Origin of the sequence: Pelotomaculum propionicicum, assembly GCF_004369225.1 — a bacterium.
GTDB classification, from domain to species: Bacteria; Bacillota; Desulfotomaculia; order Desulfotomaculales; family Pelotomaculaceae; genus Pelotomaculum_B; species Pelotomaculum_B propionicicum.
Genome location: NZ_QFFZ01000003.1, coordinates 115,343 through 158,117, shown reverse-complemented (window position 1 = coordinate 158,117; position 42,775 = coordinate 115,343). Strand labels below are relative to the sequence as shown.

At 49.6% G+C, this 42,775-nt stretch carries 35 protein-coding genes and 1 pseudogene; 29 read left to right on the top strand and 7 right to left on the bottom strand.

The features are described 5' to 3' along the window. Positions 1-196: 196 nt before the first annotated feature. The 11 genes and pseudogenes from Pmgp_RS02660 to Pmgp_RS02610 all read left to right on the top strand — a co-directional run. Positions 197-961 (top strand): annotated as a pseudogene (locus Pmgp_RS02660) (type III-B CRISPR module-associated Cmr3 family protein); the annotation flags it as partial. Between the two features lie 8 nt (positions 962-969). Further along, a complete protein-coding gene (cmr1, locus tag Pmgp_RS02655; protein ID WP_134212416.1) occupies positions 970-2,316 on the top strand; it encodes a type III-B CRISPR module RAMP protein Cmr1 in 1,347 nt (448 codons plus the stop codon). Positions 2,317-2,332: 16 nt separating this feature from the next. Beyond that, positions 2,333-3,265, top strand: a complete 933-nt coding sequence (cmr4, locus tag Pmgp_RS02650) for a type III-B CRISPR module RAMP protein Cmr4 (RefSeq protein ID WP_134212415.1) — start codon at positions 2,333-2,335, stop codon at positions 3,263-3,265. Continuing rightward, complete coding sequence (gene cmr5, locus Pmgp_RS02645; RefSeq protein WP_134212414.1) at positions 3,201-3,587, top strand: type III-B CRISPR module-associated protein Cmr5; 387 nt, start codon at positions 3,201-3,203, stop codon at positions 3,585-3,587. The genes cmr4 and cmr5 overlap by 65 nt, the downstream gene beginning before the upstream one ends. Next, on the top strand, positions 3,584-4,564 hold the full coding sequence (gene cmr6, locus Pmgp_RS02640; protein WP_134212413.1) for a type III-B CRISPR module RAMP protein Cmr6: 981 nt from the start codon (positions 3,584-3,586) through the stop codon (positions 4,562-4,564). Before cmr5 ends, cmr6 begins: the two co-directional genes overlap by 4 nt. Before the next feature lie 37 nt (positions 4,565-4,601). Beyond that, positions 4,602-5,348, top strand: coding sequence for a CRISPR-associated endoribonuclease Cas6 (gene cas6, locus Pmgp_RS02635; RefSeq protein WP_134212412.1), 747 nt, complete (start codon positions 4,602-4,604; stop codon positions 5,346-5,348). A gap of 150 nt (positions 5,349-5,498) precedes the next feature. Then, a complete protein-coding gene (locus Pmgp_RS02630; protein WP_134212411.1) occupies positions 5,499-7,553 on the top strand; it encodes a TM1802 family CRISPR-associated protein in 2,055 nt (684 codons plus the stop codon). Then, positions 7,554-8,678: a CRISPR-associated protein gene (locus tag Pmgp_RS02625; RefSeq protein ID WP_243119696.1), complete on the top strand. Its 1,125-nt coding sequence runs from the start codon at positions 7,554-7,556 to the stop codon at positions 8,676-8,678. Positions 8,679-8,695: 17 nt separating this feature from the next. Beyond that, entirely contained in the window at positions 8,696-9,454 is a 759-nt protein-coding gene (cas5, locus tag Pmgp_RS02620) for a CRISPR-associated protein Cas5 (protein ID WP_134212410.1), read from the top strand. A gap of 4 nt (positions 9,455-9,458) precedes the next feature. Further along, entirely contained in the window at positions 9,459-11,978 is a 2,520-nt protein-coding gene (cas3, locus tag Pmgp_RS02615; protein WP_134212409.1) for a CRISPR-associated helicase Cas3', read from the top strand. Between the two features lie 138 nt (positions 11,979-12,116). After that, positions 12,117-12,536 (top strand): exoribonuclease R, encoded by a 420-nt coding sequence (locus Pmgp_RS02610; RefSeq protein WP_134212408.1) that lies wholly within the window; start codon positions 12,117-12,119, stop codon positions 12,534-12,536. A gap of 331 nt (positions 12,537-12,867) precedes the next feature. Here Pmgp_RS02610 and cas3 (Pmgp_RS02600) read toward each other — a convergent pair whose 3' ends face one another. Genes cas3 (Pmgp_RS02600) through Pmgp_RS02585 form a run of 4 tightly spaced genes read right to left on the bottom strand, consistent with a single transcriptional unit; the run spans position 12,868 to position 18,975 of the window. Further along, the gene (gene cas3, locus Pmgp_RS02600; RefSeq protein ID WP_134212406.1) at positions 12,868-15,216 is read right to left on the bottom strand and encodes a CRISPR-associated helicase Cas3'; all 2,349 of its coding nucleotides are present in this window, start codon (positions 15,214-15,216) and stop codon (positions 12,868-12,870) included. Continuing rightward, entirely contained in the window at positions 15,213-15,941 is a 729-nt protein-coding gene (gene cas5, locus Pmgp_RS02595) for a CRISPR-associated protein Cas5 (protein WP_134212405.1), read from the bottom strand. The genes cas3 (Pmgp_RS02600) and cas5 (Pmgp_RS02595) overlap by 4 nt, the downstream gene beginning before the upstream one ends. Before the next feature lie 6 nt (positions 15,942-15,947). After that, on the bottom strand, positions 15,948-16,934 hold the full coding sequence (gene cas7b, locus Pmgp_RS02590) for a type I-B CRISPR-associated protein Cas7/Csh2 (protein WP_134212404.1): 987 nt from the start codon (positions 16,932-16,934) through the stop codon (positions 15,948-15,950). Positions 16,935-16,941: 7 nt separating this feature from the next. After that, positions 16,942-18,975, bottom strand: a complete 2,034-nt coding sequence (locus tag Pmgp_RS02585; RefSeq protein WP_134212403.1) for a TM1802 family CRISPR-associated protein — start codon at positions 18,973-18,975, stop codon at positions 16,942-16,944. A gap of 374 nt (positions 18,976-19,349) precedes the next feature. Here Pmgp_RS02585 and Pmgp_RS02580 point away from each other — a divergent pair, with 374 nt between their 5' ends. Then, positions 19,350-20,237 carry a nucleotidyl transferase AbiEii/AbiGii toxin family protein gene (locus tag Pmgp_RS02580; RefSeq protein ID WP_192902744.1) on the top strand — a complete coding sequence of 296 codons (888 nt, stop codon included), beginning with the start codon at positions 19,350-19,352 and terminating at the stop codon, positions 20,235-20,237. Positions 20,238-20,302: 65 nt separating this feature from the next. Here Pmgp_RS02580 and cas6 (Pmgp_RS02575) read toward each other — a convergent pair whose 3' ends face one another. From cas6 (Pmgp_RS02575) to Pmgp_RS02565, 3 genes are all read right to left on the bottom strand, one after another. Next, entirely contained in the window at positions 20,303-21,067 is a 765-nt protein-coding gene (cas6, locus tag Pmgp_RS02575) for a CRISPR-associated endoribonuclease Cas6 (protein ID WP_134212401.1), read from the bottom strand. A 245-nt stretch (positions 21,068-21,312) separates the two neighbouring features. After that, complete coding sequence (locus tag Pmgp_RS02570; RefSeq protein ID WP_134212400.1) at positions 21,313-21,678, bottom strand: type II toxin-antitoxin system VapC family toxin; 366 nt, start codon at positions 21,676-21,678, stop codon at positions 21,313-21,315. Further along, positions 21,675-21,884, bottom strand: coding sequence for an AbrB/MazE/SpoVT family DNA-binding domain-containing protein (locus tag Pmgp_RS02565; protein WP_134212399.1), 210 nt, complete (start codon positions 21,882-21,884; stop codon positions 21,675-21,677). The genes Pmgp_RS02570 and Pmgp_RS02565 overlap by 4 nt, the downstream gene beginning before the upstream one ends. Before the next feature lie 290 nt (positions 21,885-22,174). On the opposite strand from Pmgp_RS02565, the gene argC reads away from it, so the two are divergent. From argC to Pmgp_RS19610, 17 genes are all read left to right on the top strand, one after another. After that, entirely contained in the window at positions 22,175-23,221 is a 1,047-nt protein-coding gene (argC, locus tag Pmgp_RS02560) for an N-acetyl-gamma-glutamyl-phosphate reductase (protein ID WP_134212398.1), read from the top strand. 30 nt (positions 23,222-23,251) lie between these two features. Further along, the gene (gene argJ, locus Pmgp_RS02555; RefSeq protein ID WP_282432863.1) at positions 23,252-24,475 is read left to right on the top strand and encodes a bifunctional glutamate N-acetyltransferase/amino-acid acetyltransferase ArgJ; all 1,224 of its coding nucleotides are present in this window, start codon (positions 23,252-23,254) and stop codon (positions 24,473-24,475) included. Positions 24,476-24,612: 137 nt separating this feature from the next. Next, positions 24,613-25,500, top strand: coding sequence for an acetylglutamate kinase (gene argB, locus Pmgp_RS02550; protein WP_134212397.1), 888 nt, complete (start codon positions 24,613-24,615; stop codon positions 25,498-25,500). A gap of 302 nt (positions 25,501-25,802) precedes the next feature. Next, positions 25,803-27,002, top strand: coding sequence for an acetylornithine transaminase (locus tag Pmgp_RS02545; protein WP_134212396.1), 1,200 nt, complete (start codon positions 25,803-25,805; stop codon positions 27,000-27,002). Positions 27,003-27,160: 158 nt separating this feature from the next. Next, complete coding sequence (gene carB, locus Pmgp_RS02540) at positions 27,161-30,355, top strand: carbamoyl-phosphate synthase large subunit (RefSeq protein WP_134212395.1); 3,195 nt, start codon at positions 27,161-27,163, stop codon at positions 30,353-30,355. Positions 30,356-30,651: 296 nt separating this feature from the next. Beyond that, entirely contained in the window at positions 30,652-31,593 is a 942-nt protein-coding gene (gene argF / locus Pmgp_RS02535; protein ID WP_134212394.1) for an ornithine carbamoyltransferase, read from the top strand. A gap of 191 nt (positions 31,594-31,784) precedes the next feature. Beyond that, positions 31,785-32,990, top strand: coding sequence for an argininosuccinate synthase (locus Pmgp_RS02530; protein WP_134212393.1), 1,206 nt, complete (start codon positions 31,785-31,787; stop codon positions 32,988-32,990). 305 nt (positions 32,991-33,295) lie between these two features. Then, positions 33,296-34,711: an NAD-dependent malic enzyme gene (locus Pmgp_RS02525; protein WP_134212392.1), complete on the top strand. Its 1,416-nt coding sequence runs from the start codon at positions 33,296-33,298 to the stop codon at positions 34,709-34,711. Between the two features lie 122 nt (positions 34,712-34,833). Next, positions 34,834-35,016: a hypothetical protein gene (locus Pmgp_RS02520; protein WP_134212391.1), complete on the top strand. Its 183-nt coding sequence runs from the start codon at positions 34,834-34,836 to the stop codon at positions 35,014-35,016. A gap of 338 nt (positions 35,017-35,354) precedes the next feature. Further along, a complete protein-coding gene (locus Pmgp_RS02515; protein ID WP_134212390.1) occupies positions 35,355-35,534 on the top strand; it encodes a hypothetical protein in 180 nt (59 codons plus the stop codon). A gap of 12 nt (positions 35,535-35,546) precedes the next feature. After that, positions 35,547-36,932 carry an argininosuccinate lyase gene (argH, locus tag Pmgp_RS02510; protein WP_134212389.1) on the top strand — a complete coding sequence of 462 codons (1,386 nt, stop codon included), beginning with the start codon at positions 35,547-35,549 and terminating at the stop codon, positions 36,930-36,932. A gap of 267 nt (positions 36,933-37,199) precedes the next feature. Continuing rightward, complete coding sequence (locus Pmgp_RS02505) at positions 37,200-38,108, top strand: nitrate reductase gamma subunit (RefSeq protein ID WP_134212388.1); 909 nt, start codon at positions 37,200-37,202, stop codon at positions 38,106-38,108. Positions 38,109-38,138: 30 nt separating this feature from the next. Next, positions 38,139-39,767: a (Fe-S)-binding protein gene (locus Pmgp_RS02500; RefSeq protein ID WP_134212387.1), complete on the top strand. Its 1,629-nt coding sequence runs from the start codon at positions 38,139-38,141 to the stop codon at positions 39,765-39,767. A 69-nt stretch (positions 39,768-39,836) separates the two neighbouring features. Further along, positions 39,837-40,646, top strand: coding sequence for an NAD(+) diphosphatase (gene nudC, locus Pmgp_RS02495; RefSeq protein ID WP_134212386.1), 810 nt, complete (start codon positions 39,837-39,839; stop codon positions 40,644-40,646). A gap of 106 nt (positions 40,647-40,752) precedes the next feature. After that, on the top strand, positions 40,753-41,292 hold the full coding sequence (locus Pmgp_RS02490; protein WP_134212385.1) for a GbsR/MarR family transcriptional regulator: 540 nt from the start codon (positions 40,753-40,755) through the stop codon (positions 41,290-41,292). A 19-nt stretch (positions 41,293-41,311) separates the two neighbouring features. Next, positions 41,312-42,265, top strand: a complete 954-nt coding sequence (locus tag Pmgp_RS02485; protein WP_134212384.1) for an NAD(P)H-binding protein — start codon at positions 41,312-41,314, stop codon at positions 42,263-42,265. A gap of 219 nt (positions 42,266-42,484) precedes the next feature. After that, a complete protein-coding gene (locus tag Pmgp_RS19610; protein WP_192902743.1) occupies positions 42,485-42,649 on the top strand; it encodes a hypothetical protein in 165 nt (54 codons plus the stop codon). Positions 42,650-42,775 lie beyond the last annotated feature (126 nt).

Below are 42,775 nucleotides of genomic sequence, written 5' to 3'. Positions count from 1 at the left end.
CTTGAATAACGCTCTGCGTTATTCACATACCCACAACCCCTGCGACGGTAGAGACAAAAATAATATTGCTAAAAGACCGCCAGTAATAATATTCCATAATTACCATTCCAAATGAGCTGATCCCCTTCTTATGGGTGGTAAACTTTTACGTGATCACAGTGGTAAACTTTTTGATTGACAAACACACCCCCGTAAACCGTTCAGTAAAATACCAGCCTATTGGTATTGGGAATTCTTTGAAAATTGGCTCATAGAGCCTCAGGATGGAGAGATTCAGCTTTTTAAACTGGGTCATAACGGCCCTGTCCAGGAGGCGCGGATGCATGCGAGCATACGGCCGGACACGCAAACAGCCGATGAAGAGAATGGGGCTCTCTTTCAAACGCGGGGCCTGGAGTTTGCTTGTCCGGCGGAGGGTCATGTCGATGGCGGTGTACTTTCCCGGGTGCGCCGCTTGGGGCTGGCGGCGGCTACGGATGTTCCCAACCTTAAACCGGGGATCGCTCCTTTGGGTGGCGAGCGTCGCCTGGTCTTCTGGCGGCAAAGCAAACAGGTGCTTCCCTCTTGTCCAGAAGCTTTAAAAGAGAAAATAGCCGCTCTGGGGCACTGCCGCCTTATCCTGCTTACGCCAGCGCATTTCAAGGCAGGCTGGAAACCTTCCTGGCTCCTTGAAAGCCGGGAGGGTGTGCGCCCTTATTTACAGACGGTGGCGCTAAAGAGGCACCAGACTGTCTCCGGTTGGGATTTAGAGGGAAAAGGTAAACGCAAACCCACCCGCCGCCTGGCGCCGGCAGGCACGGTATATTTCCTGAAACTTAACGGTGACAGCGAAGCGATAAAAAGATGGATAGACAGCATTTGGCTGAGCTGCGTAAGCGACGGGGAGCAGGACCGCCGCGACGGGTTCGGCCTGGCTGTTACCGGAGTCTGGGACGGTAAGTTTCACCGGATGGAGGTGTGAGAGCAACTATGAGAGGACTGCCGAAGGATATTTTGCCGCCCCCTGTCAAGCCTCAGCTTGACCGTCTTAAAAGAGGCGATGAGGAAATAAAGTTGATAACCCAGGTCCGCAGCTACGAGTTGATCACCCCTCTGTTTGGTGGCGGCGTAAATCCCGGGGAGGCTGATCCCGTAACAGTCGTCCGCGGCACGGAAATCAGGGGGCAGCTGCGTTTTTGGTGGCGCGCCTGCCGTGGTGGTCGCTTCAACGGCAAACTGGCGGAGATGAGAGAGGCGGAGGACAAACTCTGGGGAGCGGCCAGTACGGAGAAGAAAGCAATGCCGTCCCAGGTAGAGGTGGTATTGTTAACATGGCATGGAGGCGAGGCTAAGCAACCGTTTGAAGTTGTAGAAGGCCTGCTGGATAACCGTACGGGTCAGCCAAAACCCAAACTCAAAGCAAATGAATCTGTAGCCTTAGCTTATGCGGCCTTCCCTTTGCAACCTTCAGAAAAGGAAATCCGTGCCGGCGGTATCGGCATGAAAACTAAAACTGTTCGTACTAATGTACGCTTTACTTTAAAAATTACGTACCCTGATAAACAGCAACAAGAAGTAGAAGCTGCGCTCTGGGCCTGGGAAACTTTCGGTGGTGTTGGCGCCCGCACGCGGCGCGGTTTTGGGGCGTTAAAACTGGTAAGTATTGACGGGAAGCTCATAACCCAACCAGGAACCGCCGAGATTGAGGCCAAAATTCGCCGGGGCCTGGAAAAGCACGTGGTAAGCGGGACGTGGCCCGCCGATGTGCCGCATCTTTCCTTGAGTCCCCGCATGAAAGTTACGGGTAGACACGCGGAACCAAAAACTGCCTGGGATTACCTGGTCAGGCGTCTTCGGGATTTCCGCCAAAGCCGTACAGGAGAATCCCCGAGACAGCCTGGGCGCAGCCGGTGGCCCGAGCCGGATGAAATCAGAAGACTTACAGACTGTCGCTGCGGCAGGCACACCGTGCCGCTTTCCGATATTGGCAAGTTCCCGCGGGCGGCCTTCGGGTTGCCGGTTGTGTTTCACTTCAAGGATAAGGATGCGGGTGATCCTTGTGATACTAAATTAACATGTGGAGAAAAAGATTGCGAGCGTCTGGCCAGTCCCCTGATTTTAAGGCCGCTTGCCTGTAAGGATGGCGCAGTCGGTATGGCGGTAGTCCTGGAGGGGACAGGTGTGGGGATGGTTCCAGGCGGCCTGGTTCTTGAGAAGGAGGAAGGACCCGAAAAAAGCTGGCCAGTTGAGGCAATGATTGATGCTAACGAGGCGCAAAAGATTCAGCCGCTCAATGGGGAACCGGATGTCTTACAGGCTTTTTTAAAGAGAATCTGATAAGGAGGTCAACTTGATGGAAGCACGCATGCTTTTCTTACACGCGCTTTCCCCCCTGCACGCGGGAACTGGGCAGGGCGCTGGGGCGATCGATCTCCCGGTGGCCCGCGAGAAGGCTACGGGCCTGCCCTATCTTCCCGGCTCTTCCCTGAAAGGGGTGCTGCGCGATGCCTGCAAGAACGGCGAGACGCGAAAAAAAGTTTTTGGTCCGGACAAAGACAACGCCCACGAACATGCCGGCTCGGTCCAGTTTTCGGACCAGCGGTTGCTCCTGCTGCCCGTCCGGAGCCTTAAGGGAACGTTTGCGTGGGTCACCTCGCCTTACATTTTGCGCCGCTGCCTTCGGGATGCAGAAAATACCATTCATTCTGATAAAGCTCCGGAAATTCCTGTTCTCAATTCTGTTGCCAACTGCCATGTGATTGATGCTGGGTGCGCGATTACGCTGGATGATCACAGGGTCATCTTTGAGGACCTGGATTTTGCCGCCGTGCTAGATGACAATGCGCGCGTGTGGGCTGAATGGATTGGAATGCGAATTTTCCCGGATGATACTGACTGGCGGGGGATGCTAACCGCGCGTTTTTGCGTCGTGCATGACGATGTGATGGGCTTCCTGCTTGAAACCGCAACTGAAGTCTTTGCCCGCGTAAGACTGCGCGAAGATGCCAAAACGGTGGAAAATAACGCTCTCTGGTATGAGGAAGCCCTGCCGGCAGAGACAATTCTTTCAGGACTGGTTTTCGCAACCCCGGTGAAGGCAGGACCGGGGGAAGTGTTTAATACCCTTGAAGGATTAATGGGGAAACCGCTGCAGTTGGGCGGCAAGGCGACGGTCGGTCGCGGCCTGTGCCGCCTGCGGATGGCAGGAGGTGGAATTAGCTGTGCTGACCCGCAACCAGAAGTATGCCGCCAGGATTTTTCAACAGGTGAAACAACTGGCAGATAAAGAAGACAAGGACAAGTGCAAAAAATACGGATCCATGTCGCACAGGCTGCCGGTGCTCATCCGCACGGCGGGACTGGCTCAGACGCTTGCGTTTGTAGAAGCCAGGGGTGATGCCGGCGGGGAGAAGTTGCTTGAAGATATTGCTGTTGTTTTAAAATTTAAAGGAAAAGAAAGCCTGCTTGAGTCCAGCCGTGAGGCTGAACTCCCTGAATACATGCTCCTGACGCGCCAAGTTCTTGCCGCCCTGACCTGGTACAAGCGGTTTGCCCAGTCGGTGCTGGGTGTGGAGTCAGGCGCGGTGGGGGAGGACGGGAACAAATGAGCAGCAGGCGGGACTGTCTCGTTAACTTGAACTTACAAGAAGTATCTACAACCAATGCGGGGCTCTGGCTGGACAAGTTCATCCGCAATCAGGCCGAAGACGATAAGAAGAGCCGCCGCTCGCTGGTAGACGACGTGGCTGGCATAAAAGAGCCGGATGAATACTCGCTCTGGTTCAAACGCTGGGAGGGAACGCTGCTTAATTATGGCGCACAATGCCGGGTGGCGGAAGTTTTGGGGCGTATGGCTGTGGGCCTGGGTGAGGAAAGCGTCCTGGAAACATCGGTTGCCCTGCACCACACGTATGGTGTGCCTTATATACCGGGCAGCGCCATCAAAGGACTGGCCGCCAGCTTTGCCCGTCAATATCTGGGAGATGACTGGCAGGTGGATACTCCCGCGTATAAAACAGTTTTTGGCGACCCAGACAATGCCGGCTATATCATTTTTTTCGACGCGCTGCCCTTGCCGGGGACCGGTCATTTGTATCCTGACGTGATCACTGTCCATCACAAGGATTATTACCAAAAAGGCAACCTGCCGCCGGCTGACTGGGACAATCCCAACCCGGTTCCGTTCCTTTCGGCCACAGGAAAATACCTGGTGGCGATAGCGGGCCCTGCTGCCTGGACAAACGCAGTATTTGAAATTTTGCAGCATGCCTTTCTTGAGCTGGGGGTAGGAGCAAAAACATCCAGCGGCTACGGGCGGCTAAAATTAAAACCCGCTCCTTCTGCCACGGATGAGGATCAAAAGAAAGCTGATCAGTTGATTGACCAGATCAAGGCGCTAAAGAATCAGGAGATTGCCGGACGGATCCATGCTTTTTACGAGCAGTGGAAAAGCATTGCGGTAAATGCGGAGCAAAAGCGCCGCATAGCAGAAGCTATTGTTACCAGAGTGAAAGAGGCCGGCCGGGAAAAACAGTCAAAGGAAAAGCCCTGGTATAAAGATTTGCTGGCGAGTCTTGTTGATTGACTTTGGAGTAATTTAACCGGAAACGAGGGAATTACCTTTGCAACTCACCGTTTTCTTCCACGCCCCGTCCGAGGTGGCTGTCCCGGTGCACTACGGCGCCCTGCTGCAGGGCCTGATCTACCGGCAGATGCAAAACCCGGCCCTGCGCCGCTACCTGCACGAGCACGGCTTTCCCCTGGAGAAGCGGCGTTTCAAGCTGTTCACCTTTTCCCGGCTGACGGGCAGGTCGGCCCGCTTCGACCGGGCCAACGGGTCCATAGTGTTTGCCCCGCCCTTGCAGCTGGTTATTTGCTCTCCCATTTCCTTCATCCTGCAGGAACTGGGCAGCGGCTTCCTGCGGCAGGGGCAGGTCCGCCTAAGCGGCGCCAGGCTGGAAGTGAAGGAGATGGCCGCGTCCAGCCCCCGGGTGAACTCCAGCCCCGTCCGGGTGAAAATGCTTTCCCCGGTGGTCATGTACAGCACGGCCCGGTCGGAAAACAGGCGCTCTTACACCTACTACTATTCCCCCTTCGAGCCGCGCTTTGCAGAGCTTATCGGCGCCAACCTGGCCAAAAAACACCTGCTGGTTCACGGGCGCCGGGCCGAGACGGAGGGCTTTGCCATCCGCCCGGCGGAAGTAAAGGAAAATGACTTCAAGATAACCCGCTATAAGGACACCGTCGTCAAGGGCTGGCTGGGCGAGTATCACTTGAGCGGAGATCCGGAACTTTTGCAGGTGGCTTTAGACGCCGGCCTGGGGGCAAAGAATTCCCAGGGCTACGGCTGCTGCGAACTGGTCACATAGTAACCGGCTACTAGATAAAATGGTATTTGCCGCTCCCGGCAGTGCTGTTACAGCATGTTATACTTTTTTTTGCCATAAAAATCATTACATAGACTAATTAGCTGTCGTGTTTTGTTGAAGGTAAATACAATTTAAGTGTGGTGAAAACAAGTGAATCTACCGCAAATCACAGCGATGGCCGGTGTTCAGGTGGAAGAGCAAGGAGATTCGCTGGCCTCGCTGGTAAAAGAAAGGCTCAGCCCGCAGCCAAAGTTGAAAAATGACGACGAACAGTATGTGGTGTTTTTAACTTTTGACTTGGACAATAGGGAAATCCGGTTCGAGGATCCAAAACCTTTTAGGCCAGATATACCAAAAACGTTTAATTATTTTGGTAATAATGGAAGATCGCAATCACAATACTATCTCGTACGGGAAGTGGGTTCCCTGGTTTACCTCCTGAGTACGGTTTGGAATGACCTGGCACTTATGCTTGACAAATACGGCATGAAAGATTCCGAACTGCGCTGGAAACTGCGGCAGATGGAAGAGGCAGAACTGGTTACTATCACCGGTAAGAAGGGTGAGGGGACAGTAAATTTGCAGAAGCTGCTTCTTCCCAATATAGACGGCAGATTGACCGGCATTGAAGATAAGAAAAAAGCCGTTGTGGGTGAAGAAAAGTTTTCTTTTGAGGATCTGGTCCGCCGCGCTCTGGGCGTCACTAATAAAAACACCAGGTTTCTGTTGGTCATTCCAGCCCTGAGGTGTCATGGGGAACCGCCGGTCATCCTCTCCAGGCATCCCGATTACCTAACGCTGGTTGGAAAAGTCAACCGGCTGGAAAATACTGAAACAGAGCATGGCAATAACACTGGGCTTGTTTGTTCCGTTTGCCGTAACCGTAAGCCGGACGTAAAAAGCGAGTATAATTTTTCTTTTCCAACAGGATTAAATAAGATATTTACTATGACTACTATTAATTATGCTAGTGGGATAGGAAAAAGTGGTTACGACCGTGTATATGCATTCTGCAACGAATGCTACAAAAAACTTCTCTCCGGGCAAAAGTTAATAAGGGAAGGATTTCGTACCTGGATTGCGGGAGAAAATGCTTTTATCCTTCCGGAGGGAATTATTGAACACCTTTCCTATAATTATATTGAAAGAATTAGAGATATTGCTGATTTAGCCTTCCAAAGCCGTGATGCTTTGGAATGGATTAAGTTCGTTGAAGCAGAAGCTTTCGAAAACAGTGGATTATATTCTCTCAACATTATTGTGTACCGGGAGGAAAGGGGGAAATCCGTATCCATTCTGCAGACCATTGAAGATGTGCCGCTGCTTCGCTTCCAACTGGTGATGAGGCTGTTGGCCGAAGGGGTGGCGGCCTTGCGACCGCACGTCCGCCCGATGTCTTTGGGAAGCGTTTATCACCTGATTCCGGTGCGGAAGACGGAGAAAGGGCAGGTGAATGTGCAGCGGGTACTGTCGTTTTACAAAAGCCTTTTGTCCGGTGAGATGGTATATTCGAAAACTCTATTCGGCTACGCGGTGGAGGCCCTGGATAAAGGTTTGAGGCAGTTGTCCAAGCAAAAACTGGACAATTACGAAAACCTGAACCTCACCTACTACCGGGATGGTAGAGAAGATTTTTTCATCAAGCATGTTATCATGTCTTACCTGGCGCTTTTCCGCGTGTGCGGGCAGCTTGAACTGCTGGACAGGCCGGTATTTGCATGGAGAAGGAGGGAAAACATGGCGGAGAATAATCAGAGTAAAAGCCTGTCTTCCGTTGAAATGATGGAGGACTTTTTAGAACAGCAGGGATTTTTGCCGGAAGCCAGGGCGCTTTTTTACCTTGGCGCGCTTGTTAACCAAGTGGCCTGGAAACAATCGGAAAGAGGTCATAAAACAAAACCGGTGTTAGACAAAATTAATTACCAGGGCATGAGCAGGCGGGACATCCTGCGCCTATACGAAGACACGCTGGATCTGGTCAGGCATTATTTTGAAGGAGTGCCCTTGTATATAGCCCAGTACATGGAAAGGTTTCACAATTATTTTGGCTCTCTGGAAAAAGCCTGGTCTTTCAATGAACAGGAAAATGTCTTTTATATCATGTCCGGTTATGCCTATCTGGTCAAGGGGGCGAGCGATTCCGGCTCAGGTGAGGGGAATGCCGATGAAGATAAAAATGAAAACCAAACGGAGGAGGGTAAATAAGTGAATGCCTTGATACGACAGAACAGTGACTTTTTATTCGGTTTCGAGGCGGTGATGACCAACCCGAACGGAGACCCGGATCAGGAGAATCGGCCCAGGATGGACTACGAAATGGCAACGGCCCTGGTGAGCGATGCCAGGCGCAAGCGGGACTGCCGTGATTTTCTGAAGCGAAAGGGGTACCGGATTTTTGTCGACACCTTTGAGGACGATAAAGTTCCGATGGACCAGATGTTTGAAATAGTTGTCGGGGAATGGTTGTCGGACGAATCAAAAATTGCTCAATTATTTAAAGATGCACCGGTACTTGAGGAAAAATGGAACCAGGCAATGAATGAAAAAAAATTGAAACAGGTGTTTAATGATGAAAAGTGGAAGCAGTTCAGTAATATATCCGGAGGCTATCGCGACAAATATTTCTTTATATTGAAAGACTCAAAAGCTAAAAAGATTAAAGAATTTGTTGATTTCAACAATCTTTTTTTGACGGGAATCATTAAAGATTCATTAATTGATATCCGCCTGTTCGGCAGCGCCATGGCGGTTGGAGGCGTTACCCGCACTTACACCGGGCCGGTGCAGATCACCTGGGGGTATTCCCTTCATCCGGTGGAACTGGTTAAATCCAGTACCATTACCAGCATCATGAACGAGGGCAATTCCACGTTCGGGAAGAAGCACAAGCTTCATTACGCCCTCATCGCCCATTATGGAACGATAAACAAATATGCCGCATCTCTTACCGGTATGACTGAAGAAGACCGGGGTATTTTTAGAAAAGCCCTGGTCCAGGGCATGATGAGCAACCAGACGGACAGCAAACAGGGTCAAACCCCTTTGTTTTATATTGAAGTACAATACAAAACGGGTTTTGACGGGTACCTGGGAGATCTTAGACGTTTCTGCGACATCGCCTGGCGGGAGGACAAACCCATCCGTAACATCCAGGACGTGACGGTTGATTTTAGTCCAATGACGCGGGTTATCGACGAATTAAAGAGCAAAGGATACGTCGAAAAGGTGACCGGCTGGCTGCATCCGATGTCCGATCTTTCTTCCCTGCAGAACTTGCCTGTTTTTGATGAAGAAGTTGATCTTTGGGCTGCAGTTCCCGCAAGACAATAATGCAGGTGAATAAAGTTATGAAAATACTTTCTTTCCGTCTACAAGGGAAAATGGCCCATTTCAGGCGCTATTACTCCAATTCCTCGGCCCTGTCCTATACGGTTCCACCCAGGACGACAGTGGCCGGAATGGTGGCAGGGCTGCTCGGGTATCCGAGGGACAGTTATTACGGCATTTTTTCCCTGGATCATTGCCGGGTTGCTTTGATGAACGGTTCTCCGGTCAAAAAGCAGATGCAAAAAATGAACCTCCTGATGATTAAAAGCCCCAATGATCTCAACGGATCACAGGATTTTCACAGCCAGACGCCCACAGAGCTTGTGATCCCCCAGGATATACGCAAAGGTTTCCTCGATTACCGGATTTGGTTTTACCATAAAGATCCCGGCATCATGGACGAATTGGAACATCTATTAAAAACTGCCCGGCCGGGTTATTGCAGCAGGGGCGTCTCCCTGGCCCTGGGAACCGCCATGCATCTGGGCTGGATGATATTCGACGGGGCAACGGCAGGGAAGGAAGTTGTCCCCGCTGGACCTGTTCCGGTTTTGTCGGTAATTCCCATGCCTAAATTGGAGAGAATAGAGTTCGGGGAATCCCCTGTATCATACCGTCTGATCAGGGAAGAGCTTCCTCTGGAATTCGATGGGGACCGGCTGGCCACTGAACGGGGAAAAGCGGATATGTTGATCAGCCTGACCGGCTCTCCGGTCACCGCCAGGGTTTCCTCGGCGGTGATGCTGGATGACGGAACGTATATAACCTGGATGGAGTGACGGCATGAGCCAGAAAGAATATTTCGCTCATTACAACGGCTGCCGGCAGCTTCTGGCCGAACACTTAAATAATGTGGCTATGGCGATGCAAAGCGCGGTACCCCCGTCCCTGCACTTTCCAGCACTCTCGCATGAAACGGTCCGGGAAATAGGTTTCTGGATGGGTTATCTGCACGATCTGGGCAAGTATACCGATTTTTTTCAGGATTATCTCCTGAAAAAAATTTCATCGCCGCATAAGCAGCATGCCCATATCTCTTCTTTTTACCTGCATGGAAGACTGCTGCATGTTTTGCCGGGCCCGGATGGAGACAGGCGGCGCTGTGCAGCAGCTTTCCTGGCTTATGTCGCTGTCCGGCGCCACCATCTTCCCCTGAGTTTGTCCGGCCTCTTTCCTGATTATGAGGAGGAACCCTTCCGGGGTCTTTTAAAGGCATTGTGGGAACACCTGGAGATAAAGAAAGGTGAAGTGCTTGAGGATTCCGGACTTATTGAAAGATTAACACCTGAATTTTTTAAACAGATTGGAGATCCGGACACCAGATGGCGGGACAAGCGCAATTTCCTCTTTATGCCACAGCACCTGGCACAGCGTTTAAAAGACGTCCAGTGGTATTTTTTCCTGCTTTATATCTTTTCGCTCCTGATCGATAAAGACAAGCTGGACTCGGCCGGTGTTGAGACCAGAGAGATTTCCTTTATTCCTCACCATCTGGTTCCAGCCTATTTGTCCAAAAAACGTTTGGGTAACGCCCGGCTTCGCTCAATACGCGAAGAAGCCCGGCTCTCTATGCTGGGGAGGATTAGTGCCCTTCATGATAATGAGATCCGGAAAATCCGTTTCATGACGATTACGGCGCCGACCGGACTGGGCAAAACTTTGGCCGCGCTGGAATGTGCCCTCCTTTTGCGGGAGCGCATTGAGAGGGCGGAAAAATATACACCCAGGATTATCTCGGCTATTCCATATATCAATATCATAGAGCAGACGCGGCAGGTTTACGAACAGGTTCTGGCCGGGGGTACAAAGCAGGCCGGTAGACTCGTAATTCACCACAGTTTGGCCGATATATCCCGGAACGATGGCGATAAAAATGAGGAAGTCCCTCTCGAACAGATTTTGCTGGAAGTGGAATCATGGGAAGGAGACGTTATCCTTACCACCTTCGTACAATTGTTTCATTCCCTGTTAACCGGGAACAACCGGATGCTAAAGAAAGTCCACAAATTGGCCGGCAGCATCGTGATACTGGATGAAGTCCAATCACTGCCTGACCGGTACCAGCCCTTGATCGGCGCGATTTTGCGGAAGATGGGCGAATTTTATGGCACCCGGTTTATCCTTATGACGGCAACACAGCCTAAGATTTTGGAGTTCGGCGATTTGCTTCTGCAAGAGAACGGCCGGGGCGGGGGTGAACCTTTGGAATTACTGCAGGATCACAAGCGGTATTTTTCCCAAAACCGGCGGACAAAGTTGATTTCTTTGTTAAAAGAAAAGCTTGATACGGAAACATTCGCTTTTTTAATCGCGGGCTGCAGAAAACCCGGCCAATCCGTGCTGGTTGTAGTGAACACCATCAGGCGCAGCGTCGAATTGTTCCGCGCTTTAAAGGAACGGTTTAAAAAAGAACCGGATAATCCTAAAATTCTCTATCTTTCCACCAATATAATGCCAATGCGGCGCAAACAGGTAATTGAAGAAGCAAGGGTGTTGCTCCGTCAAAAAAATCCCGTGATCATGGTTTCCACGCAAACAATAGAAGCGGGAGTGGACCTTGACTTCGATTTGGGATTCAGGGACCTGGCGCCTTTGGAGTCGCTCATTCAGGCTGCGGGGCGGGTTAACAGGGAAGGGGAAAAGGGAGAATACTTACCGGTGTATGTTGTTTCCGTGAAAGATGACGCGCAAAGGGTTTACGCTTTCCACCATATTAACCGCACCAGGGCGATGCTGGAAAAGAAAGAAGAAATTTTGGAAAACGAATACGGCCGTCTGGTTGAGGAGTATTATGACCAGGTTTTTAGAGACGGGGTTTCAGAGGAATCCAGGCATATCTGGGAAGAAGGAGTTATGAAATTAAATTTTGAGGTTTTGCAGGATTTTAAACTCATTGACAATACCGGTGAAGTGGTGGACGTTTTTGTGGAGGTGCCCACATCCGTTGACCCGGCCTCACTGGCGTCCCGCCTGGCGGATGCCTACGAGGAAGCTCTGGCTGACCGGGAGTGTTGGGATTGGAAAAAATTTGACGGTTTAATAGATGAGTCCATTCCCGGGGAGACGAAGGAAAGGCCGGATTTTTTTCAGCGCAAAGCGATTCTTAGAGTGCTCCGTTCAAAAATTAATGACTATGTTATCCAGGTGCGCAAGTATCATGCGGCGAAAAATAATCCGGTGGATTTTTGTGCCAGGGGCGGTGTAAAGTCAAATTTGTTGTGGATTCCACCTGGACAATTGGAAGACTATTATGATTCAGAAACCGGGTTCAAGGATAAATCAGGCAGGGCTTTTATGTTTTAGCGGCATTTCTTTTTCCGTAATGTTTACGGCTGTCCAGCCCTTCCATTGCCAGCAGGGCCCGCGCGGCAGAAAACATTGCATAATAAGAGCGGGAAAAATGTACATTTCGTGATAAAGTGAGGTGGAGGAGGTTTGACCATGCTTACAGAGATAAAATTTACGAATGCGCGTAAAACCCTGACCGATATTTATGATAACGTATGGCACCGTTATCTACCGGTTATCATTAACCGCCACCAAAACGAAGAAGTCTTATTGCTTCGGCGAGAGTTGCAGCAGGATATACTAAAGGCTTACCTTCTAAAGCCGGAGATTTTACCGGAAAAAGATGGTTCCGTAACTGTTGCTTTAAATGAAATCGATATAGCTGTCAATGCGACAAGCCTGGGCGGAGCTCTTGACGAACTTGTTAAAGAGATGAAAATCTATGCTCAAGATTATCTTGACCGGCTCCAGCTATTTTTGAACGCCCCAAACCGCAAGACACATTTTCCTTATGTTATGCGGATTTTGCTTTGCGACAGTGACCAGGAAATTAAATCCCTCCTGGATTTATAACTATGCCTCCGAAATTCGGCGAACTAAAAAGATACTGTGAAAAGAACGGCTGGGTCATGATTAGGGACACAGACCACTGGTATTATGAAAAAGTGTTGTCCAATGGCGATATCTTACGAACAAGAGTCAGTCATTCTGTAAGCAAGGAAATTCCCGCCAACTTGTGGCGAAAGATATTAAAACAACAACTCAGAATATCGGAAGAAGAGTTTTGGAAGATGATATAGTATGGTATTATGTACCGTAAGACTTTCTTATTTACATTCCCTCCAAAAAAGCGCAACTGCTTGATAGCCTTTTGTATAATAAAATTGAGGAGAAAGGTAGAATATTATAATATCGCAACGGTTCCCTCAACTAATAAGCCACGGTCGCTTGAATAATATCCTTCTCGTAACAGCCAATGTCCCCAGTGCTCGTTGGCAATTTGTTGTGGTTGAAAGTGAGGATTTGCATAAATACTTACAGATACCATGGCTATACGGCCAGCAAGTCTTCTCCAGGCTTCCCTGCGTTTCCAGCGGTCAGCAACACTATTAGCTTTATCCATGTCTTCTTGCAAAGAAGGGTCTTCCTCAATTACCAAGAAGGTATATTGTCTATGTTCTTTTCCACGTAACAACTCATGCACCGGTAGGTCCTCCTGCCAGCGGGCAAATCTTTTCAGATGAACTCTGCCGGTATCTTTTTTGTCAAATAGTTGGTTAAAATAACGGTTGGATAAATCCAGAACGTTTTCTTCCGGCAATTCCATTATATCTTTAATCAATTCCCTGGTAACCTGCAGATGGACAGGATCATAAATCATTTCTGAATACCTGTTTTCATCTTCGTCTACCAGGTCGATTATTTCTACCTGACAGCGTTCCTTTTTTCCATCACGGTTACATCGCCCGGCAATCTGAACGAGGCTATCCAGCGGTGCAAAGTCCCGGATAACCAGATCCATGTCGATATCGACTCCAGCTTCTATACATTGAGTTGAAACAACAAAACATGGTTTTCCTTCTTTGATTTTCTCTATTGTTTTTAAGCGATCAAGGGGTGTAACATCAGCGCTAATAAAATAAACAGGTAGATTATGCCCCTCCATAATCGAATCAACCAATGTATCTCTTATTATCCGGGCACATTTTCGTGTGTTGAGGGTAATTAAGACACGTTTCTTTCCTTCGATCCATATAGGCAGTCTTTTTTCAAGCTCCTCCTTAAATTTTTCAATACTCAGTTTGTCTTTAAGTCTGAAAAGAAACTTGTACCGCTTAAATTGGGAAAAATATTTTTCGTAAGCGGGAAGGAGCGGAATTGCGTTTTTCACGAATGGCGGCAGTGTTGCCGACATTAATAAAATCCTGCTGTTGCACGTTATGGAAAGGCTATTTAGAATGCTTTCCAGAGGTTGCCACAATTTACAGGGGAGAGATTGTACCTCGTCCATAACTATTAAAGCGTCGCACAGGCTGTGAAAACGCATCTGGTATTTGGCTCTCGGGTCCATCAGGTTCATCAAGAACTGGTCGTAAGTGGTGATCACTAACTCACTGCGCCAGGTATCTACAAAAAACGGTTCATCTTCTTTTTCCAGCCATTCAGCGTAGTTCCGGTCGGAAAGGGAATGGCTGGTCAACAACCAGGCGCCGTCAGCTTCATAACCACCGGTTTGCAGAAGCTTTTTATATTCTTTTATAGTTTGATCAATAATTGATAGAAAAGGTAATACAATTATTATTTTCGGGGGTGCGGCAGGCAAGGAGGCAATAATTTCCCTCAGCCTGAAAGCCCAGGTAGCTGCCAGGAGGGTTTTGCCGCTCCCGGTGGGTGCGGTCAGGCTGTAAACCCTGTCGGTTTTATTTTGTTCAACAACTTTTAACACATCGCCCCTGACTTTTAGCCTTAAGCGGTTTGTTTTTGTGTCAGGCGGAGACCCGATATACTGGTCAATCCACCGTACTTGCCAGTGCCGCGCTTCTCTTTTTAAATAATGTGCGGGCTCGGAAACAGCCAGAAACGCTTTATCAGCCTCAAGAAATACAGAGTAAATAAGTTGCGCCTTCAACCTAAAATTAACTGCTTCCCTTTCTGATAAAGATAATAGTTTTAAGTTAATATTGTTTGTTAGAAACTTTTTTAGCTTCGTGAGGAGTCTTGAGAAATTATCATTTGCGATTAACTGTGAAACCGTTTTAAGATCTAGCCCAGTTTCTTTAGTCAGACCAGAATAATTAACCATATTTAGCTGCTTTTTAATTAGTCTGGCCTTTTCGCCGCCAGCAAAGTTGTCGATATCCCATTCCGGACAACTAACTCCATCAAACTTACTCTCAGGTATTGTTGGAAGCCTTCCGTGATGACCTCTTGCAGCCGCGGCCAGGATAAAAGTCTCCAGTTCATCCCAATTTTCGTCAATAGCCTTGGCAAGAGTAAAAATCAGCGATAAAGTAGTATGAGATTTTTCATTCGTGGCACCTCTGTATTCAGCCGGGTTTTTTATATAGTCCTGAAAGGCAGTTGTACCTTTACCCACGTCGTGCAATAAAACAAGCTTTTGCAGTGTATTTTCAATTGACGGCGTTACTGTCTCCTGTGAATGCCAGTTACAAATGCCATGCAGCGCCTTATTTATCTGTTCGATATGCTCACTCAAAAAAAGATGCGGGTGTGAATTGACCCTTTCAGTCATAGAAACATCAAAACCCTTTCCTCACCCAGGTATGCTTCGGACGTCTTTAACGGTATTGGACGGGCGTCTTTTTCCATGAAATAATTAGCGTGGCTAAAGACTCTCTTGGGTGTAACTGTCCTTGGCATGCGCAGGAGATTGATGGCAAGTTTTTCATTATAACACTTTTCAATATCAAGCTGAACATAATCCTGTCTAATTACTGTTTCAACGGAATAGGTTCCCTCCGGTAGTTTATCAACTGAAATGGAGTCAATATATTCAATATCGGCCATCAGTTCCGATAACCCCAGGCTCGGCTGGAAATACCACTTCCGCTCTTTGATGCGATTTTCCAGCTCGGTATGATATGGTTCAGGCAAACCGACCCATACTTCGTAAGATGGGTTGAATAACCACTCCTGGGTAATCAATGTTGCTTTTTCCGGCTTAGTATTTTTTTCTTGTTTTTGTGACCTTTTAATAATGTAGGAAAGCGATTCAGGGGGATCTTTCCTCAACTTTGCCTTGTGCCAGTGTGTAACAGGAATTTTGCCGGATAAAGCGACATGCATTGGCTCCAGCAATTCCTGTGGCTGATCTTTGGGAAGACCAAGCACGGCTCCCATGATCCCCATAATCACTGTCCTTGGTGGTATAGGGTAGCTTATGGCGCTTGCTCCTGCATCTGCCCGGAGAAAGTGGCCGAAACGCCCATGCAATCGAAAGTTTATTAGTTTTATCATAGAGTATCAGCAACCTTCAGGCGAACATTCAATATCCAGCGATTCCCATTCGACCGGTAACTTGGGTACAATTTGAATATCCTTTGAAACGGCATAACGGATTGTCTGAATTCGTTCAGCCTGATCCGAAATCCTGTCTAGCAGCTTACCAATATCTATATTAAAATCTTCCGGTGAGGACCAAGCCCGTTCCTCTTTATCACCGGCGGCAACCAACTTCACATAGTCATGCAGCCTGCCGAACTGAAACTCTTCGCCAGGTTTATATTCTACGCTGATTAATAATTGAGGTATCTGTCCTACTTTTGACCTTGTATTGGCCGCCGACCGGACACCGTGCCAGAGAGATTTCAAAAACAGCTCATAATCGGCGTCAGTCATTTTGGAGATACTGGCCGAATGCTCGTTCGCCACCCCTGAAAATCCGATTAATGCGTAGCGAAGGCCGAAATAAGTGGTAAAAGTACCCTGCTCTTTTGATTGATCACTGGCAAACACTGAAGTTCCATGAATATCCACGCTTTCAGCCCGGTGGAGTACTTCACCCATGTTGATCTGAACGGCGCCTGTCATTGTCTTGGGTTCCGGTTTAGGCTCCCAGTCCACTTCCTTCCCGTCTTTCTCTTTGATTTTTCCTGCTTTGAAAGCAAAAGAACTGCCGAAAAGCCGGGCATCTATAAAAGCGTCCAAAAGAATATCAACCAATTCTTTACCTTCAGCCTTGTCTTTGCCGACAGCGTTCAGGTAATGAATCACCCGGCCGGTCAGGTTGGTTGTTCTGCCCTCAATGTTGTCGACCAATATATCCTGTCCCCTAAATTTTAAAAAATCTCTGGCGAAACGTTTTAAACGCACATCGGTAACATAATATGTTCCGTCCGGCAGCACCCTTGGGCGGTTTTCATCGGGGTCGCCGTTGGGATTTCCCATTTTAATATCATACAAAAATAGAAATTCTCTTCTCCCGGATAATGTTTTTGCTGAGTTTTCCATTAATTTTTCACTCCTTGTTTTTTTCTTTTACAGGCAGTATTTCCACCGTCATTGATTGTCCCAATAAAAGGTAATAGTTTGTCTGGATATCGTTTAGCTTAATATTATCGCCCAACTTTAAACCTACCCGGCCTATTTCAGTGATAAGTTTTCTGACTTCTTCGTTTTTCTCAGTACCGTAGGCAAGCAACTTTTCCCTAACTTTGATGTACAGCTCCGGCAGGTCTTTGCCTCGTAAGGTAAGGCGCTTTAACCAACTCAGGGCGTTCGCGCTTACATTAACTTTTCTTGCGGCCTGAACCTCCAGCAATTTTCCATACAGTACGCCGAGCATAAAGGCAAATGCCTTATCCGTCGTGTTTATGCCACTTTCCGGGCCAAAATATTTCTTTAACTCATCCATATTGGGTTCAAAATGCTCTTTTCCCATTTCCATAACCCCCACTCTTTTAAAGTAGTACAGCCACCAGTTCAAGTGTCTTATCCAGCCTGCCGCCGTCAGGAAGGGACCTTTTTTGCTTAAGCCTTCATATAAAAGCCCTTTGTAACCATCCTTTTGTTCAATTGCGTTGAGCCAGTACCAGCGCGCCGTTGTCAGCACTTCTTCCCAGAAGCGCTCTAAAGGGATTTGGTTTTGAAGGTATACACAGGCTGCAATTTGCCGTTTCACCTGGAAAAGTTGCCTGCTCTTGTTTGCGCCCTCAGCCTTTTTCCCGCCAGGCCGGTGAAAAAGCGGGCGTAGCGCTCTTAAGGAGAGATCCGGAGCAAAATTTACCAGTCCCTGTTGTAGCTTCACTTTTGGAAACAAGGGGTGCTTCCAGTCCAGCGATTTGCCGTTTATCTCGGACAATTCTTTTAGCCTGCTGGGTAGTACATTTGTTATCATGCCGGTAACATTTCCGATTTCCTGTCCAACATCAGCCCAAATTATGATTAGATTTAAGATTGTTTCCTTGTCTTTCAACAAGTCGAGAATCCTATCTTCGTCAAATTCAACGTCTGTAGGTATATTTTCAATGTAACCCTTTGCTTCCACTATTACCTCAAGGCGCGATTCTGCCGGCAAGCCGGGTATAAAAGAAGGAATGATTAGGGCACTATCGCCTGCAATTCTTGCGCCGAAGGGCTGGCGGTCCTTTTTGGGTCCAGCTTTTTTTAAAACATGAAATTTATATATATAGAGAAGATCTGCGCAAGAACCGCACAAAGCATACTTTTTCCAAGCATGGAGAGTGTCAATGCCCGGAAAAGCACCGGCCCTGTCCACGTTATTTAAATTAATACCGGCTCCTTTAAGAGCGTTGGGAAATATAGCAACATCACGTGTGTTGCATAAGCAGCAAGTTTCCTTTTCCTTTGCAGGTGCCTGTAGCGTTGCATATCTCTCGCCGGCTAATTTCTCAGTTAGTAGATAATCAACGTATAAGGCATTTTCTCCCGGCAATCGACCTTTGCTGTCTCTTACTGTTAAAAACACCGTGCCGCTTTGAGGGCCAATTTTATCGACCGCGCAGGCCAACATATTCACATAACCGCTTTCCCGCCAGTTTATAATATCGCCATTGGGTATTTTAATTTTGGTACAGTATAGGACATTTAGAATTTCCTGAAAGTAAAGCGACCAAGGCTTGTCCTCCTGAGCTATCTCAGAAAAATATTTCATTGTTGTAACAAGTATTTTTTCAGACGGCCCCCCTCCTTTGGTTCTATCGTATGACCTTTTAATAACGGGGCCGACTTGAGGGCTTTGCGGGCCAGTCGGCCGCATAAAAGGCAGTTTGTCAGGAGTACATCCATAGGTAGAATGGTCAGCATTGTCTATAATATCTTGTACTGTTAAGTGTACTAAGTCATCTCCGCATTTTTCCAAAATATAAACCATCGTAATCTTGCCGCTGTCCTCTACCAAATAGGGAAATAATTTACCAGGGGAATTTTTACGAAGTCCTTGATACCAACTTTCGTTATCAGGCGGCAGGTCTTTTTCTATTAGTTTCTCCGTCAGGTAATCTAATGCTATTGTTCGCATTGCTCCAATCAAGTTATCACATCCTTTCCTCAAAAAATAATGTTTGGGTTGTAAAGTAATTTTAACCATATAATCATTTTGTATTTTAGCTATTGTAATAAAAAACGTCTACCATGTAACATGGAAGAAACAAAAAATATTAAGTTGTTTTTAATGTAGGATACCAAAAATTTCTTTACTTAATATTAAAATAGTATTAGAATTATTACAAGCTAATATTTAATAAAATCTATAATCTTTCCTGATAAATTTCGCAGCATACCTACAAGGAATTGAAACAGTTGCTTTTATTGTAAATATAATGTTTAGTATACCTATAAGGGTTAGTTATCTTCGTTTCAATGCAACCAAACCATTTTCATGAAACTCTTACCGGAGGCCCACCCATGAAAACAACCCGTAAAAAAGCCCTCTTTTGGAGCGTGCCGGACGATGTTTTGGAAGATCCGGCTTTTACCTCCTGGAGGATTAAAACCGTTCTTTGCGAAGGTTTGGCCGAAGACGTTGAACTCTTGGACAAAAACCAGATTGAAAAAGTCCTGACTCAGCGGTTTTTACCACTAAAGATAAAGAGAATTTGGACTGAATACTTTCAGGACGAAGCGCAGATAAGGGATAAAAAAATGAAACTTACCGCTTTACAAAAAAAAGTAATCAAAATATTTTCACAGGCAGATAAAAATAAAGATTTCTATTTTACCGGTGGGACTGCCCTTGCTGTTTGTTACCTTTCCCACCGGAAGTCGGAAGATATCGATCTTTTTACCGGTAATCCCGTTGCGGTTGCGCCGACAGCGCGAGAGTTTGAAAGCCGGCTGAAAAAAGCTGGCCTTGGTGTAGAGGTCGAAAGGCGCCAGTCGTCCTTTGTCAGGATTTTAGTTAAACAGGAGCTAAAAGTAGATTTGGCCCTGGACACACCTTTCCGGCTCAAGCCGCCGGTGCGGTTAAGCCTTGAAGGAATAAATTTCCTTGTTGACGATCTAACAGACGTTGCCGCCAACAAGATGCTGGCTCTTTTCGGCCGGGCCGAACCCCGTGATTTTATCGATGTGTATTTTCTATCAAAAGAATATTTCGACTTCATGGAAATGGTAGAGATGGCCGGGAAAAAGGATACCGGATTTGATTTATATTGGCTTGCTGCAGCTTTGCTTGAGGTGGATAAAATAAAAGTTTTACCGGTTAAAATGTGTAAGCCTTTTGACTTGACCGATATGAAGCAATTTTTCAAAGAACAGCGATTAAAGCTTATGAGGCGTATTGTTAAAACATAGACATCCTTAAAATCCATAACTTTTGTTTAAACATCTTAAATATAAATAAAAAACGGCAAAAATCATTACTTCCTTATCTCTTTCTTTTTTCTTATTTCCACCTTCTCTACACACCCATACCCCTGGCTGCCTTTTCCCCCAATCCCCGCATCCAGGCCTATCTGTAGCAGTTCGCGCGGTCCCGTCAACTTCAGCCGGCAGGTGTATCCTTTTATTACGATGCCCTTATAGGAAGTCACGTGCAGGCGAGGCCTGTCCAAAGGTTTTACCTGAACTTCTCCTTCCGGAGGTTGTTCACCGTAAAAGGCTTCATATTTCTTGCGCAGGTTGGCGTTAATCAGTTTATTAAACTCACCTTCGCCCGGTTGGTAGTAACACGTATATTTGCCCCCTTCCGGCTTCAGTAGAGTACTGTAAGCCACGACCGGTGATAAAGTACGCGCGATTAGAACATCACTTTCCACTTTCTGCTCGTCAAAACGAACTTCATTGATATTTATAATGGAATCTCCAAGCCGGACGTGGTTTTTGGTGAGCAGGTTGTTGACCAGGGCCAGGAAAAATTCCATATCCGGTGAGGAAATCACTAGTTTGGCGCCTTCAGGGAATTTGATCGTACCTGCTGCGCTGTCAATGAAGAACTTGCCCAGAATTCGAGAGAAGGAGAACATTTTAAAACGTCTATTTCCGGCGGCGTATCCTTCGTCATGGATACGGGAGGCAATGTCTTCGGGGAGCGCCGCGTAAATAGCCGACTGAATTAAATAGTTATATTGTATGGGAAGGGCTGGTGAGGAGGGATCTATTTTCATATTTATATAAGCGTGCAAAGCAAACCCTCCTGTAAAACTGAATTCTTAATCATTAGCTTAACATTTGTATATGACAGGTTACTGTCACAAAGTTAAAAAAATTAAAGTAAATTTTTGAGGGACTCAAATCGACGATATTCATTCAATGTTTCATTATATCTGATTATACTACCAAATTTTATATATATCTACAAAATAGAACAATAATAAGGACTCTTTCCAAGTCGGAAAGAGTCCGTCCTTATATTGAACCTGCTAAAAAATTAAATAAAAATAACGTTTTCCAGATCTTTAAAATGCTTGTCACTTGTCACAACCTGAGACCCCAGTAACTCCGCCGTCGCGTAAACAATAGCGTCTGCCATGGGAAGGCTGTGCTTTATGCTGAGATTGGCGGCTGTGAGTGATAGCGTCTCAGACAACTCGATCACTCTTGTTCCGCTCATTTGAGCGGCCACCATCACGGCAGATTCCTCGCCTCTTTCCTGTAAAACCTTCTTAAAGACCTCATAGATAACAATAGTTGGCGTTGCTATTTCCTTAGTATCCAGTAGATATTTCGAGTATTCCTCCGCCTTGTCGCCGTCAGCTAAAAATTCTATCCACCCGCAGGAATCGACGAGGATCATAACCTTTCATCTTCTTCTCTAAGCCCGGATTTGTCCATTCCCTTTAAGAAACCTCTCATTTCTGAAAGAGGTATATCCGGAACAAGATTAATCGTCTGTCCTTTTACCACTACCTTGAGTTTTTGCCCAACTTTTAGCTGAAGCTGTTTCCTGACTTCTCTTGGAATCACCACTTGAAACTTGCTGGAGATTGTTACTTCCCCCATAACATCACCTCTTCTTACCTTTTTATTATCGATATTTAAATCTTACTACTTATATGCGTTTCTATCAATAAGGCTTCAGCAATAAAAAGATTTTCTGTCATCTAAGACGCTGCCCGGCAGGATTGCAGAAGCGCGGTATAGAAATTAAGTGAAAATAAAAGCCCCGGCCCGGCTGCCGGGGTAACTTTATGGCGGCTAAAATTTTTTCAATTTAGCACACTTGATGTTGTATTTTTATGCATCTATTTGTATAATTATTAATGTTTACATTTTCTCGGAGGTGACCTTTTTTGACAGTCAAGGTAAGTATTGTCGGAGCCACAGGTTACACCGGAGCAGAGCTGGTGCGCATACTGCACAGCCATCCGGAGGTTGAGCTGACGGCGCTGACAACCAGGAGCTACGTGGATATGCCTTTTGATAAGATTTACCCGCACTTGTATAAATATAACCAGTTAGTTTGCGAGGAAATGAATTTCCCCAAGCTTTTTGAAAACTCCGAAGTTATTATCATCGCCCTGCCGCACGGGCACGCCATGCCGGTGGCGCTTGAAGCCGCGCGGTTGGGCAAAAAGATAGTGGACCTGGGAGCCGACTTTCGCCTGAAGGACTACCGGGTGTACGAAAAGTGGTATAAAGTGGAGCATGAGGCCAGGAAACTGCTGGACAGCGCGGCTTACGGGCTGCCTGAGGTGAACCGGGATAACATTAAAAAGGCCAGCCTGGTGGCAAACCCGGGCTGCTACCCCACCAGCGCCATTCTGGCCCTGGCGCCCCTGCTGAAGCACAAGCTGATTGACACCGGGAGTATTGTAATAGACTCGAAATCAGGGGTTTCCGGGGCGGGCAGGGGGCTGGCCCTGGGCAGCCACTTCTGTGAGGTCAACGAAAATTTCAAGGCTTACAATGTCGCGGTGCACCGCCACACACCGGAAATTGAGCAGGAGTTAAGCAGGATCGCGGGTGAACCAATCACTGTTACCTTTACACCTCACTTGCTGCCCATAACCAGGGGCATCCTGAGCACGGTTTACGCGAATCTTCTTGACCCTCCGGTTGCGAAAGACAGAATCAGGGAAGCTTATCTTGATTATTATAAGAATGAGTTTTTTGTGCGGGTGCTGCCCGACGGGACACTCCCCCAGACCAAGTGGGTGTCGGGCGCCAACCACTGCGATATCGGCCTGACTCTGGATTCCCGCACCGGGCGGGTTATCGTCACTTCCGCTATAGACAACCTGGTTAAAGGCGCCTCGGGGCAGGCGGTCCAGAATATGAACATCATCTGCGGCCTGCCCGAAGATATGGGTTTATACGGCCCGGGGCTTTACCCGTAGAATAAATATTGTACCGGAGGCTTATAAAAAGTGGCAGACAGAAAAATCACTACTGAAAACGCGCCCAGCGGGGTCACCGCCGCGGCGGGTTTTATGGCCGGCGCCGCGATGGCGGCCATCAAGAAAGCTGATAAGAGAGACGTAACGGTAATTTATTCAACTGTCCCGGCTTCGGCCGCTGGTGTTTTTACCTTAAACAAAGTTAAAGCCGCCCCGGTCTTGCTCTCCATCGGCCGCCTGGCTTCGGGCAAGGCCCAGGCGGTGGTGGTGAACAGCGGCAATGCCAATGCCTGCAACGGCGAGCAGGGGATGAAGGACGCCCTGGCCATGGCCGCTGAAGCCGCGGCTGTCCTGAATATCCCGGAGGAAATGGTTTTGGTGGCTTCAACCGGGGTGATTGGCAAAAAGATGCCCATGGATAAGGTGCTGCCCGGTGTCCGGGAGGCTGCCGGAGTGGTTTCTCCGGGGGGGGGCTCACTGGCGGCGCAGGCTATTATGACCACAGACACTTACCCCAAGGAAACCCAAGTGCGGCTGCAGCTGGGCGGCAAGACTGTTACAATAGGCGGGATGGCTAAAGGCTCCGGGATGATTCACCCCAATATGGCCACGCTGCTCGGTTTTATTACCACTGACGCGGCCATATCAGACGCCTGTCTGAAGCAGGCCTTAAGATACGCTGTGGAACGCAGTTTTAACATGATTACAGTTGACGGTGATACCAGTACCAACGATATGGTCGTAATCATGGCTAACGGTATGGCCGGGAATGAAATGATCAAAGATGACAGTGAAGATTTCAGGTCTTTCAGGGAAGCGCTGGCCCAGGTTTGTGATAAACTGGCCATAGATATTGCCAGGGACGGCGAGGGCGCCACCAAGCTGATCGAAGTAGAAGTCCGCAATGCGGGTACCGAAAGGGATGCCCGCCTGGCGGCCAAGGCGGTAGCCGGCTCAAGCCTGGTCAAGGCGGCAATTTTCGGAAATGACGCCAACTGGGGCAGGGTAATCTGCGCCGCCGGCTATTCGGGGGCAGATTTTGACCCGGCCAAGGTGGATATCTTTCTGGGGAACGTCCAGGTGGCAAAAGACGGAGGCTCCCTGGAATTCAGCGAAGAGCTGGCCCTGAAGGCGCTCAAGGGCAGCACGGTCAAAATAATGTTAGATTTCAAGTCGGGACCATTTTCCGCAACCGCCTGGGGATGCGACCTTTCCTATGACTACATAAAAATAAACGCCGACTACAGAACATAAAAACTAGATGTGAGCCGTGGGAAATGGGATGTGAGACTGAAAGGTATTCTTAAGGGCAAAAGACCTCAGAGGAATGCAGGATATTCTCATGACTCACGTCCCACGACCCACGACTCAAATTGGAGGTTGATACAGGGATGTTGAAGGCTTTGGAACGTGCGTCGGTGCTGGTCGAGGCGCTGCCCTACATTAAAAAATTTTACGGAAAAACTGTTGTAATCAAATACGGCGGGCACGCCATGATCAACCCGGAACTGAAAGAAGCGGTCCTTACAGACGCGGTATTGATGAAATATGTCGGTATGAACCCGGTGATTGTACACGGCGGCGGGCCTGAGATAACCGGCATGCTGAAAAGAGTGGGTAAGGAATCCCGCTTTGTAGGAGGCCTGCGGGTTACTGACGCGGAAACTATGGAAATTGTCGAGATGGTCCTGGTGGGGAAAATCAATAAGGAAATCGTAACCCGCATCAACCGCATCGGCGGGCGGGCTGTAGGCTTGTCCGGCAAGGACGGCGACCTGTTCCAGGCGGTTAAAAAGTACCGTAAGGTACGTACTCCCGATGGCCGGGATGAGGTGGCGGACATCGGGTTTGTCGGCGACATCAGCAGGGTGAATTCAGGGATCGTTTCCATTGTTATCAACGAAGGCTATATACCGGTGGTAGCGCCTGTAGCCGTGGGAGCCGAGGGACAGAGCTACAACATCAACGCCGATTATGCCGCCGGCAGGTTGGCTGCCGCTCTGGGCGCCGATAAACTGGTGATCTTGACCGATGTGGAAGGAATCCTGGCCGACAGGAATGACCCGGCTTCAATCATCTCGGTGCTGCATCTGAATGAGGTGGCGTCACTGATTGAGCAGGGCAAAATTGACGGCGGGATGATTCCCAAGGTGGAGTGCTGCACCGATGCCCTGGCCGGCGGCGTCAACACCACTCATATTCTGGACGGCAGGGTGCCCCACTCCATTTTATTAGAGCTCTTCACAGATCAAGGCATCGGCACCATGGTGCAAAAGTGAGACGTGGGATATGGGCCGTGGGAAGTGGGAAGTGAGAAGTGGGAAGTGAGATATAGGTTGTGGAATTGGCAAAAAAATGTAGGTGCGACTTTAGTCGGCTAAGGTCAGGGGACACACCTCTATTTGGTATATTACTTTATGGCCGAGGAATGTCCCCACTGGAGTGTTCGGATAAATCCGAACCTACAATTAAAACCGAGACCATTCTTTGTGGACTTATTTAACGAATTGACCCGATAGGAATGCAGGATATACCCACGTCCCACGTCTCACTTCCCACGACTAATACTGGAGGGTTTGACATGAATACCAAGGAAATCATTGAGTTAGGCGATAAGTACCTGATGCGCAACTATGGCAGAATACCGCTGGTGCCGGTTAAAGGTGAAGGCGTCCGGATGTGGGACGCCGACGGCAGGGAGTACCTTGACTTTGTCAGCGGCATCGCGGTAAATGCGCTGGGCCACAGCCCTTTAGCCGTGGTTGAGGCGGTTTCAGAACAGGTAAAGAAGATGATCCACTGTTCGAACCTCTACTATATCGAAAACCAGGTGCTGTTGGCCAAACTGCTTGTTGAAAACAGCTGCATGGATAAGGCCTTTTTCTGCAACAGCGGCGCCGAGGCCAACGAAGCGGCGCTCAAACTGGCCCGCAAGTACGCAAAGATTAAACATAACCAGGAAAAAGTGGAGATTGTCACCGCCCTGAATTCTTTTCACGGGCGGACCCTGTTCACTATCACCGCCACTGGCCAGCCGAAATACCAGAAAGGTTTTGAGCCGCTGCCCGGCGGGATTAAATATGTGCCCTACAATGACCTGCAAGCTTTGCAAGAGGCGGTAGGCCCGTCCACCTGCGCGGTTTTACTGGAGCCGGTCCAGGGTGAAGGAGGGGTTCACGCGGCCTCCGCCGGGTACCTGAAAGGAGCCAAAGCTCTTTGTGAAGAATACGGGGCGCTGCTGATCTTTGACGAGGTCCAGACAGGTCTGGCCCGTACCGGCCGCCTGTTTGCCTACGAGCATTTTGGTGTTGAGCCTGACATCATTACCCTGGCCAAGGCATTAGGCGGCGGTTTCCCCATCGGCGCCATGCTGGCCAAAGAAGAAGCGGCTGTTTTTCAGCCGGGTGACCACGCCTCCACTTTTGGCGGCAACCCGCTGGCCTGCGCCGCCGCCCTGGCCGCTCTGGAAGAAATCATTGATGGCGGCATAGTCCGGTATGTCAATGATATCGGCGCGATTTTATACAACAAACTGGTTGAACTGTCATCCAAATATGATTTTGTAAAAGAGGTCAGAGGCAGGGGCCTGCTGCTGGGCATGGAGCTTTCCATAGAAGGCAAAGACATTGTCAGCGCCTGCCAGGAGAAAGGGCTTCTGATCAACTGTGTCGGAGGCAATGTCCTGCGCTTTGTCCCGCCCCTGATCGTTGATTCAACAGAAGTGAAAAAAGCAGTGGAAATACTGGATCAAGTTATGTCCGATATAGACAGTAAGCTATAGGCCGTAGGGCGTATGGCGTAGGCAAAAAATAAAGACCCATAAGAAATACAGAATATACCTACGGCCTACAGCCTACTACTTACAACCAAAATGGTAGGTGCGAATTTATTCGCGCAAATTAGCATTAAGATTTAAGGAAAACGGGACGTGAGAACAGTATGCCCAGGCGGAGCGACATTAAAAAGGTTCTGGTAATCGGCTCAGGCCCGATTATCATAGGCCAGGCGGCGGAGTTTGACTACGCCGGCACTCAGGCCTGCAAAGCACTGCGGGAAGAAGGCGTCTCGGTGGTCCTGGTCAACTCCAACCCGGCTACGATCATGACCGATCTTGATATTGCCGACCAGGTATACATTGAACCTTTGAACTGGGAATGCCTTGCCGGAATTATCGGCCAGGAGCGGCCGGACGGCCTGCTGCCCACTCTGGGCGGCCAAACCGGACTTAACATCGCCGTGGAGCTGGCGGAAAAAGGTGTGCTGGAAAAATATGGCGTGGAAATGCTGGGTACGCCCCTGGAATCAATCCGGCAGGCTGAGGACCGCGAGCTTTTTAAAAACCTGATGCTGGAAATAGGCCAGCCGGTCCCTCTGAGCACTATTGCGTCCAGCGTGGAAGAATGCCTGGACTTTGCCCGCAAGATAGGGTTCCCGGTAATTGTCCGGCCGGCGTATACCCTGGGCGGCACCGGCGGGGGCATCGCTTTCCGCTACTCGGACCTGGTTGAAATAGCCGACCGCGGCCTCAAGATGAGCAGGATCGGCCAGGTGCTTTTAGAGCAGAGCGTCGCCGGCTGGAAGGAAATTGAGTACGAGGTGATGCGGGACGGTGCGGACAACTGCATTACCATCTGCAACATGGAAAACATTGACCCGGTAGGCATCCACACCGGCGACAGCATAGTGATAGCTCCTTCGCAGACCCTTTCCGACAAGGAATACCAGTTCCTGCGCTCAGCGTCCCTGCAGGTGATCCGGGCGCTGAAGGTGGAGGGCGGCTGCAATATCCAGTTTGCCCTGGACCTGAAGAGCATGAATTATTATGTGATTGAGGTCAATCCCAGGGTAAGCCGTTCCAGCGCCCTGGCCTCCAAGGCTACAGGGTATCCTATCGCTAAAATGGCGGCTAAAGTGGCCATCGGCCTGACTCTGGATGAAATAACCAACCCTGTTACCGGCAAAACGTGCGCCTGTTTCGAGCCGGCCCTGGATTACGTGGTGGTTAAAATACCCCGCTGGCCTTTTGATAAGTTCGGCGGCGCCGACCGCATCCTGGGTACCCAGATGAAAGCCACAGGGGAAGTTATGGCTATCGACCGTACATTTGAGGGGGCTCTTTTAAAGGCGGTACGCTCCCTGGAGATAGGCGTGGACAGCCTGCACTGGCGCGGTTCCGCCGGTTGGACGGAAATGGAACTGGAAGAAAAGCTGACTTACCCCAATGACCTCAGGCTGTTTGCCATTGCCGAGGCTTTCAGGCGCTGCTGGAGCATGCGGGAAATCGCCCAGCTGACCATGATCGACTATTTCTACTTAAGCAAGATTAAGGGAATAGTGGACCTTGAGAATGAGCTGCGCTCCGCCGGCCTTGACCTGACAGCTGAACTCCTGCGGCGGGCTAAAGTGCGAGGCCTGCCTGACTCGTTGATTGGACGTCTGACCGGCCAGTCAGCCGGCGACATCTATAACTTACGCAAGAAGCATGGAATTATCCCGTCCTATAAGATTGTGGATACCTGCGCCGCCGAATTTGAAGCGGCCACTCCGTATTATTATGCCGCTTATGAAGCGGAAGACGAGGTGCCTGCCTCAGGACGCCCGAAAGTCCTGGTCCTGGGCTCCGGTCCGATCAGAATCGGCCAGGGCATAGAGTTTGACTACTGCTCGGTGCACTCGGTCTGGGGGCTGCAGCGGGAGGGTATAGAGGCTGTAATCATAAACAACAACCCGGAAACAGTCAGTACTGATTTCGACACCGCGGATAAACTTTATTTCGAGCCGCTGGCTTTAGAAGATGTGCTCAATGTAATTGACAAAGAAAAACCAATAGGAGTAATTGTCCAGTTTGGCGGGCAAACGGCGATCAACCTGGCCGCCGGCCTGCACGCCAGGGATGTCAAGGTGCTGGGCACTCCGGTTGACTGTATTGACGCGGCCGAGGACAGGGATAAATTTGAAAAACTGCTGACAGCACTGGGTATTCCCCAGTCTGAAGGCAAAACGGCCACTACTGTGGAAGAGGCCAAGGAAATCGCGGAAAAACTGGGCTACCCGGTGCTGGTGCGCCCTTCCTACGTACTGGGCGGCCGGGCCATGGAGATCGTTTCCAGCCATGCTGAACTGCTCAAATATATGACGGAAGCAGTCCAGGTTTCACACAGGCGCCCCGTCCTGGTTGACAAATATATTTATGGCAAAGAGGTGGAAGTTGACGCCATAGGTGACGGGCAGACAATCTTCATACCCGGTATTATGGAGCATATCGAGCGGGCCGGGGTCCACTCCGGCGACAGCATCGCCGTCTACCCGCCCCAGACCCTGAGCCCGCGGGAGATAGACAGGATTGTGGATTATACTGTGCGGATCGGCCGGGCGCTGAAAGTTAACGGCCTGATCAACATCCAGTACGTGGTTGGCAAAGACGGTGTTTTTGTTTTGGAAGTAAACCCGCGGGCTTCCCGTACTGTTCCGGTGCTGAGCAAGGTGACCGGCGTTCCTATGGTCCAGGTGGCAACCAGGGCCATGCTGGGGCGCAGCCTGGCCGATCTTGGCTATGCTGAGGGACTGGGGGAATATGCCGGGTTTATAGCTGTTAAAGCTCCCGTATTTTCTTTTGAAAAACTCGGTTTGGTGGAAACATCCCTCGGCCCGGAGATGAAGTCCACCGGTGAGGTGATGGGGATTGACCGCTCTTTCCCCGGCTCTCTCTTTAAGGCTATGTCCTCCTCGGGACTGCGGGTTAATTTCAGCGGCGACGTGGTTTTCTCCGTTGCCGACCGCGACAAGGAAGAAGCGGGAGGTGTGGCCCGCGCGTATGCGGACCTGGGATTTAAGCTGAGGGCAACGCCGGGTACGGCAGCATCCCTTAGAAAGGCAGGCCTGGAGGTCTTGGAAGCAGATAATGCCATTTCACTGATCCGCTCCGGGACCGTAGGCCTGGTAATCAACACCCCGACCAGGGGGAAAGTGGCGGGGAGGCCGGGCTTTGCTTTGAGAAGAGCGGCAGCGGAGTACAAAGTGCCCTGCCTGACCTCGCTTGACACGGCCAGCGCGCTTACTGTAGCGCTGCACTGCCTCAGGCAGGGGGACGAACCTGTCCCGGTCGGCATGACCGAATTGGGATGTGGCAATTGAGACTTGAGAACTGAGACGTGGGACGTGAGACGCAGGAAGATGTAGGTGCGAATTTATTCGCACATAAGGGAAAAACATTTTGACAGGATGAACTGGATTTGAAAGGATTAACAGGATTTTATAAATAAACTTAAACATTATGTTGCTTGATTTATCATAGACCTTTTTCATAATATGAATGGAATATTAACTTATAATTTAATTAAATATTATATAATTCTTTGTCCTATAAATTGTTTAATCATGTTAATCCTGTAAAGTTGTTTATATATTTCAGGAAAGAGGGGATTTTAGAGTTGGGGCCTGGGAAAGTTAATCTAAAAGGACGCGACCTCTTAAGCCTGCACGATTTGACGCCGGAAGAAGTGGCGGCAATCCTCGAGCTGGCAGGAGAACTGAAAGAAAAACAAAAGCAGAACATACCCCACCCTTTACTGGCGGGCAAGACACTGGGCATGATTTTCCAGAAATCATCCACCCGCACCAGGGTTTCCTTCGAGGTGGCCATGTACCAGTTGGGCGGTTACGCTCTGTTTTTGAACGCGAATGACCTGCAGTTGGGGCGCGGCGAGACCATCGCCGACACCGCCAGGGTGCTCTCCCGCTTCCTGGACGGAATTATGATCCGTACTTACGCTCAGTCAGATGTGGAGGACCTGGCCCGTTACGCCTCCATACCGGTGATCAACGGTCTTACCGACCTGACCCACCCCTGTCAGGTACTGGCCGATTTGCTGACCATCAAGGAATGGAAGGGCAAGCTGGCGGGATTAAAACTTGCCTTTGTGGGAGACGGCAACAATGTCTGCAATTCACTCCTTTTCGGCTGTGCCAAGGTGGGTATGGACATCAGCGTGGCCTCGCCGGAAGGGTACAAGCCCAGGCAGGATATTCTCCGCCTGGTTAATGAGGACGCCAAACAAACCGGCTGCAGGGTGGAAATCCGGACCGACCCGTTGGAGGTTGTCGCCGGTGCTGACGTGGTGGTAACTGACGTGTGGGCGGGTATGGGACAGGAGGCGGAACAGGCCAAGCGTGTGGCCGCGCTTTTGCCTTACCAGATCAACCCGGCGCTGGTCAGCCACGCCAAGCCCGACTATATTTTCCTCCACTGCCTGCCGGCGCACCGGGGTGAAGAGGTAGTGGATGAGATTATTGACGGGCCGAATTCAGCCGCCTGGGATGAGGCGGAAAACCGGCTGCACGCCCAGAAGGCCGTCCTGGCGATGCTGCTGTAATTGAGAAGTGAGATATGGGATATGGGACGTGAGAAATGTAGGTCCGGATTTATCCGCACAAAATGACCGGATAAATCCGGACATAAAATTTAAGTCGTGGTTCAGTGGGTTTTTTATACTGCGATATTTTGTGCGACTAAAGTCGCACCTACGATTTTGGACACACAATAAACAAGGAGTTGAGTTAATATATGGCAAAAGTAGTACTGGCATATTCCGGGGGCTTAGATACCTCAATAATCATCCCCTGGCTGAAGGAGAATTACGGCTATGAGGTAATAGCCATGACGGCGGACCTGGGTCAGGGTGAAGAATTGGCTCCCCTCAACGAGAAGGCTGTTAAGAGCGGCGCCAGTAAGATCTATATCGAGGACGCCAGGCGTGAGTTTGCGGAGGAATACATATTCCCGACATTAAAAGCAGGCGCTATTTACGAGGGCAAGTACTTGCTGGGCACATCCATGGCCCGCCCGCTGATTGCTAAAAAAATGGTCGAATTGGCCAGAAAGGAAGGCGCCGAGGCCATAGCCCACGGCGCTACCGGCAAAGGCAACGACCAGGTCCGCTTTGAGCTGGCGGTTAAAGCCCTGGCGCCGGATCTCAAGATTGTGGCTCCCTGGCGGGAATGGGATATCCGTTCACGCGAAGACGCCATAGATTACGCCGCCGCCAGGGGCATTCCTGTGCCGGTCACCAAGGCCAGACCCTACAGCCTTGACCGCAACATGTGGCACCTGAGCCACGAGGGCGCGGACCTGGAGGATCCCTGGAATGAGCCGCTCGACGATGTTTTACTCCTGATCACACCGCCCGGCAAAGCCCCGGATAAGCCGACCTACGTGGAAATTGGTTTTGAGCAGGGCATTCCGGTCAAACTGGACGGAGCAGCGCTGGATCCGGTCGCCCTAATTGAAAAGCTTAATGAAATCGCCGGGAAGAACGGTGTGGGAATAGTTGACATGGTGGAAAACCGCCTGGTCGGGATGAAGTCCCGCGGTGTCTATGAAACTCCCGCCGGTACCGTGCTGTTCAGCGCCCACCGCGAAATGGAGCTTTTGACCCTTGACCGTGTGACCCTGCATTTCAAGGAAATTGTGGCTGCTCGTTACGCTGAGCTGGTTTACGACGGGGTCTGGTTCTCCCCGCTGCGGGAGGCCCTGGATGCCTTTGTTGACAGTACTCAGAAGACTGTTACCGGCACTGTAAGGATGAAGCTCTATAAAGGGAACTGCACCCCCGCGGGCGCCAAGTCGCCTTACTCCCTTTACGACCAGGAGCTTTCCACCTTTGGGCGCGAGGAGATTTACAACCAGCACGACGCCGAGGGATTCATCAACCTTTTCGGCCTGCCGCTGAAAGTACGGGCGCTGATGGAGAAGAAATCAGGGCTGAGATAAAAATATTTTAAACAGAAATTTGCCAAAAGCCACTTGTTAGTATAAGTGGCTTTTTTTAGCCTGCCGTGCAGGATTTGTTAACAAGTTATCGAAACAATTTCGCATCAATAACAGAATGGAAGCAGGAGAACCGTCCCTGTGCTTCCCCCCTATTGATTAGGGGTTTTTTTATTGCCGGGGCATAATAGAAGCAATAGTAGCGCAAACGAAATTTTTGACAGGAGAGCGAAAAAACCCTTCAAATGGAATCGTATTTATGATATTGTATTATGTATACATTATCATAAATAAAGGAGCAGCATTGTATGTATTTGAATCTGGTTATCCGTCTGAAGCTGACCAATAAACCTGGCACGCTGGCCAGGGTCCTGACTGTGATCGCCCAGGAAGGAGGGACTATCGGCGCTATTGACCTGATTGCCGCATCCCCGTCGTGTGTCACCCGTGATTTGATGATCCGCCTGGACAGCAGGGACCACCTGGACCGGCTGGTTAATGTTTTCGAACAAATGCCTGAAATAAATATATTGCGCATCTCTGACAGGGTTTTCATCAGCCACCAGGGCGGTAAGATAGAAATTTCTCCCAAGAGGCCGATCCTGAATTGGGAAGACCTTTCACTGATGTATACCCCCGGCGTGGCCGGCGTGTCTGAGGCGATTGCCGAAGAAACGGACATGGCTTACGGGCTGACCATGAAAGGCAATTCAGTGGCCATAGTGACGGACGGGTCAGCCGTGCTCGGTTTGGGCGACCTGGGCCCTTATGCCGCCCTGCCGGTAATGGAAGGGAAGGCGGTGCTTTTCAAAAAATTTGCCGGTATTGACGCCTTTCCCCTATGCCTCAATGTGCACGAGCCGGAAGAGATAATAGAAGTGGTGGCGGCCTGCGCGCCTGCTTTCGGCGGGATCAACCTGGAGGACATAGCAGCGCCGAAATGCTTTGAAATTGAAGAAAAGCTGGCCGCGCGGCTGGACATACCGGTTTTTCACGACGACCAGCACGGGACCGCCATTGTGACGCTGGCAGGTTTAATCAACGCCCTTAAGGTCGCCGGCAAAAATATAGCTGAGGTGAAAGTGGTGATCAGCGGCGCGGGCGCGGCAGGGGTGGCCATTGCCAAAATTCTGATGCGCGCCGGCGCCCGCAACCTGGTTGTTTGTGACCGGAAGGGCGCGATTGCCCGCGACGTTCCCCCGCGGCAGCCCTCAAAGCTCTGGATTGCTGAAAACACCAATAAGCGTTGTTTACACGGCCCGTTAAAGGAAGTTATTGCCGGGGCCGATGTGTTTATAGGCGTGTCGGCGCCGTCTTTGCTGAACCGGGAGGATATCATGAAGATGGCTGAAAAAGCAATTGTGTTTGCCCTGGCCAACCCTGAGCCGGAGGTGGAGCCGAAGGAGATCTATGATGTGGCGTCAGTTATCGCCACTGGGAGATCAGATTATCCCAACCAGATCAACAACGCGCTGGCTTTCCCGGGGGTTTTTCGGGGAGCCCTGGACTGCCACGCCAGAGTTGTCAACGACGAGATGTGCCTCGCGGCGGCGCATGCCCTGGCCGGCATGGTCAGCGAAGAGGAGCTTTCAGTCGAAAACATCATTCCCTCGGTTTTCAATGACCAGGTAGCCCCGGTGTTGGCCAAAGCGGTAAAACAGGCGGCAAAACAAACAGGCGTGGCTAGAGACTTCCATGTTAGGCCGATCACCGCAGTTAAATAGTGGAAAGCGATTAAAAAAATGCCTGCGCGCTCACCCTTGCTGATTTGCCATTTAGTCTTTCATGAAGGGATGTTTTGGTATATCATAGTTTTAATGGAATAAGACTTAAGAGGTATTTCAAGGTGAGAAAGCTGGTCATTACCTTTGTCTGTGAGAACAGGCACGATGTGGAGACGGTGACAGTCGATCTATCCCGCAAGGGTGAGTTATCCGAAGAGGAAATTTGGCAGATGCAGTCCAGGAGCTGCCGCTGCAGGAAGTGCGGCAGCGCCAGGTTTACTTACAGGACCAGATATAAGGATTAATTTGTAGTAAAATATTATTTGACCTGCCAGTAATTAGGTGCTATAATGTGTATCACTTCTACTAACAAGGGGGTATGGTTATCGCTAAATTGAAAGGGGGGATGATTGATGACAAGGGAGCTTATTGACGAGATTTTAAGAGACATCGGATTAGAATCCATCATTGATGAAGAATCAGAGAAGGAGGCTTAATTTTAGTCTTGGACAATCAATCTAAAATCGACTGAGAGGAAGCAGGTGGACAAACATAGCCTGCTTCTTCTCTTTTTTTCCCTTTTTATTTGCAATATAGGGTGGACATGTTAGAATAAATAATAAAATTGCCTGGGGGTGAAAAAATGGTAGAGGAAAAAATAGGTGGGGAAGAAATAGATCAGGGACCGATGGAGGAACATCCTTTTTATAGAAACAAGAAACTCAAGGTCTTTATTCTTTTGCTTACCATTGCGGTGTTTGTCATTCCAGTTTTAATAATAGCCAACATTATTGCGGGCAGGCCAGCGTTTTTCTTTTTTTAGAGAGGAGCCAATATGGGTAAGTTGTGGGGCGGCCGGTTTCAAAAGAATACAGACCATTTGGTGGAAGACTTTCACTCTTCCATTTCTTTTGACCAGAGGCTGTACAAGTATGATATAAAAGGAAGCATCGCCCACGCGCGGATGCTGGGCGAGGCGGGCATTATTCAGCCCGCCGAGGCCGACGCAATTGCGAGCGGTCTGGAAGAAGTGCTGGCTGATATAGAGGCGGGCCGGGTGGAATTCTCCGTTGAGTCTGAAGATATTCACATGAACATTGAGCAGCTGCTTACGGTCAAAGTGGGAGAGGTGGGCAAGAAACTGCACACGGCCCGCAGCAGGAACGACCAGGTTGCCCTCGATATCCGCATGTACCTTAAAGATGAGATCGGCGAGGTTATCGCGCTGCTCCGCGAGCTGCAGGTTTCCCTGCTGGACCTGGCTGAAAAGCACCTGGAAACAGTAATGCCGGGCTACACGCACCTGCAGCGGGCGCAGCCGGTTACGCTGGCGCACCACCTGATGGCCTATTGCGAGATGTTCCGGCGTGATGAGGAGAGGATGGCCGACTGCCGCCGCCGGGCAGATGTTATGCCTCTGGGGGCGGGCGCGCTGGCCGGCACCACCTTTCCCATTGACCGCGCGTATGTGGCCAGGCAGCTTGGTTTCGCAGCCATTACCGAAAATTCACTTGACGCTGTGAGCGACCGTGATTTCGCCGTGGAGTTTACCGCGGCGGCCTCCTTGATCATGGTCCACCTGAGCCGTTTTTGTGAGGAAATTATACTCTGGTCTTCCGCCGAGTTCTCTTTTATTGAACTTGACGACAGTTACAGCACGGGCAGCAGTATGATGCCGCAGAAAAAAAACCCGGACGTCGCGGAGCTTATCCGGGGTAAGTCCGGCAGGGTTTTTGGCCACCTCCAGGCCTTGTTAACCATGTTGAAGGGGATTCCACTGGCCTATAACAAGGATATGCAGGAGGATAAGGAAGCGCTTTTTGACGCTGTGGACACAGTTAAAAAATGCCTGGTGGTTTTTCGCCCGATGCTGGAAACCATGCGGGTGGTAAAAGAAAATATGGCTACGGCGGCCAGGGGCGGCTTTACCAATGCCACCGACCTGGCTGATTACCTGGCGCGCCGGGGCGTGCCTTTCCGCGAGGCCCACGAGGCGGCAGGCAAAGCAGTTTTTTTCTGCCTGGAAAACGGCAAAACACTGGATCAGATGACCCTGCCCGAATACAAGGAGTTCAGTCCGCTGTTTGAAGAGGATGTATATGAAGCTATAAAAATCAACCGCTGTATCGGGGCCAGGAATGTGCCCGGCGGCCCGGCGCCGGAAGAGGTTGCGGGGGTAATAGCCAGGGCCAGGCAGCGTCTGGCGGGAGATGTCACTTAAGCAGGTTTTTGTATTATAGATTACCGGCTGACATCCGGCCGGTTTTTATCATAATCCCGATAGTTGTTATAATCCTGGGAGTACGCGTGCCGCAAGGTCCGGTCCGCCCGGGATTTTTCTGTTGGCTGACGCACGGGCCGGTGGTGTCATAAATAATACTTAGCATTACACTATTTAATATAAAATATTTTTATTAATGCGATTAGAAGGTTTTTTGGACATGCTGCCGCATTATTAACATAAAAGGACTCGGGAGGTTAGCTTATTGTGCTGTTGACGGTTTTCATGTATTTAGCCGCCGCGGCCTTTGCCGGTTTTTCCCTCTACAAGGTCTATCTGTTTGCTCAAAACCCGCTGAACAACCGCTGGGAATTGTACCCCGTTCCCGGGGAGCTTGGAACAAGAGGGAGCTACGGGGGGTCCTATTACGAGGAAGCGGAGTGGTGGGCCAGGCCGAGGCAAGTGTCCCATACCGGGGTCTATAGGGAGATGCTTAAAGAGTCCCTGTTCATGAGGAACCTGTTTGTTAACCGGAGAAAACACTGGCGGCTGAGCTACGCCATGCACCTGGGGATATACTTGCTGGTATTCTTTACTTTTTTGTTGCTGGCCGGAGCGATCACTGAATTGTCCGGTTTGCGGTTAACCACTTTAACCGGCGCCGGCAATCACCCGTGGGCAAGGCTGGTGTATTTCGCGACATCGGTTACAGGCGCCTGCGGCGCGTCTCTGACAGCCTTTGGCAGCGCTTCCCTGTTGTTTAGCAGGGTGTTGGACGGGACGCTGAGAAAATACACCGACTTCGACGAGTATTTTAACCTGTGTTTTATTCTGGCGGCGGCTGTCTCGGGACTGATTGTCTGGAGCACAGACCCTGGCTTTAATTACGGCCGGGAAGTGGTGACAGCCATGCTTACCTTCGCGCCCATAAGGGGAGGGACAGCGCTTACAGTCCATATTTTACTGTTTGGCGCGTTACTGATATATATTCCCCGGACTAAAATGAGCCACTATATCGGTAAATATTTTGCTTATCACAAGGTGCTCTGGGATAACGAACCTAACCTGAGTGGCTCCGTGATGGAAGAGAAGGTTAGAAAATCCCTGGAATACATTCCACAGGACAGATGGTCCGCACCTCACGTAAATTCTGCCGGCAGGCAGGATAGTCTATAAATTGCAAAGTAAGGGCAGGTTGTGTTCAGAATGGATAGCTTAAAACCTCAAGATATAACCAGGCCGCTGTCCGACCAACTGATCAGCCTGGACAAATTTATGCCTCTGCCGGCGCCATATGACAAGCCGGGCATGGAACCCGGGCCGAGTCCTTTGAAAGAAGCCTGGAAAGACAACCACTGTACCACTTTAGACGGTATTATAGGCAATGACAGGCTTACTCGCCCCGGTACCAAAGAAGAAGAGGAGAGGTTTGTTAAAAACTTTTTAAGCGGGATGGATAAGCTTTTTTCCAAAGAAACCAACAGCGGCTTTTTAACTCCTTTCCTGCTTGCTTTCGAATACTGCGCCAAATGCGACGCCTGTTCGGAAGCCTGCCACATCTTTAAGGCCAGTGGTGAGAAAGAGGTATACAGGCCTATTTTTCGCTCTGAGGCGCTGCGCAAACTGTATAGAAGATACAAAAAAGGAGGCGGCCTGGCGGCACGGTTCACCGGCGGGGATATGGAAATCAACCTGGAAGCTGTCCTGCGCCTGGGTGAGCTGGCCTACCGTTGCAACCTCTGCCGACGCTGCGCTCAGAACTGCCCCCTGGGTTTGGATAACAGCCTTATCGCCAGAGAGATCAGGGCTCTGTTCAGTATGGAGATGGGCATAGCCCCGACCTCCCTGCATGAAAGAGGGACATTGCTGCAGTTAAAAACAGGTTCCAGCACAGGTATGAAAAGAAAAGCTTTTTCAAACATAATAGAGTTTATTGAAGAGGAGATAGCTGACCGGACCGGCAAAATGTACAAAATCCCTGTCGATAAAAAAGGCGCGGATATCTTGTTAATCCACAATGCCGGTGAGTTTTTGTCCTGGCCGGATAATCCGGCCGCTTTCGCCATCCTTTTTGAAGAAGCCGGTCTGAACTGGACCATGAGCAGCGAACTGGCAGGTTACGATGCCGTGAATTATGGTATCTGGTATGACGATGTTCAGGCCCAAAAAATTGCTCTGGCTCAGCGCAGGGCAGCCAGGGAATTAGGTGTGAGAAGGATCGTAATAGGTGAATGCGGCCACGCCCACCGGGCAGCTGCCGTTTCTTCCGACCGGCTGGCTGCCGGGGCGGACAATATTCCCCGTGAAAGCAGTTTCCCTATCCTCCGGGATATTGTCAGGAGCGGCGCGGTTAAGTTTGACCCGCTGCGCAATAACTTCCCGGTTACCCTGCACGATCCCTGCAATATTGTCCGCTCCATGGGTGTGGTAATGCCACAGCGTCAGATTCTCAAAGCCCTCTGCCCGCAGTTCAGGGAAATGACGCCTCATGGAGTGAATAACTACTGCTGCGGGGGCGGCGGAGGTTTTTCCGTTATGAGAGAAATGAACTTCTCAGAGTGGAAAATGAAGGTTGCCGCCCGGATGAAGTTCAAGCAAATCCTTGACGCCTTTCAGGACACGATCCAGGATCCTGTTATACCGAAGTATGTCTGCGCCCCCTGTTCCAACTGCAAGGGAGCCATCCGGGATATGTTGGATCTCTATCAGGCTACGGCCAAGTTCAATGTCCAGTATGCGGGGATCGTAGAATTAATGGTCAATGCCATGGTTATTTTCGACCGACCTTATTTTGAGTGGCTGCAAGAGGGTTGGGCGGAACGAAAGGGAATATAGAATAGAAAAATTATAAAAGGTAAAGGCAATAACTTTTTTTTGACCTGATCCCGAAAGGAAGTACGAATTATGGTTTTTTTGCCGGAATCAGCTCCCACACGGCAGGTTGAAGGAGCGGCGTACTGGTTTGCCTTTTGCCGTGATGCTCTGCTGGTATGCATGCAGGCTGGCAAAGCCGTAGTTCCTTTCGCCGCTGGCGGGCCGGCGCCCGGGCTTGCAATTGCCAGGAAAATTTACCTGGGCCGGCTGGATGACCACCCCTGCTATGCCGCGGATGTGTCGCATGACGGGTTTGTTTCGCCGGGTCTCGCTTTCCTGGGCTTAAGGAAATTGTCCGGCCTGCTGGAAGAAAACATCTACCAGGTTGCCGGCCGGGCCAGCCAGCTGCTGCACTGGGACCGCACCCACCAGTACTGCGGCCGGTGCGGCGCCAGGACGGAAATAAAGGCGGATGAGTACGCCAGGTGCTGCCCCGCCTGCGGCCTGGTCAGCTACCCCCGCATCTCCCCGGCTGTGATTGGTGTGATCACCAGGGATGATCAGATTCTGCTGGCCCGCCGGCCTGGCCTGAAATTTTACAGCGTGCTGGCGGGGTTTGTAGAGCCGGGTGAAAACCTGGAGGAATGCCTGCGCCGGGAAGTCCGGGAGGAAGTGGGGGTTGAGATCAAAAATATCAATTACTTTGGCAGCCAATCCTGGCCTTTCCCCCATTCCCTGATGATTGCCTTTACCGCCGAGCATGCCGGGGGCGAGATCAACGTAGACGGGGTGGAAACCGTAGACGCCGGGTGGTACACCGTGGATAACCTGCCCGCCCTGCCGGACCCTGTAAGCATCGCCTGGAGGCTGGTTAACTGGTTTGTTGAGCGCTTCCGCTAAAGCAGGCAAAGTTTATTGAAAGGTAACTTATTAGTTGCCTTTTTTATTAACATTAATATATAATACGTTTAGAAGGTTCTAAACTAGCAATACGGAGGGGAATTATGTGAACAATAATCTGACTTTGTCCCAGGATGCGCTAATTCAGGCCTTAGGACGACAGAGTGCCTTTTGGGGATTGGGTAGGACAGCCGGGGAGATGTACGCTGTTTTATATCTTAATTCTGATCCAGTGTCTCTTGAGGAAGTTGCTCAAAGGCTAAAAGTAACAAAGGGAAATATCAGCGTTGCCATTCGTCAGTTGGAACAACTGGGGATGGTGAGGCGATCCTGGCAAAAAGGGGACCGCCGGGTATTTTTTGAGGCGGAGGTTGATTTTTGGAAAATTGCCCATTCGGTATTGGGGTTGCGGTATAAACCCGAATTTGATCAGTCTTTCAGCCTGGTGGAGGAAAGTGCAACTATAGCAGAACAAGCGGCTCTGTCAGCGGAACGGGACATGGTGATAGAACGTTTGAAATCGCTTCAGGAGTTTTACCGGCTGTTGGACAGCCTTGTGGAGGTTGTTCTGGACATGAGCCCCGGCCAACTGAAGGCGGCGTTGGAGATGTTTAAGCTTCTTTCCCAAAAGGATAAGCAGGGTTGAGATAAAAGGAGGCGTCAGCATGGATACTCCTGAGTTGTATGTGGTAACAGGGTCTTTAGGTTACACTGGCAAATACATAACAAGCCGGCTCCTTTCAAGGGGAATAGGGGTTAAAACGCTAACTGCCCATCCCGGGCGGCATAATCCATTTGGCGACCGTATCAGTATTGCGCCGTTCAACTTTGGCAATCAGAGAGAACTAATCAAAAGTTTACGGGGAGCCTCAACATTCATCAATACTTACTGGGTTCGGTTTGCGTACGGGCAGGTCACTTATGACAGTGCTGTCTCCAATACCCTCAAGCTCATAAAAGCGGCAGAAGAGGCTGGTGTCCGTAGGTTTGTTCATGTGAGCATCACAAATGCTTCCGAAAGCGCGCCGCTTCCTTATTTCAAAGGCAAGGGAATTCTGGAGACCGCAATTATTAATTCAAGGATGTCTCATGCCATCATCAGGCCGACAGTTATCTTTGGGAAGGAAGATATTCTTATAAACAACATAGCCTGGTTGCTAAGGAGGTTTCCAGTGTTTGCGGTTCCAGGGCCGGGCAGCTATAAACTCCAACCTGTATTTGTGGAAGATATGGCTGACTTGGTAGTTAGTGCGGCGGAAACAAATAAGAACATGGTTATTGACGCAGTAGGACCGGAAATATTCACATTTAATGAACTGGTGCGGCTCATCCGTGAAAAAGTGGGGAGCAAGGCCAGGATCGTACATATTAAACCGGTTTTGGCGCTATTCCTAACCAGGCTTCTGGGGACTGTTATTAAAGATGTAATTTTAACCCGGGACGAAGTTGATGGTTTGATGGCCGATTACCTGATTTCTTCGGGAACCCCAACGTGTCGGACCCGCCTAAGTGACTGGCTCGATCAAAATGCTTCTGCCGTAGGTACAGATTATGCTTCTGAGCTTAAACGCCACTACCGGAAACCTAAAGGCAATACACGTGATACATCAACCCTATGATGACATTAAGCCAGGCACAATGTTTTAAATATCACCCACTTTTTTCAAAATATCCAACCGTTACGTCACATTAGTTCTTTTTCTGCAATTCTTCCACAGCAGATGACTTTTTGTTGTTGACAAGTTATATATAACATGTGTACTATAACAAGTGATGGTATTGAATTACAATTATTACATAACTTTGAGGTTTACAAGGAAACAACCGCGGGTACAGGTTTGTATAACAAAAAAATACACACAGGCACTCCGGGTATCAGCGGCAATAACTACTCTCTTTCCATTCCCTGGGACACTGTCTTCGCCGGGGCGACAAACCTGCAGATCTGGCTTTATGACATGACCAGCAAGGACTGTCTGCCGGACCCGCCGATTCTGTACTAAAAGAAAACCTTAAAAACTGATGGCAGGCGGGCGGCCTGCCATCAGTTTTTTCACAAAACCCGTACTGTTCAGGTTTGATTTCAATCAAATAAGGAGTGTTTAAGCGCCGGGATATTTAAGGCGATA

What these genes read in the sequence shown, in the direction of transcription:
- cmr1 (WP_134212416.1), top strand. Translation starts at nt 970, where the DNA reads ATGAGAGGACTGCCGAAGGATATTTTGCCGCCCCCTGTCAAGCCTCAG.
- cmr4 (WP_134212415.1), top strand. Translation starts at nt 2,333, where the DNA reads ATGGAAGCACGCATGCTTTTCTTACACGCGCTTTCCCCCCTGCACGCG.
- cmr6 (WP_134212413.1), top strand. Translation starts at nt 3,584, where the DNA reads ATGAGCAGCAGGCGGGACTGTCTCGTTAACTTGAACTTACAAGAAGTA.
- cas5 (WP_134212410.1), top strand. Translation starts at nt 8,696, where the DNA reads ATGAAAATACTTTCTTTCCGTCTACAAGGGAAAATGGCCCATTTCAGG.
- cas3 (WP_134212409.1), top strand. Translation starts at nt 9,459, where the DNA reads ATGAGCCAGAAAGAATATTTCGCTCATTACAACGGCTGCCGGCAGCTT.
- Pmgp_RS02610 (WP_134212408.1), top strand. Translation starts at nt 12,117, where the DNA reads ATGCTTACAGAGATAAAATTTACGAATGCGCGTAAAACCCTGACCGAT.
- cas3 (WP_134212406.1), bottom strand. Translation starts at nt 15,216, where the DNA reads ATGACTGAAAGGGTCAATTCACACCCGCATCTTTTTTTGAGTGAGCAT.
- cas5 (WP_134212405.1), bottom strand. Translation starts at nt 15,941, where the DNA reads ATGATAAAACTAATAAACTTTCGATTGCATGGGCGTTTCGGCCACTTT.
- cas7b (WP_134212404.1), bottom strand. Translation starts at nt 16,934, where the DNA reads ATGGAAAACTCAGCAAAAACATTATCCGGGAGAAGAGAATTTCTATTT.
- Pmgp_RS02580 (WP_192902744.1), top strand. Translation starts at nt 19,350, where the DNA reads ATGAAAACAACCCGTAAAAAAGCCCTCTTTTGGAGCGTGCCGGACGAT.
- Pmgp_RS02570 (WP_134212400.1), bottom strand. Translation starts at nt 21,678, where the DNA reads ATGATCCTCGTCGATTCCTGCGGGTGGATAGAATTTTTAGCTGACGGC.
- Pmgp_RS02565 (WP_134212399.1), bottom strand. Translation starts at nt 21,884, where the DNA reads ATGGGGGAAGTAACAATCTCCAGCAAGTTTCAAGTGGTGATTCCAAGA.
- argB (WP_134212397.1), top strand. Translation starts at nt 24,613, where the DNA reads ATGTTGAAGGCTTTGGAACGTGCGTCGGTGCTGGTCGAGGCGCTGCCC.
- Pmgp_RS02545 (WP_134212396.1), top strand. Translation starts at nt 25,803, where the DNA reads ATGAATACCAAGGAAATCATTGAGTTAGGCGATAAGTACCTGATGCGC.
- carB (WP_134212395.1), top strand. Translation starts at nt 27,161, where the DNA reads ATGCCCAGGCGGAGCGACATTAAAAAGGTTCTGGTAATCGGCTCAGGC.
- Pmgp_RS02530 (WP_134212393.1), top strand. Translation starts at nt 31,785, where the DNA reads ATGGCAAAAGTAGTACTGGCATATTCCGGGGGCTTAGATACCTCAATA.
- Pmgp_RS02525 (WP_134212392.1), top strand. Translation starts at nt 33,296, where the DNA reads ATGTATTTGAATCTGGTTATCCGTCTGAAGCTGACCAATAAACCTGGC.
- Pmgp_RS02515 (WP_134212390.1), top strand. Translation starts at nt 35,355, where the DNA reads ATGGTAGAGGAAAAAATAGGTGGGGAAGAAATAGATCAGGGACCGATG.
- argH (WP_134212389.1), top strand. Translation starts at nt 35,547, where the DNA reads ATGGGTAAGTTGTGGGGCGGCCGGTTTCAAAAGAATACAGACCATTTG.
- Pmgp_RS02500 (WP_134212387.1), top strand. Translation starts at nt 38,139, where the DNA reads ATGGATAGCTTAAAACCTCAAGATATAACCAGGCCGCTGTCCGACCAA.
- nudC (WP_134212386.1), top strand. Translation starts at nt 39,837, where the DNA reads ATGGTTTTTTTGCCGGAATCAGCTCCCACACGGCAGGTTGAAGGAGCG.
- Pmgp_RS02485 (WP_134212384.1), top strand. Translation starts at nt 41,312, where the DNA reads ATGGATACTCCTGAGTTGTATGTGGTAACAGGGTCTTTAGGTTACACT.